Source organism: Pantoea sp. Fr-CA_6 (assembly GCF_024520895.1).
Classification (GTDB): domain Bacteria; phylum Pseudomonadota; class Gammaproteobacteria; order Enterobacterales; family Enterobacteriaceae; genus Pantoea; species Pantoea agglomerans.
The window spans coordinates 1-57,671 of record NZ_JALNPO010000004.1 but is presented as its reverse complement, the minus strand read 5'-3'; the positions used below and the strand labels follow the sequence as shown (position 1 = coordinate 57,671).

Here is a 57,671-nt window from a genome sequence, read left to right as displayed (position 1 = left end):
GTTTCCGCGACGTGGAGTTTCAGTTCGAACCGGTGGCGGCCGGACTCGATTTCGAAGCCACGCTGCAGCAGGAGACGCGGGTACTGGTGGTGGATATTGGCGGTGGTACTACCGACTGCTCAATGTTGCTGATGGGGCCGAAGTGGCGTGATAAAGCTGACCGCCGTGAAAGCCTGCTGGGCCACAGCGGTTGCCGCGTCGGCGGTAACGACCTGGACATCATGCTGACGTTTAAGACCCTGATGCCGCTACTCGGTCTGGGCGGTAACACCCAGAAAGGCACCGCCCTGCCTGCGCTGCCGTGGTGGAATGCGATCGCCATCAATGATGTGCCGGCACAAAGTGACTTTTACAGTCCCGCCTGCGGAAAGTGGCTGCGGGATTTAGTGCGTGATGCGGAACAGGGTGACGTAGTGGCTCGCCTGCTGAAAGTGTGGCAGCAGAAGCTCAGTTATCGCCTGGTGCGCGCAGCGGAAGAGAGCAAGATTGCGCTGTCAGCCAGCCCGGCGCATACCGCTTCCCTGGACTTTATTGCCGCCGCATTAGAGACAGAGATTGGCGTGGATCAGCTGCAGGACGCCATCAGTCAGCCGCTGGAGAAAATTCTGGAACAGGTGCAGCTGGCATTAGCCACCAGCCAGATTAAGCCTGATGTGATTTACCTGACCGGCGGCAGTGCGCGTTCGCCGTTGCTGCGCGCGGCGCTGCAGCAGACGCTGCCGGATACACCGATTGCGGGCGGCGATGATTTCGCCTCCGTCACCGCAGGGCTGGCCCGCTGGGCGGAAGTGATGTTCCGCTAGGCTTGCACTGCGATAACAAAAACGGTACCTGAGGGTGTAATGCCAGTCAGTTAAGCGACAGGTGATAACGCAGTCTGGTGCCGGGCCTGCTCTGAAACTTCAGTGTGTATTGTTAAAAAGGGCACGAGAGTGGAGGCCTGAGCGCCTCTGCTGCTGAAAGGGCTATCCGCAGCGCTGAGGCGTGACGGCGGGCCGATCCCCGAACGGTTCGTCGGCACGACGTCAAAGCTGAAGGTACCGCGCGAGCGGCGCGAGGACGGCCCGGCAGCAGCAGAGGTGCTCAGGCCCGCACTGCGGCTCGCTCGCCCGGAAAATCAGAAGGCGATATTGGCGCTGATACCGCCGATAAACGCATCTTTCACTTCACTGACTGCGCCAGGGGCAACCACATACTGCAGGTTAGGACGCAGTGACATCCAGTTAGTTACTTTAGCGTTGTAGTAAACCTCATAGTTGTACTCTGAACCTTCCTGAATCGGCAGATAGGTCGGGCTGTCAAAGCGGCTCTCGCCATTAGCCTGATTCTGCTGACGCAGTGAGCGGGTATAGTCGCTGTTCACATGAATACGTGACGCGCCCACGCCGATCTCATCCTGAGGACGGGCATCAAACGGTCCTGTCCAGGTAAACGCAATAGACTGATAGTTGTCGGTCTTTGAGGTCTTGTGATCGTTCATCACCGCCTGCACCCGCACACCCAGACCGCGATTCACATCGCCATCCTGCGCGGTCAGCTGTTGCTGTAACAGCAGATAGCCGCCATAGGAATGGGCCTGATCCTGATAGCCGCCGTTGCGCCAGCTGCCATAAACATCGCCATCCACCGAGGAATAGTAATAGCCGATGCGGTAGTTACCCGGTAATTTCTCCGGCCCGAAGGTTGGTTTCCAGCCCAGTTCGACCGGCACCAGATTCCCTTCTGAATTGCTGGTATCCAGACGGAAACCATCACCGCGATCGTAGTTAGCGCGGTTCTGATTATAGAAACCGACCTGGAAGAAAACGTCCGGCGTGATATTGAATTTCACCCGGCCGCCCCACTGCGACACAGGCCAGTTAAACCAGCGATCGCCGCGCCAGTTACCCGCCTGCCCGCTGCCCAGCGCCAGGTTCTGGAACAGATTGCCATCGAAGTTATCGAAGTCTTCCCCTACCGTCACCCGCCCGGCTTTCACATCGACCACATCGTTAAACAATCCTTTGCGCAACCAGAACTGGGTCAGACGCCAGGTCTGGCCGCGACCGTAAACCTCCTGCACCGAGGAGAGCATACCGGTGCGTTGATCCGCGACCTGTTCAGAAAGATTCTGTCCGTTACGACTGGTCACGGTCATCTGGAACTCGGCATCCTGCCAGTCCAGCAGCTTCTGCAGATCGAAATTGGTACCAAACGACCACTGATCGCTGTAGCGCATGGTGGTATTGGTATCCGCCCCGCCGCCTAAATTCGCGGCGCTTTCCATGGTGTAGTTAACGTCAAACTTAATGCCGTCGTCCTGCAGCTGCGTTCGGTACCCGCCCCAGTCACCAAACATCCATTCGGAGTCCGGGCTCAGGGCGTCAGCGGCCAACGCCTGCGCGGAAAACATGGCCAGGATTAGGGTGCCGGTTGCCACACGGCGCAGCGGGAAACGCTGCTCTGCTTTTCTGTTTTTCATCTTGCTTATTCTTATGTAAGTTACGGAAAATGACGCGCAGAGGATAGTGCTGGATAACCTCTGTTTTTTGTAAATACGTGCGCATAATTACCCGTAACATCCGTTTATTAACGCATTTGTGATCGGGATCGCTGATTGGTTATTCTCTGGGCGGGGTGCCAATTTTTTGACAGGTGTAGCGTAAAAAGGGGCGCTATCGCCCCTTGTGTTTACTGGCTTGCCTGATTCAGTTGTTCAATCTGCGCCGGGGTCAGCGTCAGCTGCATCGCGCCAGTCAGATCGTCGAGCTGTTTCAGCGAGGTGGCACTGACAATGGGTGCGGTGATGCCGGGACGGGCGATCAGCCAGGCCAGCGCCACCTGCGTCGGCGTCACCTGATGCGCTTCGCTGATAGCGTCCAGTGCGTCCAGGATCCGCAAACCGCGCGGGTTAAGGTATTTATCTACGACACCCTGACCGCGCGCGCTTTTACCGGCATCCGCCGCCTCGCGGTATTTGCCACTGAGAAAGCCGCTGGCGAGTGAATAGTAGTTAATAACGCCCAGCCCCTGCGCCATCACCACCGGCTCCAGCTCCGATTCATAGGGCTGGCGGTCATAAAGATTGTATTCAGGTTGCAGGGTTTCATAGCGCGCCAGCCCCTGCGTTTCACTGGCCTGCAACGCCTCCTGCAGCCGTGCCGCGCTGTAATTGGAAGCACCAATCGCCCGCACTTTGCCCTCTCTGATCAGGCTGTCAAAGGCGCTCAGGGTTTCTGCCAGCGGCGTATCCTGATCGTCGCGGTGCGCCTGGTAGAGATCGATATAGTCGGTCTGCAACCGGCGCAGTGAATCTTCAACTGCCTGACGGATATATTGCGGTTTCAGCCCGGTTTTCTCCGGCGACAATTCCATGCCGACCTTGGTTGCCAGCACGATCTGGTCGCGTTTGCCGCTTTTTTTCAGCCATTCACCCATAATGGTTTCCGATTCACCGCCTTTATTGCCCGGTGCCCAGCGGGAATAGACGTCGGCGGTATCGATAAACCACAGGCCTCGATCCACCAGCGCATCCAGCAGAGAAAAGGAGGTGGTTTGATCCACTGTCCAGCCAAACACGTTGCCGCCAAACGTCAGCAACGGCACCGCGATACCACTGTCACCCAACTGCCGGGTTTGATTCTGACTCATTTCCTGCTCCTTATTTGCCTGAAAAAACCGTCTGTCTTTCAGCATAGCAAAGTGATTTCACGGCTTTATGACGATTGTGATGCGATTAATGAAAGAACAGGCATAATTACCCCGCCCTGACAGATATCCTTATTTCCTTCAACTTCTGCCCGTCAGAGGCGGCTACACTCTGTCGTTTGCAGGCTACCCATTTGATGCCTGCGCCTGGGACTACGTCACTGCTGGAGAGCACCAACAATCATGAGCACCCGACATCCTGTTATGAAGAAAACCCTTATCGTGCTGGCCCTGATCGCCGTGGCCGCTGGCGGCTATTATGCCTGGCAGCGCCATGCCCAGCCGCAGAGCAGCAGTCAGAGTGACGCACCTGCGCCACGTGGCGGCAAAGGCGGCGGTGACGGTGCCCGTCGTCCCCTCGCGCCGGTTCAGGCCGCTACGGCCACCAGCCAGAGCGTGCCGCACTATCTGAGTGGACTGGGTACAGTGACCGCGGCTAACACGGCCACGGTGCGCAGCCGGGTCAATGGCGATCTGCTGGCAATCCACTTCACTGAAGGCCAGCAGGTGAAAGCGGGCGAGCTACTGGCAGAAGTCGACCCGCGGCCTTATCAGGTGGCGTTAACGCAGGCGCAGGGCCAGTTGGCGAAAGATCAGGCGACGCTGGCCAACGCCCGTCGTGACCTGGCGCGCTTCGAGAAGCTGGCAAAAACCTCGCTGGTGTCGCAACAGGAGCTGGATACCCAGCGCTCACTGGTCAGTGAAACGCTCGGCACGCTGAAAGCGGATGAGGGAAGCGTCGCCAGTGCGCAACTCAATCTTACCTACAGCCGGATCACCGCGCCGATTGCCGGCCGGGTCGGGCTGAAACAGGTGGACGTCGGCAACTATGTCACCAGCGGCGACACTACCGGTATCGTGGTGATCACCCAGACGCACCCGATTGATGTGGTCTTTACCCTGGCTGAGAACAGCATCAGTTCTATTCTCAAGGCGCAGAAAAGCGGTGAATCGCTGCTGGTGGAGGCCTGGGATCGCAGTAATCAGAATCTGATCGCCAGCGGCAAACTGCTGAGCCTCGATAACCAGATTGATGTCACCACCGGCACCATCAAAATCAAAGCGCGTTTTGATAATCAGGACGACACGCTGTTCCCCAATCAGTTCGTGAATGTGCGGCTGAAGGTCAACACCCTGCAGGATGCGATTGTTATCCCACCTGCCGCGCTGCAGATGGGCAACGAAGGCAACTTTGTCTGGGTGGTTAACAGCGACAACAAGGTCAGCAAGAAAAGCGTGATTGCCGGCTTGCAGGATAGCGAGAAAGTGGTGGTCAGCGCCGGTCTGGAGGCGGGTGAACGCGTCGTGACCGATGGTCTGGATCGCCTGACGGAAGGCGCAAAAGTCGAGGTGGTCGCGCCGCAGAGCAACGCACCGCGCGCTACCCGCACCACCCTTCCGTCAAAAGGAGAGCGTGAGTAATGCAGGTCATGCCTCCCGATCACAGTGGCGGACCGTCACGCCAGTTTATCCTGCGGCCGGTCGCCACCACGCTGTTGATGATTGCGATCCTGCTGGCCGGGGTGCTGGGCTACCGCTTCCTGCCGGTCTCGGCGCTGCCGGAAGTCGACTATCCGACGATCCAGGTCGTCACGCTCTATCCGGGTGCCAGCCCGGATGTGGTCACCTCCTCCATCACCGCGCCCCTTGAGCGCCAGTTTGGTCAGATGTCTGGCCTGAAACAGATGGCGTCGCAAAGCTCCGGCGGTGCCTCGGTGGTGACGCTGCAGTTCCAGCTGACGCTGCCGCTGGATGTGGCAGAGCAGGAGGTGCAGGCTGCCATTAACTCCGCCACTAACCTGCTGCCCAACGACCTGCCTAATCCGCCGGTCTACAGCAAAGTGAATCCTGCCGATCCACCGATCATGACGCTTGCCGTCACCACGCGCAGCATGCCGCTGACGCAGGTGCAGGACATGGTGGAAACGCGGGTGGCGCAGAAAATCTCTCAGGTCAGCGGCGTCGGACTGGTCACGCTATCGGGCGGTCAGCGTCCTGCGGTGCGGGTGAAAATGAATGCGCAGGCGCTGGCTGCGCTGGGTCTGACCAGCGAAACAGTGCGGACCGCCATCAGCAATGCCAACGTTAACTCCGCCAAAGGCAGCCTGGATGGTCCGACCCGCTCAGTTACCCTGTCAGCCAATGATCAGATGAAATCAGCGGAGGATTATCGCCAGCTGATTATCAGCTACAAAAACGGCGCACCGGTGCGCCTTGGCGACGTGGCGACCATAGAACAGGGAGCAGAAAACAGCTGGCTTGGCGCCTGGGCCAACCGCGATGCGGCGATTGTGCTCAACGTTCAGCGTCAGCCTGGTGCCAATATCATCGCCACAGCAGATAATATCCGTGCCATGTTGCCTGCCCTGACCGCAGCCCTGCCGAAGTCGGTGGAGGTTAAACTGCTCACCGACCGCACCACCAATATTCGTGCTTCGGTCAACGACACGCAGTATGAGCTGATGCTGGCGATGGCGCTGGTGGTCATGATTATCTATCTGTTTCTGCGCAACGTGCCCGCCACGCTGATCCCGGCGGTTGCGGTGCCTCTGTCACTGATCGGCACCTTCGCGGCGATGTACTTCCTCGGCTTTTCAATTAACAACCTGACGCTGATGGCGCTGACCATCGCCACCGGCTTTGTGGTCGATGATGCCATCGTGGTGATTGAGAACATCTCACGCTATATCGAGAAAGGGGAAAAGCCGCTCACCGCCGCGCTGAAAGGTGCCGGCGAGATCGGCTTTACCATCATCTCCCTCACCTTCTCGCTGATTGCGGTCCTGATCCCGCTGCTGTTTATGGGCGACGTGATCGGCCGTCTGTTCCGCGAATTTGCCGTGACGCTGGCGGTGGCGATCCTGATTTCAGCGGTGGTCTCACTGACCCTGACGCCGATGATGTGTGCCAGGATGCTGAGCGCGGAGTCGCTGCGCAAACAGAACCGCTTTTCGCGGGCCAGCGAAGCGATGTTTGATCGTATCGTGGCCGCCTATGGCCGCGGCCTGAAACGGGTACTCAATCATCCCTGGCTCACGCTGTCGGTGGCGCTTGGCACCCTGGTGCTGACGCTGTTGCTATGGATGATCATCCCGAAAGGCTTTTTCCCGCAGCAGGACAACAGCATTATTCAGGGCACGCTGCAGGCACCGCAGTCGGTCTCCTATGCCAGCATGGCGCAGCGCACCCGCGACGTCGCCTCCATCATCATGAAAGATCCGGCAGTGGAGAGCATGACTTCGTTTGTCGGCGTGGATGGCACCAATGCCTCGCTGAATAGCGCGCGTCTGCAGATCAACCTCAAACCGCTGGATCAACGCGACGACCGCATTCCTGCTATTCAGCAGCGCCTGCAACAGCAGGTCAGTGAGGTACCGGGCGTGCAGCTGTGGCTGCAGGCGGTGCAGGATCTCACCATCGATACCCAGGCGAGCCGCACGCCCTATCAGTTCACGCTGCAATCGGGTTCACTGTCGTCGCTCAGCACCTGGGTTCCGGCGCTGCTGACCCGTCTCAGTACCCTGCCACAGCTGCGCGATGTCAGCAGTGACTGGCAGGATCAGGGACTGGAAGCCTATGTCAAAGTGGACCGCGACAGCGCCAGCCGCCTCGGCATCAGCATGGCGGATGTCGATAACGCGCTGTACAACGCCTTTGGTCAGCGGCTCATCTCCACCATTTATACCCAGGCGAACCAGTATCGGGTGGTGCTGGAGCAGGATAATAGTGCCACTCCAGGCATGGAGAGCCTGGAGGCGATTCGCCTTAACAGCAGCGACGGCGGCAGCGTACCGCTGAGCGCCATTGCCCGCATTGAACAGCGCAACACGCCGCTCAGCATTAATCATCTCGACCAGTTCCCGTCGGCGACCTTCTCCTTCAACGTGGCTGACGGCTATTCGCTGGAAGATGCGGTGAAAGCGGTGTCGCAGGCTGAAGCCGAGCTTGGCATGCCCGCAGAGCTGATGACGCAGTTCCAGGGCAGCACGCTGGCCTTTGAAGCGGCGCTGAGCAGCACCGTCTGGCTGATTGTGGCGGCCATTGTGGCGATGTACATCGTGCTGGGCGTGCTTTATGAGAGCTTTATTCACCCCATCACGATTCTCTCAACGCTGCCCACGGCGGGTGTCGGCGCGCTGCTGGCGCTGATGCTCAGCGGCAATGAGCTGGATATCGTGGCGATAATCGGCATCATCCTGCTGATCGGCATCGTGAAAAAGAACGCCATCATGATGATCGACTTTGCGCTGGCGGCCGAACGTGAACAGGGTATGAAGCCTGTTGATGCCATCTATCAGGCCTGCCTGCTGCGCTTCCGCCCGATTCTGATGACCACGCTGGCCGCCCTGCTCGGCGCGCTGCCGCTGATGCTCAGCACCGGCGTCGGTGCCGAACTGCGTCATCCGCTGGGGATTGCCATGGTCGGCGGGCTGATTCTGAGCCAGGTGCTGACCCTGTTTACCACCCCGGTGATCTACCTGCTGTTTGATCGACTGGCGCACGCCACCCGCCGCCGCTTTGCCCGCACGGAGGCCGCAGAGTGAAGTTCTTTGCCCTGTTCATCAACCGGCCCGTCGCCACCACGCTGCTGACGCTGGCCATCGCACTGGCGGGGATGCTGGGTTTCCGGCTGCTGCCGGTGGCGCCGCTGCCGCAGGTTGATTTTCCGGTGATCGTTATCTCGGCTTCGCTGCCGGGTGCCGCGCCGGAGATCATGGCGTCGTCGGTGGCCACGCCGCTGGAGCGTTCACTGGGACGCATCGCGGGCGTCAGTGAAATGACCTCAACCAGTTCGCTGGGCAGCACCCGCATCATTCTGGTGTTTGATTTTGATCGCGACATCAACGGAGCCGCGCGCGATGTCCAGGCCGCGATTAACGCGGCGCAAAGCCTGCTGCCTACCGGGATGCCGTCGCGCCCGACCTATCGCAAAGTGAACCCTTCAGATGCGCCGATTATGATCATGACGCTGACTTCGGATACCTATAATCCGGGTCAGCTCTACGATTACGCCTCGACCCAGCTGGCGCAGAAACTGTCACAGATTGAGGGCGTGGGCGACGTCACCGTGGGTGGCAGCTCGCTGCCTGCGGTCCGCGTGGCCCTGAATCCACAGGCGCTGTTTAATCAGGGCGTCTCGCTGGATGCAGTGCGCACCGCCATTTCCAACGCCAATCAGCGACGGCCGCAGGGCGCACTGGATGATTCGCAGCAGCGCTGGCAGTTGCGTACCAATGACGCGCTGCAAACCGCCAGTGAGTATCAGCCGCTGATAGTGCATTACAACAACGGCGCGGCGGTCAGGCTGTCGGATGTGGCGACAGTCGAAGATTCAGTGCAGGACGTACGCAACGCCGGGATGTCGCGCGGTAAACCGGCGGTGCTGCTGCTGATCCGCAAAACGCCTGAAGCCAACGTCATCGATACGGTGGACCGCATCCGCGCCGAAATGCCGCTGCTGCATGAGGTGATCCCGGCCGCCATCGATCTGCAGATCGCTCAGGATCGCTCACCCACCATTCGCGCCTCGCTGCATGAGGTGGAGCAGTCGCTGGTGATCGCCGTGGCGCTGGTGATTCTGGTGGTGTTTGTTTTCCTGCGATCGGGCCGCGCCACGCTGATCCCGGCCGTTGCGGTGCCGGTTTCGCTGATCGGCACCTTTGCCGCGATGTACCTGTGCGGCTTCAGCCTCAACAATCTGTCGCTGATGGCGCTGACCATCGCCACCGGCTTTGTGGTGGATGATGCGATTGTGGTGCTGGAGAACATTGCCCGACACGTGGAAGCGGGCATGAAGCCGCTGGCTGCCGCGCTGAAAGGGGTGCGGGAAGTTGGTTTTACCGTGTTGTCGATGAGCCTGTCACTGATTGCCGTGTTCCTGCCGCTGCTGATGATTGGCGGACTGATTGGCCGCTTCTTCTCAGAATTTGCCATTACGCTGTCGGTGGCTATCGTCATCTCGCTGTTTATCTCGGTCACCCTGACGCCGGTGATGTGCGCCTATCTGCTGAAGCCGCACGCGCCGCGCAGTCAGCCGCGCCAGCGCGGCGCGGGCCGGCTGCTGATGGCGATTCAGCAGGGCTATGGTCGCTCGCTTAACGTGGTACTGAACCATGCGCGCTGGGTGATGGTGCTGTTTTTCGCCACCATCGTCCTGACCGGCTGGCTGTTTGTTCATATTCCAAAAACCTTTATGCCGGAGCAGGATACCGGACGACTTTCCGGTTTCATCTCTGCCGACCAGAGCATTTCGTTTCAGGCGATGCGCAGTAAGCTGCAGGATTTTATGGAGATCGTCGGGGCCGATCCGGCGGTAGAGAGCGTGGTGGGCTTCACCGGCGGGATGCGTACCAACAGCGGCTCCATGTTTATCTCGCTGAAGCCGCTGTCGGAGCGGAAAGAGAGCGCAGTGGAGATTATCGCCCGCCTGCGCAATAAGCTGGCGAAAGAACCCGGGGCGAGTCTCTATCTGAATGCGGTGCAGGATCTGCGCGTCGGCGGTCGGGAATCGAATGCCGGTTATCAATATTCCCTGCTGTCGGACGACCTTAACGCCCTGCGTGAGTGGGAGCCAAAAATCCGTCAGGCGTTCTCTGCCCTGCCACAGCTGGCGGATGTGAACTCCGATCAGCAGGATAAAGGCAGCGAGATGGCGCTGACCTATGACCGGGAAAGCATGGCGCGGCTTGGCATTGATGTCTCTCAGGCCAATGCCCTGCTGAATAACGCCTTTGGTCAGCGTCAGATCTCCACCATCTATCAGCCGCTTAACCAGTACAAAGTGGTGATGGAGGTCGATCCGCGCTACACCCAGGATATCAGCGCCCTTTCGCAGATGTTTGTAATAAACAGCGAAGGTAAAGCGATTCCGCTGTCGTGGTTCGCCCACTGGCAGCCCGCGAATGCGCCGCTCTCGGTCAATCATGAAGGGCTGTCTGCCGCCTCGACCATCTCATTTAACCTGCCGGAAGGGGTGTCGCTGTCGCAGGCGTCGGAGGCGATTGAACGCACCATGACCGCGATTGGCGTGCCCTCCAGCGTGCGCGGCAGCTTTGCCGGTACGGCGCAGGTGTTTCAGCAGTCGCAAAGCAATCAGCTCTGGCTGATGCTGGCGGCGATTGCGGCAGTCTATATCGTGCTGGGGATCCTCTATGAGAGCTATGTCCATCCGCTGACGATCCTCTCTACCCTGCCCTCGGCGGGTGTCGGTGCACTGCTGGCGCTGGAGCTGTTCGATACGCCCTTCAGCCTGATTGCGCTGATCGGTATTCTGCTGCTGATCGGTATCGTGAAAAAGAACGCCATCATGATGGTCGATTTTGCGCTGGAGGCAGAGCGCAACGGCCAGCTCAGCGCGCGCGAGGCGATTTTCCAGGCGTGCCTGTTGCGCTTCCGGCCGATTATGATGACGACGCTGGCGGCGCTGTTTGGCGCGCTGCCGCTGGTGCTGACCAGCGGCGACGGCGCAGAGCTGCGTCAGCCGCTGGGGATTACCATTGCCGGCGGGCTGGTGATGAGCCAGTTGCTGACGCTCTACACCACGCCGGTGGTCTATTTAATGATGGATAAATTGCGCCGTAAAAAACGCCCGCTGGCCGCCGCGCAGCAGCCGTAACAGGTATGGCGGCAGCAGGCATCGGACGTGACGCCTTTATCGGGGGGGATCGATGAGTACGCAAAGCACTAACGTCCGCTGGCAACTGTGGATTGTTGCCATCGGCTTCTTTATGCAGACGCTGGATACCACCATCGTGAATACCGCGATCCCATCGATGGCGCACGATCTGGGTGTCAGCCCGCTGCACATGCACTCGGTCATCGTCTATTACGTGCTGACGGTGGCGGTGATGCTGCCGGTCAGCGGCTGGCTGGCCGATCGTTTTGGCGTGCGCAACATTTTCTTCTGCGCGATTGTGCTGTTCAGCCTGGGATCACTGCTGTGCGCCCTCTCCGGCACCCTCGATCAACTGGTGCTGTCGAGAGTGGTTCAGGGGATTGGCGGGGCAATGATGGTGCCAGTGGGTCGCCTGACGGTGATGAAAATCGTGCCGCGCGAGCAGTATATGTCCGCCATGACGTTTGTCACTCTGCCCGGCCAGATTGGCCCGCTGCTGGGTCCGGCGCTGGGCGGTGTGCTGGTGGAGTACGCCAGCTGGCACTGGATCTTTCTGATCAATATCCCGGTCGGCATTGCAGGCGCTATTGCCACCCTGATGCTGATGCCCAACTACAGCATGCAGACGCGGCGCTTTGATTTCGGCGGTTTTATCCTGCTGGCCGCCGGAATGGCAACCCTGACACTGGCGCTGGATGGTCAGCGCAGCAGTGGCGGCTCTCCGCTGCTGCTGGGTGCCATGATCCTCATTGGCATGTTCTCTCTGCTGTTCTACCTGATGCATGCGCGCGGCAATGATAATGCGCTGTTCAGCCTGAAGCTGTTTGATAATCGCATCTACTCCATCGGGCTGCTCGGCAGTTTTACCGGCCGCATCGGCAGCGGCATGCTGCCCTTTATGACGCCTATCTTTCTGCAGCTCGGCATGGGTTACAGCCCGTTTCACGCCGGTCTGATGATGATTCCGATGGTGCTGGGGAATATGGGGATGAAACGCATTGTGGTGCGCATCGTCAATCTTTATGGCTACCGCAACGTGCTGGTGATGTCGACCGTGGCGCTGGCGCTGGTGGTCCTGCTGTTCCCGCTGGTGGCAATTCTGGGCTGGGTCTGGCTGCTGCCACTGGTGCTGTTTCTGCAGGGCATGGTCAACGCCATTCGTTTCTCCTCAATGAATACCCTGACGCTGAAGGAGCTGCCCGATGAGCTGGCGTCCAGCGGCAACAGCCTGCTGTCGATGATTATGCAGCTGTCGATGAGTATTGGCGTTACCGTGGCCGGGCTGCTGCTGGGGGCATTTGCTCAGGAGAGCGCAGCGAACAGCACGGCGGAACATCAGATGTTTATTTATACCTACCTTTGCATGTCGCTGATTATCATCCTGCCCGCGCTGGTGTTCTGGCGCGTGCCGCCACAGGTGAGTACCAACGTTGATTTGCGACGCCGGAGAAAAAAATGAGAGATAACCTGCGCCTGGGCATCGGGGCCAAACTGTTTATGGCGATTTTCGCCACCTGCATGCTGGTGCTGATTACCATGCACTGGGGGGTTCGCCTCAGTTTCGAGCATGGCTTTGTCGACTACATTAAGCGCGGCAACGAGCAGCGGTTAAATCTGCTCAGTGATGCCCTGGCCGATCAGTATGAGCAGCACGGCAACTGGGATTTTTTGCGCCACAACGACCGGCTGGTGTTCACCATGCTGCGTTCGCTGGAGCAGAATCCCGACAGTAACAGTCAGCTGCCGCCGCACGGCTGGCGCACCCAGTTCTGGATCCTCGATCAGCAATATAAAGTGCTGGCCGGGCCAAAATCGCCGGTGCCGCCCGAAGGCACGCGACGCAATATCACCACCAGCAATAATAAAGTGGTCGGCTGGGTCATCGGCTCGCCGCCGGAGCGGCTGACGCGCAGCACCGACATTAACTTTGATCAGCAGCAGCGGCGCACCAGCTGGATTATCGTCGGGCTGTCCACGCTGCTGGCGGCGCTGGCAACCTGGCTGATGGCGCGCGGTCTGCTGGCTCCGGTCAAACGACTGGTTGACGGCACCCATCATCTGGCGGCCGGTAATTTTGCCACCCGCGTTGAGGTCAGCAGCCGGGATGAGCTGGGCCAGCTGGCCAGGGACTTTAACCTCCTTGCCAGCTCGCTGGAGAAAAATGAGAGCATGCGCCGCGCCTTTATGGCCGATATCTCCCATGAATTACGCACACCACTGGCGATCCTGCGCGGTGAACTGGAAGCGATGCAGGATGGAGTTCGCAAACTGACGCCGGAAGCGATCGCCTCGCTACAGAGCGAAGTGGTGGTGCTGACCAAGCTGGTCGACGATCTGCACCAGCTGTCGCTGTCCGATGAGGGCGCCCTTGCCTACCGCAAACAGGCAACCGATCTGGTGCAACTGCTGGAAGTGACGGCGGGCAGCTTTGCCGAACGCTATCGTGCACACGGGCTGACGCTGAAACTCAATCTGCCCGATAACGCCCCCTTCTTTGGCGATCCCGACCGCCTGATGCAGTTGTTCACTAATCTGCTGGAGAATAGCCTGCGCTACACCGACAGCGGGGGCCGGGTTGAAGTGACGCTGAACTATGAGGCACCCAACTGGCGCATCGAGTTTGATGACAGCGCGCCGGGCGTGGATGGGGAACATCAGGCCCAGATTTTTGAGCGCTTCTTCCGCACCGAAGGCTCGCGCAATCGCGCCAGCGGTGGCTCGGGCCTGGGCCTGGCCATCTGTAAAAATATCGCTGACGCGCATGGCGGCGATATTCATGCGGCGCACTCTGATTTAGGTGGACTGAAAATCGCGCTACACTTGCGCTATGTTCCCCTTGTGTAGACGCTTATGAGCCTGGAAAACCACGACCCGCTGATTCTGGTGGTCGAAGATGAGCCGAAACTGGCGCAGCTGATGATCGATTATCTGCATGCCTCTAACTACCGTACCCATCACATCGCCGACGGTAACGCGGTGCTGGAGTATGTGCGCCAGACGCCACCCGACCTGATGCTGCTGGATTTGATGCTGCCAGGCACCGACGGTTTAACGCTGTGCCGTGAAATCCGTCGTCATTCCGAACTGCCGATTATTATGGTCACCGCCCGTACCGAGGAGATCGATCGGCTGCTGGGGCTGGAGCTGGGCGCGGATGACTACATCTGTAAACCCTTCAGCCCGCGTGAAGTAGTGGCGCGAGTTAAAACGATTCTGCGCCGGGTAAAACGGTCGGCGGAAGAGCCGCAAAGCGCCTCGTTACTTCGCGTCGATGAGAGCCGCTTCTTCGCCAGCTGGCGCGACAAGCCGCTGGATCTCACGCCGGCGGAGTTCCGTCTGCTGAAAACGCTGTCGCTGGAGCCGGGCAAGGTCTTTTCACGCGAACAGCTGCTTAACCATCTCTATGATGACTACCGCGTGGTCACGGACCGCACCATCGACAGCCATATAAAGAACCTGCGGCGCAAGCTGGAGACTCTCGATAGCGAGCAACCTTTTATCCGCGCCGTCTACGGCATGGGCTATCGCTGGGAAGCCGATGCCTGTCATTTGATCTAGTTTGATCCCGATCAATTTACTTCCCTTTTCTCACTGCCTACAATTCCGCACCTTTTGCAGGGCTTCACTGCCCTGCACCTGCCGCCTGAGGCGACATGCTGACCTGACATCAGTGAGAAAATCATGAAACCCGAACTGCTTTCCCCCGCTGGCACCCTGAAGAACATGCGTTACGCGTTTGCTTATGGTGCCGATGCCGTCTATGCCGGCCAGCCGCGCTACAGCCTGCGGGTGCGCAACAACGAATTCACCCACGAAAACCTCGCACTGGGCATCAGTGAAGCGCACGCGCTGGGTAAAAAATTCTACGTGGTGGTGAACATTGCGCCGCACAACGCCAAGCTGAAAACCTTTATTCGTGACTTAGCGCCGGTAGTGGCGATGCAGCCCGACGCGCTGATCATGTCCGATCCCGGCCTGATCATGCTGGTGCGCGACGCTTTCCCGACGATGCCGGTTCATCTGTCGGTGCAGGCCAATGCGGTCAACTGGGCCACGGTAAAGTTCTGGCAGCAGATGGGCCTGAGCCGGGTGATTCTGTCACGTGAGCTGTCGCTGGAGGAGATCGCCGAGATCCGCCAGCAGGTCCCGGAGATGGAGCTGGAAGTCTTTGTCCATGGCGCACTCTGCATGGCCTACTCCGGTCGCTGCCTGCTCTCCGGCTATATGAACAAACGCGATCCGAATCAGGGAACCTGCACCAACGCCTGCCGCTGGGAGTATAAAGTGGCGGAGGGTCAGCAGGATGAGGTGGGGAATATCGTCGGTATCCACCAGCCTGTCGCCGTACAGGATGTGACGCCAACGCTGGGCGTTGGTCAGCCCACCGACAAGGTGTTTCTGCTGGAAGAGAAGATGAAGCCCGGCGAGGTGATGAGCGCGTTCGAAGATGAGCACGGCACCTACATCATGAACTCGCGGGATCTGCGCGCGGTTGCGCACGTGGAGCGGCTCAGTGAGATGGGCGTTCATTCGCTGAAGATTGAGGGACGCACCAAGTCCTACTACTACTGCGCCCGCACCGCTCAGGTTTATCGCCGGGCGATTGATGATGCCGCTGCCGGTAAGCCGTTTGATCCCTCACTGCTGTTAACCCTGGAAGGCCTGGCACATCGTGGCTATACCGAAGGCTTCCTGCGCCGCCACACTCACGACAGCTACCAGAATTATCAGCAGGGCTTTTCGGTGTCCGACCGCCAGCAGTTTGTCGGCGAATTCACCGGCGAACGCCGGGGCGAATGGGCTGAAGTGGCGGTGAAGAATAAGTTTATGCTGCACGACAGCGTGGAGATCATGACGCCTCAGGGGAACCTGAATTGCCAGCTGGACGCGCTGCAGAATGCGCGCGGCGAACCCACCGAAGTTGCGCCGGGCGATGGCCATCGCGTCTGGCTGCGGGTGCCAGAGGAGGTGGATCTGCGTTTTGCACTGCTGCTGCGCAACTTCGATCATGGTGAAGATACCCGGGACCCTCATAATCGTTTACCAACGGAAACATTTTGAGGAAATCAGAACAGGATCACAGACCCCTGCGCAGCGCTGCTTTATAGTCCCGCCTGCTGCTAACGAGTAACAACAAACGGCAGATTTACCAGGAACCACCTCATTTACCCGCCCGGCTCCCCCGTGCGGGTTTTCTTTTTTCTCTCTTTCGCCAATAATTTACTGCTGGCAGCTGTGTTATAAATCCCTTCTTACTCTGTAGATCTTCAAGGAACGCAAAATGGATAATAAACCGCTTACGCTGCTCATCCTGAATGGGAAAGGCGCGGGTAATGATGATCTGCGCGAAGCTATTACGACCCTGCGTGAAGAAGGCTTCGACATTGCGGTGCGTGTCACGTTTGAAAAAGGTGACGGCGATAGGTACGTCAAAGAGGCCATAGCGCTGCAGGCCGCGACCGTGGTGGCGGGTGGCGGCGATGGCACCATCAATGAAATTGCGACAGCGCTGGCTTCTTCTGAAGCGGATCATCGTCCGGTGCTGGGCATCCTGCCGCTGGGTACCGCCAACGATTTTGCCACCAGCGTCGGCATCCCGGAAGAGATGGAACCGGCACTGCGACTGGCGATTCAGGGCAAAGCCAGTGCCATCGATCTGGCCAGGGTAAACCAGAGCCACTACTTCATCAATATGGCGACCGGCGGGTTTGGCACCCGTATCACGACTGAAACCCCGGAAAAGCTGAAGTCGGCGCTGGGTGGCGTCTCCTACTTTATTCACGGCCTGATGCGCATGGATACGCTGAAACCGGATACCTGCGAGATCAGCGGCCCCGATTTCGCCTGGCAGGGTGATGCGCTGGTGATCGGTATCGGTAATGGTCGTCAGGCGGGCGGCGGTCAGCGGTTATGCCCTTCTGCCCTGATCAACGATGGCAGACTTGACGTCAGTGTTGTTACCGCGCAGGAGTTGCTGCCTACCCTGCTGCACTCGCTGACCGGCGACGATGACAATCCCGGCATCGTCACCACGCAACTGGAGTCACTGACGATCCGTTCTCCGCATGAGATGACCTTTAACCTCGATGGCGAGCCGCTTTCCGGGCGCGAATTCGTGATTGAGGTGATGGCGGGCGCGCTGAGCTGCCGCCTGCCGCCGCAGTGCGCGCTGCTTGCCTGAACCGACATCAGGGGCGAAAGCCCCTTTTTTATTGCTGCAAATAGCGCCTATTTTGTTCGTAACATTCCCCCTGCTGCCTCGCTTTATGACGCCTTAATCGCCGTTTTCAGACAATGTAAACACTCTGTGATTCCGTTCACAACTCTGCCACCCTAACTTGTATGGTAGTATTAAAGAGCGTACTTTTTCATCATTGAACGCTGACTTAAGGCAACCAGGATGAAAATTGTTAAGGCAGAAGTATTTGTAACCTGCGCAGGCAGAAACTTTGTCACCGTAAAGATCACCACCGATCAGGGTCTGACCGGCATTGGCGACGCAACGCTGAATGGCCGTGAATTACCGGTCGCCTCCTACCTGAAAGATCACGTCTGCCCGCAGCTGATTGGACGCGATGCGCATCAGATCGAAGACATCTGGCAATATTTCTACAAGGGCGCTTACTGGCGTCGTGGCCCGGTCACCATGTCCGCTATCTCGGCCGTCGATATGGCACTGTGGGATATCAAAGGCAAAGCCGCCAATATGCCGGTGTATCAGCTGCTGGGTGGCGCATCACGCACCGGCGTGATGGTCTATTGCCACACCACCGGCCACTCTATTGATGAAGTGATGGATGACTACGCGAAGCACAAAGAGCTGGGCTTCAAGGCTATTCGCGCGCAGTGCGGCGTCCCGGGCATGAAAACCACCTACGGCATGGCGAAAGGCAAAGGTCTGGCCTATGAGCCTGCAACCAAAGGTAACTGGCCGGAAGAGCAGCTCTGGTCAACCGAGAAATACCTCGATTTCACCCCGAAACTGTTCGCCGCCATCCGTGACAAGTTTGGTTTCGATGAGCACTTGCTGCATGACATGCATCATCGCCTGACGCCAATTGAAGCGGCGCGTTTCGGCAAGAGCGTGGAAGATTATCGCCTGTTCTGGATGGAAGATCCGACGCCTGCTGAGAATCAGGAGTGCTTCCGCCTGATCCGCCAGCATACCGTTACGCCGATTGCCGTGGGTGAAGTGTTCAACAGCATCTGGGATTGTAAGCAGCTGATTGAAGAACAGCTGATCGACTACATCCGCACCACCATTACGCATGCGGGCGGCATTACCGGTATGCGGCGTATCGCTGATTTTGCCTCGCTCTATCAGGTGCGCACCGGCTCGCACGGTCCTTCTGATCTCTCCCCTGTCTGCATGGCGGCTGCACTGCACTTTGACCTCTGGGTGCCGAACTTCGGTGTGCAGGAGTACATGGGCTTCTCCGAACAGATGATGGAGCTGTTTGATGCTAACTGGACCTTTGACCAGGGCTACATGCATCCAGGCGACAAACCCGGTCTCGGCATTGAATTCAACGAGAAACTGGCGTCGAAATATCCCTATGAACCTGCCTATCTCCCGGTCGCCCGTCTTGAAGATGGCACCCTGTGGAACTGGTAAGGAGAAGCTGATGAAAAGCGTTGTTATTGAACAGCCGGGTGAACTGGTGGTGGCTGAACGTCCGCTGCCACAACCTGCGGCGGGCGAAGTCCGGGTCAAAGTGGCTTATGCCAGTATCTGCGGCTCTGATGTGCATATCTGGCACGGGCATAACCCGTTCGCGAAATATCCACGGGTAATTGGTCACGAATTTTTCGGCGTCATTGACGCGGTGGGCGACGGTGTTGATCCGGCCCGGCTGGGCGAACGCGTGGCGGTGGATCCGGTGGTGAGCTGCGGCAGCTGCTATCCCTGCTCGGTGGGCCGTCCCAATGTTTGTACCACACTGCAGGTGATTGGCGTGCACCGTGATGGCGGCTTCAGCGAGTTTGCGCTGGCTCCGGCAAAAAATGCCTTTTCCCTGCCGGACAGCATCCCCGATCGGCTCGCCAGTCTGGTTGAGCCTTTCACTATCGCCGCCAATATCACCGCGTTTCTCAAACCGCAGCCAGACGATGTGGCGCTGATTTACGGTGCCGGTCCGATGGGGCTCACTGCGATTCAGGTGCTGAAGGGCGTCTATAAGGTTAAAAAGGTGATGGTGGTGGATCGCCTGCCGGAAAGGCTGGCACTTGCAGAGCAGAGCGGTGCGGATCAACTGTTCGATAACAGCGAAATCCCGCTGGCGGCACAGCTTGAGGGCGTGCAGCCTACGCTGATTATCGACGCGGCCTGCCATCCCACCATTCTGGCTGAAGCAGCTGCCCTCGCCTCACCGGCCGCGCGCATTGGCCTGCTGGGTTTCTCCGGCGAGCCGTGCAGCATTACTCAGCAGAGCCTGACCAGCAAGGAGCTGTCGCTGTTTACCTCACGTCTTAACAGCAATCGTTTCCCCCAGGTGATCGAATGGATGGAAAAAGGGTTAATCCAGCCAGAGAAACTGGTCACGCACTACTTCCCGCTGCAGGAGATTGAGCGTGCGATGACCCTGTTTGAAAAAGATCCGCGCACCTGCTGCAAAGTCATACTTCAGATGGGTTAATTATCCGCTGAACACCAGGTCTCCTCAGCCGGTGCGTACCCGCCGGCATGACTATAAAGATAAAACAGATCACGGAGTTTGTATGTTCAAGAATCTGCGCTGGACCCTCGTTTTGCTGCTGTTCCTGGTTTACATGATTAACTACCTCGATCGTGTCGCCCTGTCGCTGACGGTGCCGCTGGTGGAAAAAGATCTGGCGATCAATGCTGAGCAGTTTGGCATGATCTTCGGCAGCTTTTTCTTTGGCTATGCCCTGTTTAACTTCCTTGGCGGCCTTGCCACTGACCGCTATGGCCCTAAAATCGTGCTGGCCGTGGCGGTAGGTGCCTGGTCCATTTTCTGCGGCATGACCGCACTGGCCACCGGCTTCTGGTCACTGCTGATCCTGCGTGTGCTGTTCGGCATGGCTGAAGGCCCGATCTGCTCCTCGGCCAACAAAGCGATTAACGGCTGGTTCCCGAAAAAACAGGCCGCGACGGCCATGGGCTTACTGAGTGCCGGATCACCTTTAGGTGGTGCGGTCGCTGGCCCGATCATTGGTTATCTGGCGCTCGCCTATGGCTGGCGTCCGGCGTTCGTGATTGTCTGCTGCATCGGTCTGGTGTGGATGGCGTTCTGGCTCTTCTTCGCCGCTGACAATCCGGCGAAGAGCAAGCGCGTCAGCGAAGAGGAACGTCTGCTGATTGATCGCCTGAAAGCAACGAACCCGAATGATGAAGTTGATCTGTCGGAAACGTCACATCCGTTTGGCTACTACCTGCGCCAGCCGATTATCCTGGTCACCGCTTTTGCCTTCTTCTGCTACAACTACATTCTGTTCTTCTTCCTGAGCTGGTTCCCGGCCTACCTGGTGCAGGCGCACGGCCTGGATATCAAATCAATGAGCATCACCACCATGATCCCGTGGATCGTCGGTTTCGTTGGCCTGGCGCTGGGTGGCTGGATCTCCGATAAGATCTTTAACATCACCGGCAAGCTGTTGTTGTCCCGCAAAATTGTGCTGGTGGTCTCACTGCTGGCCGCCGCAATTTGTGTGGCGCTGGCGGGTACGATAAAAGATGTGGTGCCTGCGGTAATTATGATGTCGGTGTCGATTTTCTTTCTCTATATCACCGGCGCAATCTACTGGGCGATTATTCAGGATGTGGTGCACAAGAGCCGTATCGGCAGCATCAGCGGCTTTATCCATCTGGTGGGTAGCCTCTCCGGCATCATCGGGCCCATCGTCACCGGGTTTATTGTTCATCACACCGGTAAATTCGATAGCGCCTTTATCCTGGCGGGCTGTGTCGCCGCGCTGGGTGCCTTCCTGGTGTTATTTGTGATTCGCAGTCCGAAAACCCAGGATAAACCGGTTTCGGTCTGAGTGTTGTTTCGCTAACAGATGTATGATTTCGGGGCGCTTTGCGCCCCGTTTGCCATAAGGATGGACTATGTTACAGATTGATCGCCTGCCCGCTGAGGTCAAGCGCCCCGCTTACGACCGCAGCCAGTTAAAAACCCGCATGGTACATATCGGTTTTGGTGCATTTCACCGCGCCCATCAGGCGCTCTGCAGCGATAAGCTGGCTGAACAGGGCAGCGACTGGGGTTATTGTGAAGTGAACCTCAACAGCGGTGCGTTGATTGAGGCCCTGCGAGAGCAGCAGCTGCTTTATACCCTCACCGAGATGGCCGATGATTCATTGCATACCCGGGTGATTGGCGTCATTACTCAGGCACTGCACGGCAAAAGTGATGGTATTGAGGCGGTGATCAATGCCATGAGCCAGCCTGAGGTGGCGATTATCTCCATGACCGTCACCGAGAAAGGCTATTGCCACCAGCCTGCCAGTGGCAATTTAAATCCCGATCACCCTGACATCGTGCATGACCTGCAGAATCCGCATTCGCCGCGTTCGCTGCCCGGTCTGATTCTGGCCGCGATTCGCCGCCGACGGGATCAGGGTTTACCTGCCTTTAGCGTGATGTCCTGTGACAACATGCCGGAAAATGGTCACGTGACCCGCAACGTTGTTGTGCAACTGGCACAGCATCAGGATCCGGCCCTGGCAGACTATATTCAGCAACACATTACCTTCCCCTCCACCATGGTGGATCGTATCGTTCCGGCCATGACCGATGCAGCGTTTGCGGCACTAAGCGAGCGTCTGGGTTCCGACGACCCGGTTGCGGTTGAAGCGGAGCCCTTCTTTCAGTGGGTGATTGAAGATAACTTCGTCAATGGCCGTCCGGCGTGGGAAAAAGCGGGCGCAGAACTGGTCAGTGACGTTCTGCCCTATGAAGAGATGAAACTGCGCATGCTGAATGGCAGCCACTCTTTCCTGGCCTATCTCGGCTTTCTGGCCGGTTATGAGTACATCAGTGACTGCGTGGCCGATCCCCATTTCCGCGCCGCCGCCCGTTCACTGATGATTGATGAGCAGGCGCCGACGCTGCGTACCCAGGGCGTGGATCTCAACGCCTACGCCGATTCGCTGATCGCCCGTTACGAAAACCGTGCCATTAAACATCGTACATATCAAATCGCCACTGACGGATCGCAAAAATTGCCACAACGCATGCTCGACAGCCTGCGCTGGCATCTGCAGCGCGGCAGCCGCTGCGACCTGCTGCTGCTGGGCGTGGCGGGCTGGATGCGCTATGTCGGCGGCGTCAATGAGCAGGGTCAGCCGATTGAGATCCGCGATCCGCTGAAAGCCACGCTGGCAGAGACGGTTGCCGGTAGCGAAGAAGGCGAAGCGCGTGTCCGTGCACTATTGGGTCTGCGCGACATCTTTGGCGACGATCTGGCGCAGAACGCCGATCTGGTGGCCCGACTGACGACGTATTACCAGCAACTGACGACTCAGGGCGCGCGGGCGACGGTGCAACAGTGTATGAGCCAGGCATAACAGCCTGGTGACAAAGCGCTGGCGCAGATGCAGCGCGCTGATTAGACTGACACTTTCCCATCGCGCTGGCCCCGGCCAGCCGTAATATGGATATTGCTGCATGTCGATCGCCTATTCCATTACTACCAGCGAACCGGTAAATCAGCAGATTTACCGGTATCTGCGCAAAGATATCGTCACCTGCGCAATTCAGCCGGGCTCGCTGCTCTCGGAAAAAGAGGTGTCCGCGCGCTTCAACGTTTCACGCCAGCCGGTGCGTGAAGCGTTCATCAAGCTGGCCGAAGCCGGACTGGTACAGGTATTGCCGCAGCGTGGCACTTTCGTGCGCAAAATCTCCGCTAAGCGGGTGGCGGATGGCCGTTTTATCAGGGAGGCAGTCGAGGTGTCGGTGGTTCGCCGTGCGGCACTGGAGATTGATGATCCGGCTCTGATGGCGCTGGAGCATAACCTGCAGCTGCAGCGCATGGCCGCTGAGCGGCATGACAGCCAGGCTTTTCTCACTCTGGACGATGAGTTTCATCGCCTGATTGCTGAAAGCATCGACTGTAAGCTGGCCTGGGAAACGGTGGAGAACATCAAAGCGGCCATGGACCGGGTGCGGTTTCTGACGCTGAGTGAAGTCTCTCCACCGGACAAGCTGATTGAGCAGCATGAAGAGATTTTTGCGGCGCTGAAGCGTCATGACGCCGATGCAGCCGAAGCGGCAATGCGTCGTCATCTGCAGGAGATGATCTTCTCTATCACCCCGATTGCCGAGCGTAACAGCGCCTGGTTTGAAGCACCCTGAACCTGAAACCGCCCGCACCACCTGATTACCAGGTCGATGCGGGCCTTCATCGTTACCACCATTGATGAAAATGGTGAACCGGCCCGATACCCTTCCCGACCTCCAGCGAATCCGCCTGCAGCAGCGCCTGCTGTAACCAGTTTTTGGCTTCCCCGATCGTCTCTGCCCAGTCAGCATGACGTGGTCGCAACGCGGCTAAGGCTGCCGACAGCGTACAGCCGGTGCCGTGCGTATGACGGGTATTCACGCGCGGCGTACTGAATCGCTGCTCTGCTGAGTGCGTGATCAGCCAGTCCGGGCTCTCTGCCGCCGCAAGGTGACCGCCCTTCATCAGCACGGCCTGACAGCCCAGTGCCAGCAATGCCCGTCCCTGCTCGCGCATTTCCTTTTCATCTGCCGCAATGGCGCAGTCCAGCAACGCCGCCGCTTCCGGCAGATTAGGCGTGATCAGCGAGACCTGCGGCAATAACAGCTCCCGAACACTGGCTACGGCGTCTGGCGAGAGCAGCGCATCACCACTTTTCGCAACCATGACCGTGTCCAGCACGATAAACGGGATTGCCGCATTGCTCAGCCGGGCCGCAACCTGCTCCACGATAGCTGTTTCTGACAGCATGCCAATTTTTGCGCTGTCGATGCGTACATCACTGAGCACCGAATCGAGCTGGGCGGCAACAAAGTCAGGCGTAATGCGATAAACCGACTGCACGCCGCAGGTGTTCTGTGCCACCAGCGCGGTGATGACGCTGGTGCCATAGGCTCCCAGAGCTGAGAAGGTTTTCAGATCGGCCTGAATACCAGCGCCGCCGCTGGGATCGGTACCCGCAATCGTCAGAGCGTTAATACGCTTCATGATTACCCTCCAGCGTCCAGAGTGCATCGATAAACGCCGTAGCAAAGCTGCCGGGTCCGGCAGCCTGCGCCGCCGCCTTTTCACCCGCCAGCGCCATCACCTGACAGGCGGCCGCGACATTCATCAGCCGATCGCCAGCCAGAGAGCTGAAACCCGCCACCACTGCCGAGAGGGCGCAGCCGGTCCCGACTACCCGTGTCATTAAGGGTCTTCCTCCGTGTACAGCAAGGAGTCGCTGACCATCGGTGGCGTAGTCCACTTCACCGGTGACGACCACCAGCGTGCTCCAGGTTTCCGCGAGCTGTTGGGCCGCATCGAGTGCTGCATCCGCCTGATGCAGCGTGTCGACACCGCGCCCGCCGCTGGCCTGTTGTGCCAGCGCCAGAATCTCTGACGCATTCCCCCGAATCACCGCCGGTTGCTGGCTTAACAACTGCTGGCAGAAGTCACTGCGCAGCGTCAGCGCGCCGACGGCAACCGGATCGAGTGTCCAGGGCGTGCCCGCCTGATTAGCCGCGGTGACGGCAGCCTGCATCGCCTGCTGGCGCTCGCGGGTTAAGGTGCCCACATTAATCAGCAGTGCATCGGCGATGCTACTGAACTGGGCGGCCTCAGCGGCATCGATCACCATCGCCGGTGAGGCATGGAGTGCCAGCAACACGTTGGCGGTGAAGTTCTGGACCACGTCATTGGTCATACAGTGCACCAGCGGTGACTGGCGGCGGAAAGCGTGCAGAATGGGCGCGAAGTGCGCGGCAGAAAGGTGTTGAGATTGATGTGTCATCGTAGCTCCCAACCGGCGAACAAGAAGGCGAATGCGGTCAGGCATCAGACTTCCCTACGCTGGCATTATCCAGTTCAGGTCAGCGGGTTTTTCTCAGCCCTTTCCGTGTGGAAAGCGGCACCCCGAGTCGTGTTACGGCTTGCAGCATAGGCAAGCCGCGCAGCGAAAGCAAGCGACTCCCGCCTGGGAAATAATCAGAGCTGAAACAATTCACATGATCCCGATCAACACCTGAGGGTGCAAAAAAAGGCTTAATGCTGCGGGTTAACGATATACCTCTTTATAGGTAGTCCCGCTTATTACCCGGATGGGTAATATTTCCCGCAGTGACTCTGGTTACCCCATAATAATTAACCTGCTCGCAGCATCATCGTAAAAAACACTTTATTTCATGGAGTTAGAAAACTCCTGAAGCGGAACTTCATACTATTCAGGATGTATGATGCGATTTTTAGCGCTTATTCCACACCGCCATCGATGGCAGGATATTAATATTGAACGCAAGGGTGCCGTGGCACCCAATGGCAGACAGTACCTCTCCACCTATATTTCCGCCCGCTGCACAGGCTGTGGCGAAATTATTCACCGGGTCTATTATCGCGACATCAGCGATCGGCAGGCGCGCCGCTGGTTAGGTTAGCGTCCCGGTAACGGTCATTCCGGACACAGTTCAGGTTAACTGTTAGTTAGCAATTTGTTAGTCTGGTAACTAATCATCGTCTGACCAGACTCTCTCTATGCCACTGCTGTTTGAAAGCTTAAGCCATCAAATTTACCTGTCAGCCCCGCTGTTTATCCTGATCCTGCTGGGGTACTGCCTGACGCGCCTCGGGAAATGGCCCGCCAGCATCAGTGAAGGGATGAACCGCTTTGTGTTTAACGTTGCTCTGCCCTGCATGCTGTTTCGGGTGATGAGCACCTTCTCGCAAAGTCCGCCGGTGGATGCGCGCCTGTTGCTGGCCTTTTTCGGCAGTTGCCTGCTGGTGTTTATCGTGGGGCGACTGCTGGCAACAAGGCTGTTTAATCTGGATGGCGTAGCGGCGTCGGTTTTTGCGCTGGGCGGCATCTTTTCCAACAACGTCATGCTGGGGATCCCGGTGGCCACGGTACTGCTGGGGCCAGAAGCCCTGCCCCCGGTGGCGCTGGTGCTGGTGTTTAACAGCCTGATCCTCTGGACCTTACTGACCGTTTCGGTCGAGTGGGCAAAACAGGGCAGCTTCTCGCTGGAAGGACTCTGGCGCACCCTGCTCGGCGTGCTGAAGAATCCGCTGATCATCGGTATTCTCAGCGGTACAGCCTGGAGCTTTCTGCAACGTCCCTTGCCGCTGCTGGCCGCTGAACCGCTAAAGATGCTGGCCTCACTGGCTGCACCTCTGTCGCTGGTGACGCTGGGCATGAGCCTGGCACACTATCGGGTGCGGGATGGCTTAAAAGAGAGCTATACCATCTGCCTGCTGAAGCTGGTGCTGCAACCGATGACGGTATGGGCTATCGCGTGGCTGACCGATCTGCCGCCGCTGGAGAGTAAAGTGGTGGTGCTGCTGGGATCGATGGCAGTCGGGGTTAACGTCTATCTGATGTCGCAGAAGTTTAATGTCATTACCGGCCCGGCGGCGGCGAGCATGCTCTTTTCTACCGTGTTTGCGGCGGTGACAACGCCAATCTGGATGATGCTGATGACGCTGGCGGGCTATTAACAGGCTAAAAAAAAGCCCCGCAGCAGGCGTGCTGAAGGGCTATTGTCTGAGTGGCGAAAATTTACTCAGCCGATTTGGTACGAATCAGATAGTCAAAAGCGCTCAGTGAGGCTTTAGCACCCTCGCCGCTGGCGATGATGATCTGCTTGTACGGTACGGTGGTGCAGTCGCCCGCGGCGAACACGCCTTTCAGGCTGGTTTCGCATTTACCATCGATGATGATTTCACCCATTTTGTTACGCTCAACCGCGCCTTCCAGCCATGGGGTATTCGGCAACAGACCAATCTGAACGAAGATACCGGAGAGCGGCAGCTCATGAGTGGTCTGCGTCGTACGGTCGATATAGTGCAGGCCGGTGACTTTGGTGCCGTCGCCTTTCACTTCGGTGGTCTGGGCGTTCAGAATCACATCCACGTTCTTCAGGCTGCGCAGCTTATCCTGCAGCACCTGATCGGCGCGCATCTCACCGGCAAACTCCAGCAGCGTAACGTGTTCAACGATACCGGCCAGATCGATGGCCGCTTCCACGCCGGAGTTACCGCCGCCGATCACCGCCGTGCGTTTGCCTTTAAACAGCGGGCCATCGCAGTGTGGGCAGTAGGTCACGCCTTTGGTGCGATACTCTTCTTCACCCGGCACACCCATGTTACGCCAGCGTGCGCCGGTCGCCAGGATGATGCTGCGTGATTTCAATACTGCGCCGGAGGCGGTTTCGATGGCGTGCATTCCGCCCTCTTTCGCTGCCGGGATCAGTTTGATGGCGCTCTGGCTTTCAATGACGTCCACGTTGTAATCATCCACGTGTGCGCGCAGTGAACCGGCCAGTTTTGCCCCTTCGGTTTTCGGTACGGAGATATAGTTTTCGATATCGACCGTGTCCAGCACCTGGCCGCCAAAACGCTCACCCAGCAGGCCGGTACGGATACCTTTACGTGCTGAGTAGATGGCTGCCGCTGCGCCCGCCGGGCCGCTGCCGATAATCAGGACTTCATACGCGTCACGCTTGTTCAGCTCTTCCGCTGCACGTTTGTCGGCATTGGTATCCACTTTGCTGACGATTTCCGCCAGGCTCATGCGACCCTGACCAAACTCTTTACCATTGAGGTAAACCGCTGGCACGCCCATCACGTTACGTTCCTGAATCTCGTTCTGGAACAGGCCACCGTCGATAGCGGTGTGGCTGATGCGCGGGTTAATCACCGCCATCAGGTTCAGCGCCTGTACGACGTCAGGGCAGTTATGGCATGAGAGTGAATAGTAGGTTTCGAAATGGAAGTCGCTGTCCAGCGCGGCAATCTGATCCAGCAGGCTTTGTGCTTCTTTCGACGGATGCCCACCGGTCTGTAACAGTGCCAGCACCAGTGAGGTAAATTCGTGACCCAGAGGTGAACCGGCAAAACGCGGGCCGCTGTTCGAACCTGGGTTGGTGATCAGAAATGAGGGCTTACGCACCTGACGATCGTTCTCTTCGCGGAAGCTGACTTTGTCAGACAAACCGGCGATATCAACCAACAGTTCACGGATCTCGGTTGATTTTGCACCTTCGTCCAGCGTGGCAATCAACTCAACAGGTTTGGTTAATTTCTCAAGGTAAGCCTTGAGCTGGGTTTTCAGATTTGTGTCGAGCATAGTGATATCCTGGTCAAAAAATCGGGTGCCGCAGCACCCGATTGGAGAATGGTCGAAAGGCCGAAGCGGAATTAGATTTTGCCAACCAGGTCCAGAGACGGAGCCAGTGTTGCATCACCTTCTTTCCATTTAGCCGGGCACACTTCACCTGGGTGAGAAGCCACGTACTGAGCCGCTTTCACTTTGCGCAGCAGGTCAGAGGCGTCACGGCCAATGCCTTCAGCAGTGATTTCGATTGCCTGGATAACGCCTTCCGGGTCAACGATAAAGGTACCACGGTCAGCCAGACCTTCGTCTTCACGCATGATTTCGAAGTTACGGGTCAGCGCGCCAGTTGGGTCACCGATCATCGTGTACTGGATTTTCGCGATGGTGTCAGAAGAACCGTGCCAGGCTTTGTGGGTAAAGTGGGTATCGGTAGAAACGGAGTAGATATCTACGCCCAGTTTCTGGAACTCTTCGTAGTGATCAGCCACGTCGCCCAGCTCGGTCGGGCAGACGAAGGTGAAGTCAGCTGGATAGAAGAAGAACACACTCCATTTACCTTCAACGTCTTTCTCGGTTACGTCGATGAATTCGCCGTTTTTGAATGCTGCGTTTTTGAACGGCTTGATTTTGGTATTGATAATAGACATCTGGTGGCCTCCGTTAAAATATGTGATGCAGGTTACATAATTTCCGGGCCAACATCTAATATGCAGTCGTTATCAATTTGATTAACGAAAGCTATCAAACGCTAAGAGCCTGATGCTCTCTGGCCCGGCAGGCAGTGTACAGCGATTTACATGACATTTAACCCGCTTTATCTTTTCCGCCCCTCTCCGCGAATCGCTGCTAATTTTGTAAGACCGGATTAAAAGGGAGCTGACTTGTGGAGATTCGTCCGTTTACTGAAGCCGATCGTCCTTTTCTGCGTACGCTGTTTCTGGCGGCGCGTCGGCATAACTGGCGCTGGCTGGACGGCAGCGAGTGGCAGCTGGAAGATTTTGATGGGGTAATCCTGGGTGAAACCGTGCTGGTCGCGGAAGCTGATGGACAGCGGGTGGGATTTGCCGGCCTGCTGGAGAACGATAACTTCCTGCACAGCCTCTATGTCGATCCTGACTGGCAGGGGCGCGGCGTGGGCAGCGCTTTGCTTAAGGCGGCAGAGGCGCGCTTTACCTCAACCGGTGCGCTAAAGTGCCTGCAGAAGAATAAAGCGGCGCAGGCCTTTTACCTGAAACATGGCTGGAAGATGATTTCACAAGGCGAAGGCGAACATGGCGGCTACGTGTTAATGCACTACCCGCTGGCCTCGCAATATGCCAGCGGGTCGGGTCGTGCTTAAAGCGCGCGGAACGCGATGTCGCCGGGGATGACTTCGCCCTGCCAGTAAAGCTGGGCAGCAACGCGTCCGGCCAGCTGGCGATACAGCGCGGTAAACTCGCTATCGGGCCGGCGAATCACCGTCGGCTGACCTTCATCGAGATCTTCGCGCAGGTCAATGTGCAGCGGCAGCTGGGCCAGCAGCTGCGTCTGGTAATCCTCTACCAGTTTTTGTGCGCCGCCGGTGCCGAAAATCGGCTCATGGAAGCCACACTGACTGCAGACATGCAGGCTCATGTTTTCCACCACGCCAAGTACCGGCACATTGACCTTTTCAAACATCACCAGCCCTTTGCGGGCATCAATCAGGGCGATATCCTGCGGCGTGGTCACCACCAGCGCGCCCGTGACCGGTACGTTCTGCGCCAGCGTCAGCTGAATGTCACCGGTACCGGGTGGCATATCCAGCACCAGATAATCCAGCTCAGGCCACAGCGTCTCGTTCAGCAGCTGCATCAGCGCTTTGCTGGCCATCGGCCCGCGCCACACCATCGCATTATCGTCTGTGACCAGATAACCAATAGAGTTGGTTGCCAGCCCGTGCGCCATGATCGGCGCCATGTGGGTGCCATCCGGCGAGGTAGGCCGTTGATCCTGGGTGCCAAGCATGTTCGGCACTGACGGGCCATAAATGTCGGCGTCAAGAATTCCGACCCGCGCCCCCTCTGCTGCCAGCGCCAGCGCCATGTTCACGGCGGTGCTGGATTTACCCACGCCGCCTTTGCCAGAGCTGACCGCAATAATATTTTTCACGCCGTTGACGCCCGGCTGGTTTTTCACCCGTTTCAGGGTGGCAATGTCATGGCTGAGTCGCCAGTCGATGGCACCCGCGCCGGTCTGACGCAGCAGTTCGGCGCTGACCTGCTCTTTCAGGACGTCGAACCCGCTGGCCCAGGCAAACGGCATCAGCAGCTCCACATGCAGCGTACCGTCAAGCTGTGCCACGTGATGTAACGCCTTCAGGGCGGTGAGATTCTGCTTAAGGGTCGGATGCTCAAAGCTTCTCAATACGCCAGCCACGATGGCGCGCAGGCCTTCTGGCGTCTGCGGTTCCCGGGATTGTGCTGTCATCCCCTACTCCTTATTTCTGCTGTGCTTACGCTGTGTTTCAGCGATGTATTGTCAATGATATCAGATGCCCGTGGATCTGCGGTGACCGCAGGGGGTGAATCCCTTGTGTTTACGCAGGAGAAGCCTTCAGTTACCATCTAAGCCCGTTTTTTCAATCAACAGAAAGCTACGCAAACTATGACTCAAGTCGCTAAAAAAATTCTGGTAACGTGCGCACTGCCTTACGCGAACGGATCAATCCATCTCGGCCACATGCTCGAGCATATCCAGGCCGACATTTGGGTGCGTTATCAGCGAATGCGTGGCAATCAGGTTTATTTCATCTGCGCCGATGATGCGCACGGCACGCCTATCATGCTGAAAGCTCAGCAGTTAGGGATTGCACCGGAGCAGATGATTGCAGAAATGAAAAGCGAGCATGAAGCCGACTTTGCCGGTTTCAACGTCAGCTATGACAACTATCACTCGACCCACGGCGACGAAAACCGTGAGCTTTCTGCGCTGATTTATGGCCGTCTGAAAGAGAACGGTTTTATTAAGAACCGCACCATCTCCCAGCTTTACGATCCGGAAAAAGGGATGTTCCTGCCGGACCGTTTTGTAAAAGGCACCTGCCCGAAATGTAAATCTGCCGATCAGTATGGCGATAACTGCGAAGTGTGTGGCGCGACCTACAGCCCGACCGAGCTGATCGAGCCAAAATCGGTGGTCTCTGGCGCGACGCCGGTTCTGCGCGACTCTGAACACTTCTTCTTTGATCTGCCATCCTTCAGCGCCATGCTGCAGGCCTGGACCCGCTCGGGTGCGCTGCAGGATCAGGTGGCGAACAAAATGCAGGAGTGGTTCGAATCGGGCCTGCAGCAGTGGGATATCTCCCGCGACGCGCCTTACTTCGGCTTTGAAATTCCGGACGCGCCAGGCAAATATTTTTATGTCTGGCTGGATGCGCCTATCGGCTACATGGGCTCGTTCAAGAACCTGTGCGACAAGCGCGGCGACATCGACTTCGATGAATTCTGGCGTAAAGACTCCACTACCGAGCTCTATCACTTCATCGGTAAAGATATCGTCTACTTCCACAGCCTGTTCTGGCCAGCGATGCTGGAAGGCAGCAACTTCCGCAAGCCGAACAATCTGTTTGTGCACGGCTATGTCACCGTCAACGGTGCCAAGATGTCGAAGTCGCGCGGCACCTTTATTAAAGCCAGCACCTGGCTGCAGCATCTGGATGCGGACAGCCTGCGTTACTACTACGCGGCGAAACTCTCTTCACGTATCGACGATATCGACCTGAATCTGGAAGATTTCGTCCAGCGCGTGAACGCCGACATCGTCAACAAGGTGGTTAACCTGGCGTCACGTAACGCGGGCTTTATCACTAAACGCTTTGACGGCAAACTGGCGGCGGAGCTGGCCGATCCGGCGCTCTATCAGACCTTTGTGGACGCATCAGAGAAGATTGGTGAAGCCTGGGCCGGTCGTGAATACAGCCGGGCTATTCGTGAGATCATGGCGCTGGCCGACCTGGCGAACCGCTATGTCGATGAGCAGGCTCCGTGGGTGGTGGCGAAGCAGGAAGGCCGTGATGCCGATCTGCAGGCGATCTGCTCAATGGGCATTAACCTGTTCCGCATTCTGATGACCTGGCTGAAGCCGGTGCTGCCGTCACTGAGCGCCCGCGCAGAAGGCTTCCTGAACTGCGAACTGAGCTGGGATGCTATCGCGCAACCGCTGCTGGACCACCAGGTTGCGCCATTCAAAGCGCTCTACAGCCGCATTGAGATGGCAAAGGTTGAAGGACTGATTGAAGCCTCGAAAGAGGATGCCGCTGCCGCCAGTGCACCGGCCGCAAGCGGCCCGCTGGCAGATTCGCCGGTAGGTGACACCATCACCATCGACGATTTCGCCAAAGTTGATATGCGCGTGGCGCTGATTGAGCAGGCGGAACTGGTTGAGGGTTCGGACAAGCTGCTGCGCCTGCAGCTCGACCTGGGCGGTGAAAAGCGTCAGATCTTCTCGGGTATCCGCGCCGCCTATCCCGATCCCTCTGTGCTGGTCGGTAAAATGACCATTATCGTGGCCAACCTCGCGCCACGTAAAATGCGCTTTGGTATCTCTGAAGGCATGGTGTTGTCAGCGGGTCCTGGCGGCAAAGATCTGTTTGTGCTGTCCGTTGACAGCGGGGCTGTACCGGGAATGCCCGTTAAGTAACACTCTGCATTCTGCGGCTTTAACCGCTTAGTGCAGTGCCGTTCTTAAACCCTTCGTGCCTCATCACGGGCGCGAAGGGTTATCTCTCCTCGCTCTGAATGTGCACCGCTTCCATTCCACTCCCGCCCCTGAAAATCTGTATCTGCTACGGCCACACCGCTGCATAAATGTGATCGCTAGCACGCTAAGCGGTTAATGCGTATGATGAAGCTCAGTGAAAACAGGAGCCTGCCATGCTCACCGTGCTGTCTGTCTGCGGGCGCTATCTTCGCGCCTTTATCATCATTTATCTCTGTTTATACGCCGGAATCGGCATCGCCTCGCTGCTGCCCATCAAACTGCCTGGCAGCATCCTTGGGATGTTAATTCTGTTTGCCCTGCTCGCCTCGCAGATCCTGCCGGTCAGCTGGGTTAAACCGGGCTGCCATCTGCTGATTCGCTATATGGCGCTGCTGTTTGTGCCGATCAGCGTCGGGGTAATGAGCTACACCGATATTCTGACCGCGCAGTTTGGCCCTATCGTGATCTCCTGCGTCGTCAGCACTTTCCTGGTTCTCTCTATTGTCGGCGTAAGCGCCCACCAGCTTCATAGTCGCCACCCGGCCGGGGAGTCAGGCGATGAGTGAAATATGGTGGTCACTGCCACTGACGCTGGCGGCATTTTTTCTGGCGCGCAAACTGGCGATACGGCTGAAAATCTCGCTGCTTAATCCGCTGCTGGTCGCGATGGCGATTATTATCCCGATTCTGCTGCTGTTGCAGCTGCCCTATTCGCGCTATTTCGCGGGCAGTCAGATTCTTAATCAGCTGCTGCAACCGGCTGTTGTCGCGCTGGCACTGCCGCTGTATGAGCAGATGCATCAGATCCGTGCCCGCTGGAAATCGATTATTGGCGTCTGCTTTATCGGCAGTGTGACCGCCATGACCTCTGGCACCGCTATTGCTCTGTGGATGGGTGCCACGCCTGAAATCGCCGCTACCATTGTTCCTAAATCCGTTACCACGCCCATTGCGATGGCCGTCTCCGGTTCGCTGCACGGCATTCCCGCCATCAGCGCCATCTGCGTGCTGATTGCCGGGGTACTGGGTGCGGTGTTCGGACATACCGTGCTGAATCTGCTTGGCGTGAAATCTAAAGCAGCGCGCGGACTGGCGATAGGTAACGCGTCGCACGCCCTCGGCACAGCACGCGCCGCTGAACTCGACTATCAGGAAGGGGCATTCAGTTCACTGGCGTTGGTGATCTGCGGCATCATCACCTCACTGCTGGCGCCGTTTATTTTTCCGCTGCTGCTGCACTGGTTTGGCTGAAAGTTTGCGAGAGATCTCGCAAAGTTGAAACATGCAACACAGGTTACATTGTCAGAGCGATGTGGATCACATATAAACCGGTGACTGGCACATCGCCCTGCTGAATCTAATGAGGCTCACATGCAATCCCGTTTCCTCTCTGCCTTTGAGGCATTGCCGTCAACGCTGCAAACCGCACTCGCTCCGCTGCTGGACGATCCTGGCTTTCAGGCGGTGCTGAGCGCCGACCAGGTCGCCTCACTGCAGCAACAGACACAGATGGATGCCGATGCTCTGGCGCTGGCGCTGCTGCCCCTGGCGGCGGCCTGTGCCGTTGCTACCGTGTCGCATTTTAACGTCGGGGCTATCGCCCGTGGCGTCAGCGGCAACTGGTACTTCGGGGCCAACATGGAATTTATCGGTACGCCGTTGCAGCAGACGGTTCACGCCGAGCAGAGCGCCATTACCCATGCGTGGCTGCGTGGCGAAAGTCAGCTTGAGACGATCACCGTTAACTACACACCGTGCGGTCACTGCCGTCAGTTTATGAACGAGCTGAACAGCGGTACGAACATTCGCATCAGCCTGCCACAACGCGCGATCAGCACCCTGGCAGATTATCTGCCGGATGCCTTTGGACCGCGCGATCTGGACATCACGACCTTTCTGATGGACAGCGTGGATCACGGCTATGTAGCCGAAGGCGATGAACTGGTGCAGGCCGCGGTTGCCGCTGCCAATGCCAGCCACGCGCCTTACAGCCAGTCACACGCCGGTGTTGCGCTGCTGACCGCAAACGGCGCGATTGTCACCGGGCGCTATGCGGAAAATGCCGCCTTTAACCCGAGTTTCCCGCCCCTTCAGGCGGCGCTGGTCCTGCTCAACATGCAGGGTGGCGATGTTCGTCAGATAAAAAAAGCGGTATTAGCCGAAGTGGAAAATGCCACGCTAAGCCAGTTCGCCGCCACACAGGCGACACTAGAGACATTTGGTTGCGGTGAGCTGCTGCAGGTGACGCTGAACAAAGCATAACCCGCTGTCAGAGAGGCCACAGTTTTGTGAGCTTTTATGAACAAACGCTGTACTTCTGCGGGAAATTTCATAGGATCTGGCGCCAGAATTCACGTCATTACAAATTACTCTGAATAATTCAGGTTGCAGGATGGCAGCACGGTCGTGAATGTTTCTGCAGCGGTTACCCTGCCGCTGCCAGGCCTGCAGTCTGAGCTATAACGGGTAAGAAAACTGGCGCTACCTTTCCGGCGTGACGCCAGACAACACTGCAACCGGAGCATTACCGCATGGAACTCGACTACGAAAGTAAACGCCCGCTGTATATCCCTTATGCTGGCCCGATTTTGCTGGAATTTCCCCTGCTGAACAAAGGCAGCGCCTTTAGTATCGAAGAACGTAACGAATTCAACCTCAACGGTCTGCTGCCAGAAGCAGTGGAATCGATTGAAGAGCAGGCGCAGCGAGCCTGGCGTCAGTTCCAGGACTTCAAAAACAATAACGATAAGCATGTCTACCTGCGTAACATCCAGGACACCAACGAAACGCTGTTCTACCGCCTGCTGGATAACCATCTCGAAGAGATGATGCCCATCATCTACACCCCGACCGTCGGCGCAGCCTGCGAACACTTCTCTGAAATCTACCGTCGTGCGCGTGGCGTGTTCATCTCCTACCCTAACCGCGACCATATCGAAGATATGCTGCAAAACGCCACCAAGCAGAATGTGAAGGTGATCGTGGTGACTGATGGCGAGCGTATTCTGGGCCTCGGCGATCAGGGCATCGGTGGTATGGGTATCCCGATTGGTAAGCTTTCACTCTACACCGCCTGTGGCGGCATCAGTCCGGCTTACACCCTGCCGGTGGTGCTGGATGTTGGTACCAACAACCAGCAGTTGCTGAACGATCCGCTCTATATGGGCTGGCGTCATCCGCGCATCACTGGCGAAGAGTATGATGCGTTCGTGAACGATTTTATTCAGGCCGTTAAACGCCGCTGGCCGAAAGTGCTGTTGCAGTTTGAAGATTTCGCCCAGAAGAATGCCATGCCGCTGCTGAACCGCTATCGCGATGAAGTCTGCTGCTTTAATGATGATATTCAGGGCACTGCCGCCGTGACCGTGGGTACGCTGATTGCCGCCAGCCGCGCCGCCGGCAGCCGCCTGTGCGAGCAGAAAGTGGTGTTCCTGGGCGCCGGTTCCGCAGGTTGTGGTATCGCTGAACAGATCATCGCACAGATGAAATCCGAAGGTCTGAGTGACGAGGAAGCGCGTGGCCGGGTAATGATGGTGGATCGCTTTGGTCTGCTCACTGACAAGCTGCCTAACCTGCTCGATTTCCAGAGCAAGCTGGTGCAGAAGAGCGAAAACCTGCAGCAGTGGGATGTTACCAATGATTCCATCTCGCTGCTGGACGTGGTGCGCAATGCGCAGCCCGATATTCTGATTGGTGTCTCTGGCCAGCCGGGCCTGTTCACCGAAGAGATCATCCGCGAGATGCACAAGCACTGTAAGCGCCCTATTGTGATGCCACTGTCGAACCCGACATCACGCGTGGAAGCGACGCCAGCCGATATCATCGCCTGGACTGACGGTGCCGCACTGGTCGCAACCGGCAGTCCGTTCTCGCCGGTGAGCTGGAACGGTAAAACCTATCCGATTGCGCAGTGCAACAACTCCTACATCTTCCCGGGCATTGGTCTGGGTGTGATTGCTTCGGGTGCCAGCCGCGTTACCGATACCATGCTGATGACCGCCAGCCGCGCGCTCGCTGACTGCTCTCCGCTGGTGAATGAAGGTGAAGGCCCGGTGCTGCCAGAGATTAAAGATATCCAGGGTGTATCGAAAATCATTGCGATGGAAGTGGGTAAAGCTGCTCAGCTGGCGGGTGTCGCCGTGGTGACCTCTGAAGATGTGTTGTCACAGGCTATCGCCAACAACTTCTGGCTGCCGCAGTACCGTCATTATCGTCGTACCTCGATTTAATCTTCAGACTGCCGGATTGCATCCGATCCGGCAGTGTTCAAAAAGAGCACAGCCAGCCGGCAGTAACTTGCTTCACAGTGACAGCTCAAGTAGCCTTGTCCCATCTCACTATTCTGACATCGAGTCTCCAGGCGCATGCTGAAACGCGTTTTCATTGGTCTGCTTTTCATCATCTTACTGATGATGGCAACGGCGCTCGGCCTTGATCGCTGGATCAGCTGGAAAACTGCGCCCTTTATCTACGAAAATGTCGCCTCTTTGCCACATCGTCAGGTCGGTGTGGTACTGGGTACGGCGAAATATTATCGCACCGGCGTCATCAATCAGTATTACCTCTATCGTATGCAGGGCGCGCTGAATGCCTACAACAGCGGCAAGGTCAATTATCTGCTGCTAAGCGGTGATAACGCGCTGCAAAGCTATAACGAGCCGATGACGATGCGCCGCGATCTCATCAAAGCCGGTGTCGATCCGGCTGATATCGTGCTGGACTATGCCGGTTTCCGCACGCTGGATTCGATTGTGCGCACCCGCAAAGTGTTTGATACCAACGACTTCATTATTATCACGCAGCGTTTCCATTGTGAGCGTGCCCTGTTTATCGCCTTACAGCTGGGTATTCAGGCGCAGTGTTATGCGGTGCCCTCACCGAAGAACATGCTTAGCGTGCGCTTCCGTGAGGTAGGTGCCCGGCTGGGCGCGCTGGTGGACCTCTTCCTGCTTAAGCGCGAACCGCGCTTCCTGGGCCCACTGGTGCCGATCCCCGCCGTACGCGATGTCCCTGAAGATGCGCAGAGTTACCCGGCAGTGACGCCGGAGCAGCTGCTTGAGCTGGAACAGAAGCTGCGGAAATAACGCACACACTGGGTTACTGCTTTACTGAGGTCTGGCAGTGACGTCCTGGGCTCAGGGAGCATACGCCTTCCGTAAAGACGCAAAAGACGCCATCACTGGCGGGGCTCAGCGCAGGCGATTACGCACCTCATCCCTGAGGTGCGCCCATAGACGGGCCAATGCATTGCGTTGTTCAAAAACGCTCCCGGCGTTTTGTCCATAGTCTGCGATGCTTTACTACGGGCATATGCTCCCATCGTTTTAAGTGGGTTAGCCGTCTGTTTGTATTTTCCTGGGCTTAGATGAATCTCACAGCAATAAATAAGCTCAACGCGCAGGGAACAGGGTCAGAAGAGGAAAGCGTCCCGCGTCAGGGACGACGCGGGCCGAGCGTGTCATGGATGACAGGTTTTGCGTCTTTCCGATCTGACCGTGTTCCCTACGCATACTCGATCTCACAGCAACGACCCCAGCACTCTCCGCTATAAAAAGCGTTCTGCGGAGGAATGACACAGGCAGATCATTTACTGGCCTTAGCGTCTTTCCGATCTGACCGTGTTCCCTTCGCATACTCGATCTCACAGCAACACCCACCACTTCCACATAATAAAAAAGCGACCCGAAGGTCGCTTTGTGAGCACTGAAGAAGACTTACTTCTTACGAGAATATTTCAGGGAATCCAGCGCCACGGCGAAGATGATGATGCCGCCTTTAATGATGTACTGCCAGTAAGGGTTAACGCCGATATAGGTCAGACCATAGTTGATGACGGTGAAGATCAACACACCGGTCACTACGCCCGCCACGCTACCCACACCACCGGCGAAGGAGACACCGCCGACCACGCAGGCCGCAATCGCATCCAGCTCATACATAAAGCCAAGGTTGTTGGTGGCCGAACCGATACGACCCGCTTCCAGCATCCCGCCGAAGGCGTAGAACACACCTGACAGGGCATAAATCATGATCAGGTTCAGGTTGACGTTAACGCCTGAGACTTTCGCCGCTTCCGGGTTACCGCCGATAGCAAAAATGTTCTTGCCGAAGCGGGTTTTGTTCCACAGCACCCAGACGAAAATAATGGCAATCACGGCGTAAAAGGTGATGAACGAGAGCTTGAAATCACCAAAGCGTAAGAAGCCCTGGGTAAATTTCGAGAACCCTGTATCAAAACCGGCAATCGGTGATGCGCCAACAAAGTCGTAATAGAGTGAGTTGATACCGTAAACGATGATCATGGTGCCCAGCGTGGTGATAAATGGCGTTACCTTGAGGTAAGCAATAATCACACCGTTGACCAGTCCAATCACGCCGCCGATGATGCACACGGTCAGAATAACCAGTGGAATCGGCACCGTATCCAGCGTCGGGAAGACCTTGTTCGCGTTATCCATCGCCTGCAGCAGCGTCGCGGCGACCACCGCCGCCAGACCGACCTGACGTCCGGCTGACAGGTCAGTACCCTGGGTCACAATCAAACCCGCCACACCCAGTGCAATAATAATGCGCACCGAAGATTGGGTCAGAATATTACTCAGGTTCATTAAACTTAAAAATGAGGGGTCCTGGAAAATAATAATAGCCAGCAATACCAGCAGCACGACATAAATGCCGCCCTCTTTTAACCAGGTTAGCGCATTCTTTTTTGTAGTCGCTTTCATGTTAACAGCCCTTGCTTCATTAAAGGTGTAATGACGCTAAACGCAATATTTCGTTCTGCGTGGTCGTTTTGGTATCAACTATGCCTGCTACCAGACCATTACTCATTACCAGAATACGATCGGTAATGCCTAACAGCTCCGGCATTTCGGATGAGATAATAATGATGCCCTTTTCTCTTTTCGCCAGCTCAGCAATTAACTGGTAAATTTCGAATTTTGCACCAACATCAATACCGCGAGTGGGTTCATCAAGCATCAGGATTTCAGGCTGGGTCAATAACCAGCGGCCAATAATCACTTTTTGCTGGTTACCGCCCGAAAGCGAACCAATCTGAGTATGGTGGCCTGGCGTTTTTACACGCATAGAATCGATCACCCATTGGGTATCACTCTTCATGCGTTTATTATCCAGCAGTCCCATACTGTTTTTATATTTTTTGATATTGGAAATAAGCGAGTTAAAACCAATGTCGAGGAAAGCATAAATACCGGTTGAGCGACGCTCTTCAGTCACCAGCGCAAAACCGTGGTTAATGGCTTCATTGGCGCTGTGATTATTAATCGGTTTGCCATGCAGTTTAATGGTGCCGCCCGATTTTTCGCGAATGCCAAACAGCGTTTCGACGATATCGGTACGTTTGGCGCCCACCAGCCCGGCAATGCCGAGTATCTCCCCTTTACGCAAATCAAATGAGATGTCGCGAATCGATGGCTGACGCAGTGACGTCAGATGACGCACTTCAAGAATCGTCTCGCCGGGCACGTTGGTACGGTCAGGGAAACGCTGGTTCAGTGAACGGCCGACCATCATGGAGATGATCTTATCCATATCCAGCCCTTCCAGCGGCTGAGAGGTGATCCACTGACCATCACGCAGGATAGTGATCTCATCACACAGCTGGAAAATCTCTTCCATTTTGTGCGAAATATAAACAATGCCACAGCCGCGATCTTTCAGCTTACGAATAATCGTGAACAGGTGATTAACCTCTTTCTCGGTTAACGAGGAGGTCGGCTCATCCATAATCACAATTTTCGCGTCATAGGAAAACGCTTTGGCAATTTCAATCATCTGCATCTGCGATACAGAAAGATTGGCAACTTTGTCGCGCGGATCGATATCGATATCCAGCTCGTCAAAAATCGCTTTGGTATCCCGGTACATTTTATCCTGATCGACAAAGAAGCCTTTGCGCGGATAACGCCCAAGCCACATATTGTCCATCACGGTACGCTGCAGAACCAGGTTTAATTCCTGATGCACCATCGACACGCCATTTTCCAGCGCCTCTTTAGAGCTTTTATAGTCGATCTCTTTACCCTGAAACAGGATACTGCCGGTATCTTTTTTATAAATACCAAACAGGCATTTTAATAAGGTGGATTTCCCGGCACCGTTCTCGCCCATTAATGCATGAACAGAGTGAGGCCGCACTTTTAAATTCACATTATCTAACGCTTTAACGCCGGGAAATGATTTTGAGACATCCGTCATTTCCAGCAGATATTCTCGCTGCGCGGTCGTATTATCACTGGCCATATTTTACCTGGCTAAAAAACGGTGGTGACATAAAAAAGGCGCGACAGCGGTCGCGCCCGTAATCGATCTTATTTCACGAACTGAGACAGATTTTCTTTATCAACCGGCACGTAAGGAACGCGGACGATCTTATCAACCATCTTGAAGTTTGTTCCGTCGGTGGCAGCTTTGCCGTTAGCCAGATTGTTGGCAATATCCAGCGTTGCTTTCGCCTGGTTTTCCGCATCGTTCAGCACGGTACCGGCCAGCGCACCGGATTTCACCAGCGCCAGCGCTTCTGGCAGTGCATCGACGCCGAAGACCGGGATTGAGGTCATGTTGTGCGCTTTCAGCGCTTCAACCGCACCCATCGCCATCGCATCGTTGTTGGCAATCACGACTTCGATTTTTTTGGCATTCGGGCCTGACAGCCACGCATCCATCTTATCTTTGGCCTGCGCGGTATCCCACATTGCAGTATCCATCGCTAACTGCTGGGTTTTCAGACCATCTTTGTTCAGGGTATCGATCACATATTTGGTACGGGCTTCTGCATCAGGATGGCCCGGCTCGCCTTTCAGCAGTACGAACTGAATCTGACCATCTTTGTTCAGATCCCACGCGGGTGTCGCTTTCCAGTGCTTCTCAATCAGCTGCCCCTGAATGATGCCTGACTCTTTAGAGTCGGTACCGACATAGTAAGCTTTGTCATAACCGGCCAGCACTTTGGCGTTAGGTTCTTTGTTGAAGAAGACCACCGGCACGTCGTTGGCACGCGCTTTGTCTACTACAACCGCAGCCGCAGCCGGGTCAACCAGGTTAATCGCCAGCGCTTTCACGCCTTTTGCCATCAGCACGTCAATCTGATCGTTCTGTTTGGACTGGTCGTTCTGTGAATCATTCATCAGCAACTGCACGCCACCGATCGCTTTCGCTTCTTTCTCGATGTCTTTGCGCACCATTGACATGAAGTTGTCATCATATTTGTAAATGGTCACGCCGATACGGGTGTCAGCTGCGTGAGCGGTTGCACCAAACATCATGCTGGCAACCAGTGCTGTAAGCGTGAAAACCTTCTTATTCATGGTATCTCCGGTTTTATTATGCAGGGTCTTTTTAGCGCTACCGCGCCATAAAGGCGGGAGAGCAATCGGTAAAACAGATCGGCGCGTGGGTTAACGTAATGAGGTTGTTAAGCCATTGAACACCGTCTAAAACCTGACTTCCCTGTGACAGAATGCTTCCATGAAGAGGGTATAAACCCTTTAACCGGCTACTGAGACCACAACTGATGCCGTTACACTGGCGTTACATAATGTTTCAGTCCGGTAAGACGCTGCCATCATAGTAAGAGCAATGTTAATTAACTGTGAATGTAATCACAGATTGAAAACGGTTACATGGCTGAATCGCCTGAATTAGTGACGGACTCCACATTTTGCCGCTGCGCCACCGAATGACGCCGCACCAGCGTTGGCATAAAGATGTGCGTTGCCGTGTCATCCAGCAGTCCGGCTGCGCCCTGCAGTGCCAGCTCAGTGGCGATTTTTGCCATAGATACAATGGGATAGCGCACAGTGGTTAACTGTGGATCGGTGTAACGGGAAATGGGGATATCATCAAAGCCAATGACAGAAAAATGCTGTGGCACCTGGATGCCGTTGTCTTTCAGCGCAGTGAGTGCACCAGCCGCCATGCCGTCGTTATAGGCAAACACCGCACTGAGGTTGAGATTGCGTCCCAGCAGCTCCACCATCGCCGCTTCGCCGCCCTGCATATCGGGCTCTGCGCTGGCTATCCAGCTCTCCTGCGGCCGGATGCCCTGCTCTGCCATCGCCTGAATCCACCCTTCACGGCGCTGCGCCACATCTTCGATGGGATGGCTGGAACAGAGATAGCCAATGCGGCTATGCCCCTGCTGTAGCAGGGTTCGTGAGGCCATCAACGCACCCGTGACGTTATCCAGACTGACACTGCGGTGTTCAAATCCGGGCACGATGCGGTTAATCACCACCATGCCCGGAACGTGGCGCATAAAATCCGCCAGTTCAGCGTCAGGCAGCGTTTTCGCGTGTACCACCAGGGCGCTGCAACGCTGACGAATCAGCACTTCAATGGCATGACGCTCTTTCTCTTCCTGATGCCAGGAGTTGCTGATTAACACATGTTTGTGCACGCGCTGCGCCACGGTATCCACCGCTTTAACCAGTGCACCGAAGAAGGGATCCGAAACATCCATCACCACCACGCCAATGGTGTCACTGACCTGCGTCGCCAGCGCCTGCGCATTGGCGTTGGGGCGATAGCCCAGCGCTTCCACCGCCTGTAACACGGCGTCGCGGGTGTCAGAGGTGACGGCGCTGCTCTGATTAAGGACGCGCGACACGGTCGCCACCGACACGCCAGCCTGACGGGCAACATCACGAATTGTTATCATGCAGCAGTTCCACAAAGGAAAAATAAGGCATCACGCCGGGTTGAACACCGGCGCTATTTTGTCAGGGGCAGGAGGCGTACAGCGTGAATTGCGTCACATCAATGAAAACGGTTACATACAATTCTGTAACCTTTGTGATGGCGGTCATTATCTGGCGTTGTCAGTGATGCGCGATTTACCGGCTGAGATCAGCGTGAGCCGCCGCCACAGCCACTCCAGCGGACCCTGTGCGAAGAAATGTAACCAGATGAGTGAAAAGAGGATATTGATAAGCCAGACCGCAGGCACCATCAGCACCAGCTCCAGCCGGGTGAAGTGCATATAGAAGCCGAAGCGATAGAACAGCGTGGTGCAGATCAGCGACTGCAGCAGATAGTTGGTCAGCGCCATGCGGCCCACGCACTGAATGGCATAGCTGATGCGCCAGCGCGCTATCTGCGGCCAGTAAGCCAGACAGAGCGCGGCATAGCCCAGGCTAATCAGCGGGCTGGCGAGATCGCGCGGGGCTTGCAGATAAAAAGCGGTCCAGCGGAATTCCCAATGTAACAGCCATTGCGCTGCCACACCGGCCACCGCAATTAACAACCCCATCGTCAGCAGCAGCGCCGCCGCCTGACGGTAATGTTGCGCTGAAAACTCGCCGATCAGCCAGCCACTGCGCAGCAGTGCGCCACCGATCATCATCAGGCCCGCCAGCTGCCAGCCATACTGCGCCGCCAGCGCCATCAGTCCTGAAGAGAGATGATCCAGCCGGTTCTGTATCGCTTCCCAGCCGCCGGTCAGTTTCCAGTACTGTTCATATTGCAGATCGGCAGCACCTGGCAGCCAGGATCGGGTCGGTTCAGGATCGGAGATTGACCCAAACACCAGCAGAACGCCACAGCCCACCAGGTAGAGCAGAATGCCGGTATTCATCAGGCTGCGGGTGGAAGGGACATCGCGCACTACCCGCCAGACCACCAGTCCGATAATGCCGTAGTCCAGCAGGATATCGCCCTCCCAGAGAAAGACGCCGTGCAGAAAACCGATCAGCACCAGCAGTGAGAGCCGGGCAGTCAACCAGCGACTGCCGCGTGGCAGCTGCATTTGCAGACCTGCGCCAAACAGCAGCGCAAACAGGGTGAGGAATTTGAGCTGGGCAAAGGCGTCAGAGATCGCCCATGTCCAGACATCGGACAGGCTGACGCTGCCCTGCCATGCCGGATTAAGGTAGGCGGCAGAAGGCAGGCCGAAGCCGACAATATTGAGCAGCAGAATGCCGAGAATGGCACATCCACGAATGAAATCCAGCGCGTGATAGCGTTGCATGCGGCACCTGCACCATTGAGGCGGGCAACGTTATGCGCCCGCCGTAGACTCAACTATGGCGCACCGCGCGCAAAAATTCCTGGCGGGTATTCTGGCTGGACTTGAACAGGCCGCCCAGAGAGGTCGTCGTGGTGGCGCTGGTGGCATCTTTTACGCCACGCGCTTTCACGCAGTAATGCACCGCATCAATAGAAACAGCCACATTGTTGGTGCCCAGCAGCGTCTGCAGTGCGACCAGAACCTGCTGCGTCAGACGCTCCTGCACCTGCGGGCGCTGGGCGAAGAACTGCACGATACGGTTGATTTTCGACAGGCCAATCACCTTTTCTTTGGGAATGTAGGCGACGGTCGCTTTGCCATCGATGATCACAAAGTGGTGTTCACAGGTGCTGGTCAGCGTGATATCACGCACGGTCACCATCTCATCAACCTTCATTTTATTCTCAATGACGGTGATTTTCGGGAAGTTGGCGTAGTCGAGACCGGAAAAGACTTCATCCACATACATTTTGGCGATGCGATGCGGCGTTTCCATCAGGCTGTCATCTTCAAGATCCAGATTCAGCAGCTGCATAATCTCGGTCATGTGCCCGGCAATCAGACTTTTACGTGTGTTGTCATCTATGTCGCGCGTCGGTGCACGTAACGGCGTTTCCAGTCCACGCGCCAGCAGCGCTTCGTGAACCAGGGCAGCTTCCTGACTTAGGGTGCTCATCTTACTCTTCTCCGGCTGGTGTTGCGCCCGCTAGCTTTTGCCAGCGGGCCCTGTAATCAGGCGCGTATTGTGAAACTTTCTTTGCGGGGAATCCAGCAATCAATCAGATTGGTGATGAAAGCTTTTCACCCGGTTCGCCGCCACACCAGCAGGCCGGCCCAGACCAGGCTGACCCCTGCAACCCACAGGGCAGGCTCCAGCCGATGTAACAGGGCTGTGGAGAGAAAAGAGAGCAGCGGGCCGACCAGCTGCCCGATAGCATAGCCGGTGGTCAGCAGGCCAGCCATGTAGCGCAGATGATTGGGTGCCAGCTCACGGGCGCAGAGCAGCGACAGCTGCACTACGCTGAGGAAACCGCCCCCCACCAGCAGCGCACCGGCCAGCAGGCCGCTAAAGCCTGGCAGCAGCGCCGCGGCAAATACGCCCAGCGCCTGCGCCCACAGCACCAGTGCCAGGCGGACGTGGCTGTGCCCCCATCGTCGCGTCAGGATCCCCAGCAGGATGCCGATCATCGCCGCGCCGCCAAAAATCGGCCAGACAAACTGCGCGAAGATGCCGTCAGGAAACCGCGTGGCGGCCATCTGCGACAAAAAGGTGGCGGGCAGAATGTAGCCAAAGCCCGCCAGACTGTAACTCAGTACCAGCCGTTTAAGGTTGCGGTCCAGCACCAGCGGCTCGGGTGCCTGATCCGGGCGATGCAGTTCGCCCCGACGCGGCAGATTACGGGTAATCAGCGCAATCAGCAGCAGCGCCAGCGCACCGTAAGCGGCCCAGGCCAGACCGGCAGAAACCTGCAATGTGTGCAGCGCTACCCCCAGCAGACCGCTGACAAAAATGCCGCAGCCTGGCCCGGCAAAAACGGCCGCTGACAGCCCTGCCCGGCCATGGCGATGGAGCTGTTCATTGCTCCAGGCCGCCACCAGCACCATCGCCCAGCCGCTGGCCCAGCCAATCAGAAAGCGGATTGCGCCGTGCAGCCACGGTCCGCTGGCGAATGCTGAGAGCAGGGTCAGGATCACCGCGCCCCATACGCCCGCCTGCAATCGCAGCTCAACCCGCCGGTGTGCGCGCATGGCATCAAATGAGCCACACAGATAGCCAAGATAGTTAAGTGCCGCGACCAGGCTGGCACTGGTGAGTGTCAGCTGGTGTGCCTGAATCATCAGCGGCACCTGGGGCGTGAAAGCAAACCGGCCAATGCCCATCGCGACAAATAAGGTTAAAAACGCGCTGAGCGCGACGCGTAACGCCATTGCTGAACTCCTGTTGTTCTGCCCTGAGATCTCTTCTGACTTGCTAACAGCATGAAGGATGATTAAACTCACGGAAAGTGAATAATTTTAACCAACTTGCTTACAGGAAGAGAAGATATGGATTTAGTTCAGCTGCGTATGTTCTGTTCCGTCGCCGAAACGGGTTCGCTGGCGCGCGCAGCAGAACAGCTGCATCGTGTCCCCTCTAATCTCACCACGCGGTTGCGCCAGCTGGAAGAAGAATTAGGTGTGGATCTCTTTATTCGTGAGAAACAGCGCATTCGCCTGTCACCAATGGGCCATAATTTTCTGAATTATGCGCAGCGTATCCTGGCATTAAGTGAAGAAGCGATGAGCATGACCCGCACCGGTGAACCGGCGGGCAACTTTGCGCTGGGCTCAATGGAGAGCACCGCGGCGACGCGTCTGCCCGGCCTGCTCGCCGCCTATCACCAGCGCTTCCCCAAAGTGGCGCTGTCGCTGATTACCGGCACCTCGGGCGAAATCATCGATCGGGTGCGTGAAGGCACCCTGGCGGCCGCGCTGGTGGATGGCCCGGTCTCCCATGACGATCTCAATGGCTGCATCGCCTTTCGCGAAGAGATGATACTGATCACCGGCCTCGATCATGCGCCAATCGCCACCGCGCGCGACGTACAGGACGACACCCTGTTTGCCTTTCGCAACAGCTGCTCTTACCGGGTGAAGCTGGAGAGCTGGTATCGGGACAGCCAGACTGCGCCCAACAGTGTGATGGAGATTCAGTCCTATCACGCCATGCTGGCCTGCGTGGCAGGCGGTGCGGGCGTAGCGATGATCCCGGCCTCGGTGCTGAAGCAGATGGCGGATCGGTCACGGGTGCAGGCGCATACGTTACCTCCCGCTTATCGCGACACCGCCACCTGGCTGATGTGGCGACGCGACGCCTTTACGCCGAATGTTGAAGCACTGAAGTACCTGATTATTGAACAATTTGACGATCGTCCGCTCAACGATGAGCTGATTTACCCATTACAGGCGGCGGAATAAGCGTTCCACGCTATGTTTAAGAGCCTGACCCACCAGGCTTTGAATCATCACGACCACCCGGCGCCACTGCGCGTCACAATCTGACTGGAAGAGGGATTGCATGAATATGATCAAAACCCGTGCCGCTGTTGCCTGGGCTGCTGGCGAACCGCTGAAAATCGAAGAAGTTGATTTAATGCCACCGCAGAAAGGTGAAGTGCTGGTGCGTATCGTTGCGACCGGCGTCTGTCATACCGACGCCTACACCCTGTCCGGCACCGACCCGGAAGGCGTTTTCCCGGCGATTCTTGGCCATGAAGGCGGCGGCATCGTCGAAGCCGTGGGCGAAGGCGTGACCAGCGTTGAAGTGGGTGACCACGTCATTCCACTCTACACGCCGGAGTGTGGCAAATGTAAATATTGTCTTTCAGGCAAAACTAACCTCTGCCAGGCGATCCGTACCACTCAGGGCAAAGGCCTGATGCCGGATGGCACCACCCGTTTCTTTAAAGATGGCAAACCCATTTTCCACTATATGGGCACCTCAACTTTCTCTGAGTACACGGTAATCCCGGAGATCTCGCTGGCGAAAATCAGTAAAGAAGCGCCGCTGGAAGAGGTTTGTCTGCTGGGCTGTGGCGTGACCACTGGCATGGGCGCGGTGATGAACACCGCCAAAGTGAAAGAAGGCGACACCGTGGCGATTTTCGGTCTCGGCGGCATTGGCCTCTCTGCGGTCATCGGCGCGAAGATGGCGAAAGCGGGCCGCATCATTGCCATCGACCTTAACACCAGCAAATTCGATCTGGCACGCAAACTGGGTGCCACCGATCTGATCAACCCGAAAGATTACGACAAGCCGATTCAGGATGTGATTGTCGAGCTGACCGACGGCGGCGTGGATTTCTCGTTTGAATGTATTGGTAACGTCAACGTGATGCGTTCCGCGCTGGAGTGCTGCCACAAAGGCTGGGGCGAGTCCGTGATTATCGGCGTCGCCGGTGCCGGTGAAGAGATCTCCACCCGTCCCTTCCAGCTGGTGACCGGTCGCGTCTGGCGCGGTTCCGCGTTTGGCGGCGTCAAAGGCCGCTCGCAGTTGCCTGGCATTGTGCAGGATTACCTCGACGGTAAATTTGCGCTGAACGACTTCATCACTCACACCATGCCGCTGGAAGAGATCAACGACGCCTTTGATTTGATGCACGAAGGAAAATCGATTCGCTCGGTCGTGCACTTTAACAAGTAATCAGGAGGCGTTATGGCATCCACTCTGGAGCTACTGGAAGAACACCGTATTTTTGGCGGCTGGCAGCAGCGCTGGCGTCATCAGTCTTTGCTGCTGAATTGCCCGATGACCTTCAGCATCTATCTGCCTGGGCCGCACGGTGATGCGCCGCCGCCGGTGGTCTGGTTTCTGGCCGGGCTGACCTGTAACGATGAAAACTTCACCAGCAAAGCCGGCGCACAGCGGGTTGCAGCGGAACTGGGTCTGGTGCTGATTATGCCGGACACCAGCCCGCGCGGCGAAGGGGTTGCGAATGATGAAGGATACGATCTGGGTCAGGGCGCGGGATTTTATCTCAATGCCACCCAACAGCCCTGGGCCAGCCATTTCCGCATGTTCGATTATCTGAGCAACGAGTTACCCGCCCTGATTGCGGATAACTTCAAGGTCAGTGAACGTCAGTCGATTATGGGTCACTCGATGGGCGGACACGGCGCGCTGATGCTGGCGCTGCGTCTGGGTAACCGCTTTGCCTCGGCTTCCGCTTTTGCACCGATTGTGAATCCGATGCAGGTACCCTGGGGCCAGAAAGCGTTTCAGGCCTATCTGGGCGACGATCGTGCAACGTGGCGGGAATATGACAGCTGCCAGCTGATGGCGGAGGTGTCGCATCGGCTGCCAATGCTGATCGATCAGGGCGACAGCGATCAGTTCCTGGCCGATCAGCTGCAACCGGAGCGGTTACAAGAGGTCGCGAATGAGGTGGGTTTCCCGCTGACGTTGCGCATTCAGCCAGGTTATGACCATAGCTACTTCTTTATAGCCAGCTTTGTGGAAGATCATCTGCGCTTCCATGCGCAGCATCTGCTGGCGTAAACAATCAGGGCCGCAATCGCGGCCCTGAACTTTTATGCCTGCTCTGCTGGCTAACGCTCTGTCACAGAGCCAGCGTCCTGCCAGCCTGCCCTGTAAAAATTTCTTTCTCAGAACAGTGATGCTCAGCGCCCTACCGGACGCCTCCTCAATATCAGACCAGTGCCGGGCCGGTCAGCCCGTCGATCATCACCTGCGGGATACCACGCGAGCAGTGTTCGATACGACCATCGACGCCATACACCTTTGCCAGAGTGGCAGGCGTGATCACCTTATCCGGCTGCCCTTCCGCCACCAGCGCGCCCTGCTTCAGCATCAGCGCATGTTGCGCATGACGCAGTGCAATATTGATGTCATGCACCACTACCACCGTCACGATGTTACGCTGAGCGGTTTCGCGCCGCACCAGATCCATCACGTGAAACTGGTAGTTGAGATCCAGCGCGCTCAGCGGTTCATCCAGCAGCAGCAGCTTAGGGCGACGGATCAGTGACTGCGCCAGCCCGACCAGCTGTTTCTGTCCGCCGGAGAGCTGATCGAGATATCGCATCGCCAGATGGGCAATGCCCAGCTGCTCCAGCAGATGCATGATTTCCGCTTCGCTGCTGGCGCTGTGCAGACCACCGGAGGCACGCTGCGCCACGATGATCGACTCCAGCACATGCAGATGCACGCCCGCAGGCAGCGACTGCGGCAGATAAACCACGTTCTTCGCCCGCCGGGCAAACGGCTGGGTCATGAGATCCTCACCGTTGAGCCACATCTCGCCCTGGCCTTTGTTCAGCCCGGCCAGTGCACGCAGCAGCGTCGATTTACCACAGCCATTCGGCCCCAGCAGCACGGTGATCTCGCCGCGCGGCAGCGGCGCGATATTAAGATTATCAATGACTTTATTTTTTGGGTACCCGGCACTGAAGCCGCGTAACGTCAGACCCTGTTTCATCATACCGTCCCCCGATGACGCAGAATAATACTCAGGAAGAACGGCACGCCAATCAGTGAGGTGACAATGCCAACCGGGATGATTACACCGGGGAGCAGGTTTTTCGAGGCGACCGACGCCAGCGACAGCACCAGCGCGCCGACCAGCGCACTGGCGGGCAAATAGAAACGGTGATCTTCACCAAACATCATGCGGGCGATATGGGGAGCGACCAGCCCAATGAAACCGATCGGGCCGACAAACGCGACCGCCAGGGCAGAGAGGATGCTGATGCGCAGTAAGGTAGTCAGACGCAGACGACGCACATCAATGCCAAAGCTTACCGCGCGGTCTTCGCCCAGACGCAGCGCCGTCAACTTCCAGCTGCTCATCATGGAAAACGGCACCAGAATGGCCAGCGCCACGCTCAGCACGCCCAGCTTCTCCCAGGAGGCGCGCGCCAGGCTGCCCATGGTCCAGAACACCAGGCCCTGCAGGGTATCTTCGCTGGCGATGAACTGCATCATGGATACCAGGGCGTTAAAGGTGAAGACCAGCGCGATACCGAACAGCACCACGCCCGCCGAAGAGACCTGAGTCCAGCGGGTCACGGCATCCAGCATCAGCGCGGCAAACAGAGCAAAGACAAAGGCGTTGGCAGAAATTAACCACTGATCGGGAATGCCGGGAATACCCACGCCGAGGATGATGGCCAGCGCGGCGCCAAACGCCGCCGCCGATGAGACACCGAGGGTAAACGGACTGGCCAGCGGGTTATTCAGGATGGTCTGCATTTCAGCGCCCGCCAGACCCAGCGACAGCCCCACCACCAGCGCCATCAGCGCATAGGGCAGACGAATGTCCCAGACAATGACGCGCGTGCCGGCATCCACGCTCTCGGGGCTGAGCAGCGTATTCCACAGCGTTTCAAGTGAGAGTCCCGCCGGACCCAGCGTGAAGTCGAGGATCAGCGAGGCGAGTATCGCCAGCAACAGCACGCCAATCCAGATTAAGCGGCGGCGCAGCACCTGATGATAGTTTTGCATGGTGTGGTGAAGCGTCTCTTCCCCCGCCAGCAGCGAAGTTTCGGTAGTCATGTTTGAACCCTGTGTGGCTATCACGTCAGAAAACGCAGCCACAATAGTGCAGGTGATAATAATTATCAATTCGAGAACATAAGCGAGACGTGAAAAAACAGTAAAAAACGGTGTTGCAGGCAGGAGAATGGCTCAGGGAGCCTGCGCCTTTCGCAAAGACGCAGAACCCGCCATCCCTGGCGGGTTTTGTGCGGGCGATGACGCAGAGTTAATCTTTGTGAACCGGAAACTCCATTTCGCTGTACTTAACGAAACGGCTGCCGCGCGTCAGCTTGTAGCCGAACCAGATAATCAGGAACAGCGGAATGCCGATATAGGTTGCCGCCACGCCATACCAGTCGATGCTGTCGTTAAGGAATGCCTGGTAGTTCTGACCCAGCGTGATGATCAGGCAGAGCACAAAGGCGAAAATCGGACCCAGCGGGAAGAAGCCGGAACGGTAAGGCAGATCGTTCAGGTCACGTCCCTGGGCCACATAGCCCCGACGGAAGCGATAGTGACTGATGGCAATACCCAGCCAGGCAATAAACCCGGTCATGCCTGAGGTATTCAGCAGCCACAGATAGACTTCCTGATTACCAAATTTTGAGGTCAGGAAGCACAGTCCGGCCACCACGGTGGTGGCCCACAGGGCATTACGCGGCACGCCGCCCTTTGAGAGCTTCGCGAAAATCCGTGGCGCTTTACCTTCGCTGGCAAGGTTGTAAAGCATACGCGTTGACGCATACATCCCGGAGTTACCCGCTGACAGCACAGCCGTCAGGATCACCGCATTCATGACGGCGGCGGCAGAGAGCAGACCGGCGTTCTGGAACACCAGGGTGAACGGGCTGACGCTGATATCGTCGATATCATTGTGCAGCAACTGCGGATCGGTGTATGGCAGGATCAGGCTGATAATCAGGATAGCGAACACATAGAACAGCAGGATACGCCAGAAAATCTGCCGCACAGCGCGCGGAATATTTTTCGCCGGATCTTCAGATTCGCCCGCCGCGATACCGATCAGTTCGGTGCCCTGGAAGGAGAATCCCACAATCATCGCCACCCCAATCATCGCCGCAAAGCCGCCCGCAAACGGCGCGTCGCCCACCTGCCAGTTCTGCCAGCCCGCATGTTCAGCACCGCGCATAATGCCGGTGATCATCAGCACCCCAACGATGATAAAGATAATCACGGTGGCCACTTTAATCAGCGAGAACCAGTATTCCGCCTCGCCAAAGCCTTTGACCGAAATGTAGTTGAGCAGGAACATCAGCCCCAGGAACAGCGCGCTCCAGATCCAGCCAGGCGTGTCGGGGAACCAGTAGTTCATCACCAGCTGGGACGCTACCAGGTCAACCGCGATGGTCACCGCCCAGTTGTACCAGTAGTTCCAGCCGAGTGCGAAACCAAAGCCCTCTTCGACATATTTCGCGCCGTAGGTGGCGAAGGAACCCGATACCGGCATGAACGCAGCCAGTTCGCCGAGGCTGGTCATCAGGAAGTAGACCATCAGGCCGATGAGGATATAGGAGAGCAGTGCTCCGCCCGGGCCAGCCTGAGCGATGGTGGCACCGGAGGCGACAAACAGGCCGGTACCAATGGAGCCGCCGATGGCGATCATCGTCAGGTGACGGGCTTTTAACGCACGTCGTAATGCAGGTTGTTGTGTTGTATTTGAGTCATTATGCATGTGTTAACGCTACGCTGGGTAAAAATGAGGCGCGATTGTAGCAGCCAGATCGCCTCTGTATAGCGAATGCCAACCTGTTATTAGTTAACTTCATGATCGCGCCGGAATTATTAGTAATTACTCGCGACAATAGGAAAAAAACCGCGTCAGTGCTTTGGAAATATGCTTCTGCCGGTGATGGATGCGATAGAGCGTGCGGATAAGACGCGGCAGCGGAATCGTCAGTTCAACCAGCGTGCCCGCCTCCAGCAGATCGGCAATCACCCGGCGCGAAAGACAGCTGATGCCCATGCCGTGCCGCACCGCATGTTTAATCGCCTCGGAATTGCCCAGTTCCATGCCCAGCTGAAAACTCGGCAGATGCGACAGCAGCAGATAATCGACAATTTCACGGGTGCCGGAGCCGCGTTCGCGCAGGATCCACGGGGCGTCAGCCAGGGTTTGCAGCGTCACCGGCTGTTGCAGAATTGCCGCATCTGGCGCGGCAAACACCACCAGTTCATCTTCGAGCCAGGGTTCACTGACCAGCTCGGTCATATGGCACGGCCCTTCAATTAATCCGACATCGACGCGGAAATCGGAAACCGCCTGAATCACATCCTGGCTGTTGCCGACACTCAGCTCCAGCGGCAGGCGGGGAAAATCGCGACGATAAGCGGCCATCATACCTGGCAGCAGATAGTTACCGATGGTGCTGCTGGCAAAGATGCGGATCGCGCCGTTATCCTCTTTAAACAGCTGCTCGATTTCGCCCGCCTGCTCCAGCAGCCCTACTGCACGGGGATAGAGCAGCCGTCCATGCTCATTCAGCACCAGCCGTTTGCCGACGCGGTCAAACAGTTGCACGCCGAGCTGGCTCTCCAGATCGGCCAGCGCTGCACTCACCGCCGACTGCGACAGCGCCAGCAGTTGCGAAGCCTGAGTGGTGGAGCCGCTCTTAAGCACTTCGGTGAAAACTTCAATTTGCCGCAGCGTAATGTGCATCGTTGCCTCTTAACTCAGTGACTGCCTGACCAGGTAAATGATTAATGCCAGCCAGATCAGCCCTATCGCCACCAGCCAGCCTGCAATCTTTTTGCCACGCGAACGTTGAGACTGCGCCCGCTCGCTGCTGCTGATGCGCACCTCTCGCGGCAGTAAACGCAGCAGCACCATGACGCCCGTCGGGATAATCACCGCGTCATCCAGCAGACCGACAAAGGGGATCACATCAGGAATGAGATCGATCGGGCTGATGCCATAGGCGACCAGCCCCAGCATCCCCAGCTTGTTCCACCAGGGTGTGCGGGGATCGCGGAAAGCAAACCCCAGCACAAACACATCTCTTTTGATCAGCGTCGCCCAGCGGCGCAGACGCGAAACTATCATGATTGCTGCCTTATCGTTTATTCTGGTTAATTATAAATATATTATCAATTTCACTTTTAAGCCAGTCGCCGTCATGATCGGGTCTCAACCAGGAGGAGTGACCACCATGACTGAACTGAGCATCGCTAAACCGCATCATCCCGTTCCGCTCTGGATCCCGGGTCTGCTGCTGACCGCCGTGATTGCCGGGGCAGCCAGCTGGCTGGCGCAGCAACCGATGATTGCCGCGCTGGGGCTGGGTTCACTGACTCTGGCGATTATGCTGGGCATCCTGGTCGGTAACAGCATCTATTCGCCGCTGGCGTCACGCTGCGACAACGGCGTGCTGCTGGCTAAGCAGAAACTGCTGCGGCTGGGGATCGTCCTGTTTGGCTTTCGCATTACTTTACAACAAATTGCTGACGTCGGTTTCAGCGGCATCCTGATTGATGCGCTGACCCTGACCAGTACCTTCCTGATAACCTGCCTGCTGGGCATGCGGCTGCTGAAGCTGGATCGCGATACCGTCTGGTTGATTGGTGCGGGCAGCAGTATCTGCGGTGCTGCGGCTGTACTGGCGACCGAGCCGGTAGTGAAAGCCGCGCCGTCGAAAGTTGCGGTGGCTATCGCGACCGTGGTGCTGTTCGGCACGCTGGCGATCTTTATCTATCCGCTGCTGTGGCCGCTGGCGCATGAGCTGTTCCCGGATCTCAGTGCATCGCAGTTTGGTGTTTTTACCGGCTCAACCATCCATGAAGTGGCGCAGGTGGTGGCCGCCGGACACAGCATCAGCCCGGAAGCTGAGAACAGCGCGGTCATTGCCAAAATGCTGCGGGTAATGATGCTGGCTCCCTTTCTGCTCTGCCTGAGCGCCGTGATACGCGGTAAACGTCAAGGAAGCAACGCACGCCAGGCTGTGACGTTTCCCTGGTTCGCCCTGCTGTTTATCGGTGTTGCACTGTTTAACTCGCTGCAGCTGCTGCCTGCCATGGTGGTGGCGACGCTGAATCAGCTGGCGGGTCTGCTGCTGGCGATGGCGATGGCGGCGCTGGGATTGACCACCCGTTTCGGGGCATTGCGTGAGGCAGGCGTTAAACCGCTGCTGCTGGGTGCGCTGGTGTTTGTCTGGTTAATCGCGGGCGGCGGTGCAATCAATCTGCTGGTGCAACATTTCATGGGCTAGCGGCATCGGGTATCATGCCGTCTCATCCGTGCACAGCCCCAGGAGAAAGGCATGAAATATATTGGCGCACATGTGAGTGCGGCAGGTGGCGTGGATCAGGCAGTGATCCGCGCCCATGAAATAGAAGCCACCGCCTTCGCGCTCTTTACTAAAAATCAACGTCAGTGGAAGGCCGCCCCGCTCTCGACTGAGGTGATTGATGCTTTTCGTGCCGCCTGCGAGACGTACAAATTCGGTCCGCAGCAAATCCTGCCGCACGACAGTTTCCTGATTAACCTGGGTCATCCGGTTGAAGAGGCGCTGGAGAAATCCCGCGCCGCTTTTATTGATGAGCTGCGACGTGCCGACCAGCTCGGCCTGACTTTGCTGAACTTCCATCCGGGCAGCCATCTGCATCAGATTGATGAGGAGGCCTGTCTGAAGCGGATTGCGGAGTCGATCAACATCGCTCTCGACCAGAGCCAGAACGTCACCGCCGTCATTGAGAATACCGCCGGTCAGGGCAGTAATCTGGGTTTCCGCTTCGAGCATCTCGCCACCATTATTGAGCATGTTGAAGATAAATCGCGTGTCGGCGTCTGTATTGATACCTGCCATGCGTTTGCCGGTGGCTATGATCTGCGTACCGAAGCGGATTGCGAAGCGACCTTCGCCGAGTTTGAGCGCATTGTCGGCTTTAACTATCTGCGCGGCATGCACCTTAACGATGCCAAAAGCGCCTTCGACAGTCGCGTTGACCGCCATCACAGCCTGGGTGAAGGCAATATCGGCAAAACAGCGTTTAGCTGGCTGATGAAAGATCCGCGGTTTGATGGCATCCCGTTGATTCTGGAAACCATTAATCCTGATATCTGGAAAGATGAGATTGCCTGGCTGAAAGCCGAACAGCAGGGATAGAAAAGGGAGCCAGCTGGCTTAATGCTGGTCAGTTAAGATTAGATTTGTAAAGGCTGTCACGGTCAAACGTGGCAGCTTTTTTGTCAGTGCGAGCGAGCCGCAGTGCGGGCCAGTGCACCGCTGCTGCTGCCGGGCCGTCCTCGCGCCGCTCACGCGGTACCTTCGGCTTTGACGTCGTGCCGACGAACCGTTCGGGG

47 protein-coding genes and 1 riboswitch (1 of these 48 running past the window's edge) are annotated in these 57,671 nt (G+C 57.0%); of the genes, 28 read left to right on the top strand and 19 right to left on the bottom strand.

All coding sequences use genetic code 11. The annotated features are described in order from the left end of the window. Positions 1-803, top strand: partial view of a molecular chaperone gene (yegD, locus tag NR201_RS08860; RefSeq protein ID WP_010248167.1) — the 3' portion only. Its footprint begins 550 nt before the window's first position; 803 of the gene's 1,353 nt are visible here — the last part of the coding sequence; the start codon falls outside the window, past its left edge; the stop codon is at positions 801-803. Between the two features lie 314 nt (positions 804-1,117). Here the strand turns inward: yegD and NR201_RS08855 are convergent, their stop codons facing one another. Together NR201_RS08855 and NR201_RS08850 are read right to left on the bottom strand one after the other, a co-directional pair. Next, a complete protein-coding gene (locus tag NR201_RS08855; protein WP_033778772.1) occupies positions 1,118-2,461 on the bottom strand; it encodes a carbohydrate porin in 1,344 nt (447 codons plus the stop codon). Positions 2,462-2,670: 209 nt separating this feature from the next. Next, positions 2,671-3,630 (bottom strand): aldo/keto reductase, encoded by a 960-nt coding sequence (locus NR201_RS08850; RefSeq protein ID WP_256849670.1) that lies wholly within the window; start codon positions 3,628-3,630, stop codon positions 2,671-2,673. 240 nt (positions 3,631-3,870) lie between these two features. Between NR201_RS08850 and NR201_RS08845 the strand changes: the two genes are divergently transcribed. The 13 genes from NR201_RS08845 to NR201_RS08785 all read left to right on the top strand — a co-directional run bounded on the left by NR201_RS08845 (position 3,871) and on the right by NR201_RS08785 (position 23,619). Continuing rightward, a complete protein-coding gene (locus tag NR201_RS08845) occupies positions 3,871-5,109 on the top strand; it encodes an MdtA/MuxA family multidrug efflux RND transporter periplasmic adaptor subunit (protein ID WP_256849669.1) in 1,239 nt (412 codons plus the stop codon). Further along, positions 5,109-8,231 carry an MdtB/MuxB family multidrug efflux RND transporter permease subunit gene (locus NR201_RS08840; RefSeq protein WP_033788263.1) on the top strand — a complete coding sequence of 1,041 codons (3,123 nt, stop codon included), beginning with the start codon at positions 5,109-5,111 and terminating at the stop codon, positions 8,229-8,231. Before NR201_RS08845 ends, NR201_RS08840 begins: the two co-directional genes overlap by 1 nt. Next, positions 8,228-11,302, top strand: a complete 3,075-nt coding sequence (mdtC, locus tag NR201_RS08835; protein WP_010670987.1) for a multidrug efflux RND transporter permease subunit MdtC — start codon at positions 8,228-8,230, stop codon at positions 11,300-11,302. The genes NR201_RS08840 and mdtC overlap by 4 nt, the downstream gene beginning before the upstream one ends. A 52-nt stretch (positions 11,303-11,354) precedes the next feature. After that, a complete protein-coding gene (locus NR201_RS08830) occupies positions 11,355-12,761 on the top strand; it encodes an MFS transporter (protein ID WP_033767823.1) in 1,407 nt (468 codons plus the stop codon). Next, complete coding sequence (gene baeS / locus NR201_RS08825) at positions 12,758-14,146, top strand: two-component system sensor histidine kinase BaeS (RefSeq protein WP_010670989.1); 1,389 nt, start codon at positions 12,758-12,760, stop codon at positions 14,144-14,146. The genes NR201_RS08830 and baeS overlap by 4 nt, the downstream gene beginning before the upstream one ends. A 6-nt stretch (positions 14,147-14,152) precedes the next feature. Next, positions 14,153-14,860, top strand: coding sequence for a two-component system response regulator BaeR (gene baeR / locus NR201_RS08820; RefSeq protein ID WP_010248188.1), 708 nt, complete (start codon positions 14,153-14,155; stop codon positions 14,858-14,860). A 120-nt stretch (positions 14,861-14,980) separates the two neighbouring features. Next, a complete protein-coding gene (gene yegQ / locus NR201_RS08815; RefSeq protein ID WP_033772224.1) occupies positions 14,981-16,363 on the top strand; it encodes a tRNA 5-hydroxyuridine modification protein YegQ in 1,383 nt (460 codons plus the stop codon). A gap of 220 nt (positions 16,364-16,583) precedes the next feature. Then, positions 16,584-17,483 (top strand): lipid kinase YegS, encoded by a 900-nt coding sequence (gene yegS, locus NR201_RS08810; RefSeq protein WP_033772226.1) that lies wholly within the window; start codon positions 16,584-16,586, stop codon positions 17,481-17,483. Between the two features lie 219 nt (positions 17,484-17,702). After that, positions 17,703-18,917, top strand: coding sequence for a D-mannonate dehydratase ManD (gene manD, locus NR201_RS08805; protein WP_010670990.1), 1,215 nt, complete (start codon positions 17,703-17,705; stop codon positions 18,915-18,917). Positions 18,918-18,927: 10 nt separating this feature from the next. Next, positions 18,928-19,938 carry a Zn-dependent oxidoreductase gene (locus tag NR201_RS08800; RefSeq protein ID WP_256849668.1) on the top strand — a complete coding sequence of 337 codons (1,011 nt, stop codon included), beginning with the start codon at positions 18,928-18,930 and terminating at the stop codon, positions 19,936-19,938. Positions 19,939-20,020: 82 nt separating this feature from the next. Further along, the gene (locus NR201_RS08795) at positions 20,021-21,304 is read left to right on the top strand and encodes an MFS transporter (RefSeq protein ID WP_010248200.1); all 1,284 of its coding nucleotides are present in this window, start codon (positions 20,021-20,023) and stop codon (positions 21,302-21,304) included. 67 nt (positions 21,305-21,371) lie between these two features. Further along, complete coding sequence (locus NR201_RS08790; RefSeq protein ID WP_022625032.1) at positions 21,372-22,832, top strand: mannitol dehydrogenase family protein; 1,461 nt, start codon at positions 21,372-21,374, stop codon at positions 22,830-22,832. Between the two features lie 100 nt (positions 22,833-22,932). Then, positions 22,933-23,619, top strand: a complete 687-nt coding sequence (locus NR201_RS08785; protein WP_256849667.1) for a GntR family transcriptional regulator — start codon at positions 22,933-22,935, stop codon at positions 23,617-23,619. A 52-nt stretch (positions 23,620-23,671) separates the two neighbouring features. Here the strand turns inward: NR201_RS08785 and thiD are convergent, their stop codons facing one another. Both thiD and thiM read right to left on the bottom strand, forming a co-directional pair. Then, complete coding sequence (gene thiD, locus NR201_RS08780) at positions 23,672-24,472, bottom strand: bifunctional hydroxymethylpyrimidine kinase/phosphomethylpyrimidine kinase (RefSeq protein WP_010670993.1); 801 nt, start codon at positions 24,470-24,472, stop codon at positions 23,672-23,674. Further along, positions 24,459-25,256, bottom strand: coding sequence for a hydroxyethylthiazole kinase (thiM, locus tag NR201_RS08775; protein WP_256849666.1), 798 nt, complete (start codon positions 25,254-25,256; stop codon positions 24,459-24,461). The genes thiD and thiM overlap by 14 nt, the downstream gene beginning before the upstream one ends. A gap of 34 nt (positions 25,257-25,290) precedes the next feature. After that, a riboswitch (TPP riboswitch) is annotated at positions 25,291-25,391 on the bottom strand. A gap of 307 nt (positions 25,392-25,698) precedes the next feature. On the opposite strand from thiM, the gene NR201_RS08770 reads away from it, so the two are divergent. Both NR201_RS08770 and NR201_RS08765 read left to right on the top strand, forming a co-directional pair. Continuing rightward, positions 25,699-25,896 (top strand): hypothetical protein, encoded by a 198-nt coding sequence (locus NR201_RS08770; RefSeq protein ID WP_010248217.1) that lies wholly within the window; start codon positions 25,699-25,701, stop codon positions 25,894-25,896. A 97-nt stretch (positions 25,897-25,993) separates the two neighbouring features. Continuing rightward, a complete protein-coding gene (locus NR201_RS08765) occupies positions 25,994-26,953 on the top strand; it encodes an AEC family transporter (RefSeq protein ID WP_022625034.1) in 960 nt (319 codons plus the stop codon). Between the two features lie 61 nt (positions 26,954-27,014). On the opposite strand, the gene ahpF is transcribed toward NR201_RS08765, so the two are convergent. Together ahpF and ahpC are read right to left on the bottom strand one after the other, a co-directional pair. Continuing rightward, positions 27,015-28,583 carry an alkyl hydroperoxide reductase subunit F gene (gene ahpF / locus NR201_RS08760; RefSeq protein WP_010248223.1) on the bottom strand — a complete coding sequence of 523 codons (1,569 nt, stop codon included), beginning with the start codon at positions 28,581-28,583 and terminating at the stop codon, positions 27,015-27,017. 71 nt (positions 28,584-28,654) lie between these two features. Then, positions 28,655-29,218, bottom strand: coding sequence for an alkyl hydroperoxide reductase subunit C (ahpC, locus tag NR201_RS08755; protein WP_010248225.1), 564 nt, complete (start codon positions 29,216-29,218; stop codon positions 28,655-28,657). 236 nt (positions 29,219-29,454) lie between these two features. On the opposite strand from ahpC, the gene NR201_RS08750 reads away from it, so the two are divergent. Next, the gene (locus NR201_RS08750) at positions 29,455-29,910 is read left to right on the top strand and encodes a GNAT family N-acetyltransferase (protein ID WP_010670997.1); all 456 of its coding nucleotides are present in this window, start codon (positions 29,455-29,457) and stop codon (positions 29,908-29,910) included. Here NR201_RS08750 and apbC read toward each other — a convergent pair. Further along, positions 29,907-31,019 (bottom strand): iron-sulfur cluster carrier protein ApbC, encoded by a 1,113-nt coding sequence (apbC, locus tag NR201_RS08745; RefSeq protein ID WP_010248231.1) that lies wholly within the window; start codon positions 31,017-31,019, stop codon positions 29,907-29,909. The genes NR201_RS08750 and apbC overlap by 4 nt on opposite strands. Before the next feature lie 177 nt (positions 31,020-31,196). Between apbC and metG the strand changes: the two genes are divergently transcribed. From metG to sanA, 6 genes are all read left to right on the top strand, one after another. Continuing rightward, the gene (gene metG, locus NR201_RS08740) at positions 31,197-33,230 is read left to right on the top strand and encodes a methionine--tRNA ligase (protein WP_033767846.1); all 2,034 of its coding nucleotides are present in this window, start codon (positions 31,197-31,199) and stop codon (positions 33,228-33,230) included. Positions 33,231-33,463: 233 nt separating this feature from the next. Beyond that, the gene (locus NR201_RS08735; protein ID WP_228312564.1) at positions 33,464-33,856 is read left to right on the top strand and encodes a CidA/LrgA family protein; all 393 of its coding nucleotides are present in this window, start codon (positions 33,464-33,466) and stop codon (positions 33,854-33,856) included. Continuing rightward, positions 33,849-34,541, top strand: a complete 693-nt coding sequence (locus tag NR201_RS08730; RefSeq protein WP_010248240.1) for a CidB/LrgB family autolysis modulator — start codon at positions 33,849-33,851, stop codon at positions 34,539-34,541. The genes NR201_RS08735 and NR201_RS08730 overlap by 8 nt, the downstream gene beginning before the upstream one ends. Positions 34,542-34,661: 120 nt before the next feature. Next, entirely contained in the window at positions 34,662-35,552 is an 891-nt protein-coding gene (gene cdd / locus NR201_RS08725; protein WP_064690231.1) for a cytidine deaminase, read from the top strand. Between the two features lie 269 nt (positions 35,553-35,821). Continuing rightward, a complete protein-coding gene (locus NR201_RS08720) occupies positions 35,822-37,519 on the top strand; it encodes an NAD-dependent malic enzyme (protein ID WP_010248245.1) in 1,698 nt (565 codons plus the stop codon). Positions 37,520-37,654: 135 nt separating this feature from the next. Continuing rightward, positions 37,655-38,374, top strand: coding sequence for an outer membrane permeability protein SanA (gene sanA / locus NR201_RS08715; protein ID WP_010248246.1), 720 nt, complete (start codon positions 37,655-37,657; stop codon positions 38,372-38,374). 630 nt (positions 38,375-39,004) lie between these two features. Here sanA and mglC read toward each other — a convergent pair. The 7 genes from mglC to NR201_RS08680 all read right to left on the bottom strand — a co-directional run bounded on the left by mglC (position 39,005) and on the right by NR201_RS08680 (position 47,247). Beyond that, positions 39,005-40,015: a galactose/methyl galactoside ABC transporter permease MglC gene (gene mglC / locus NR201_RS08710; RefSeq protein ID WP_010248248.1), complete on the bottom strand. Its 1,011-nt coding sequence runs from the start codon at positions 40,013-40,015 to the stop codon at positions 39,005-39,007. Positions 40,016-40,034: 19 nt separating this feature from the next. Further along, entirely contained in the window at positions 40,035-41,555 is a 1,521-nt protein-coding gene (gene mglA / locus NR201_RS08705) for a galactose/methyl galactoside ABC transporter ATP-binding protein MglA (RefSeq protein WP_010248250.1), read from the bottom strand. 68 nt (positions 41,556-41,623) lie between these two features. Beyond that, entirely contained in the window at positions 41,624-42,619 is a 996-nt protein-coding gene (gene mglB, locus NR201_RS08700) for a galactose/glucose ABC transporter substrate-binding protein MglB (protein ID WP_010248252.1), read from the bottom strand. A gap of 311 nt (positions 42,620-42,930) precedes the next feature. Beyond that, positions 42,931-43,971, bottom strand: coding sequence for an HTH-type transcriptional regulator GalS (gene galS, locus NR201_RS08695; protein ID WP_022625039.1), 1,041 nt, complete (start codon positions 43,969-43,971; stop codon positions 42,931-42,933). Positions 43,972-44,118: 147 nt separating this feature from the next. Further along, positions 44,119-45,279: a DUF418 domain-containing protein YeiB gene (gene yeiB / locus NR201_RS08690; RefSeq protein ID WP_010248256.1), complete on the bottom strand. Its 1,161-nt coding sequence runs from the start codon at positions 45,277-45,279 to the stop codon at positions 44,119-44,121. Between the two features lie 49 nt (positions 45,280-45,328). Further along, on the bottom strand, positions 45,329-45,994 hold the full coding sequence (gene folE / locus NR201_RS08685) for a GTP cyclohydrolase I FolE (RefSeq protein WP_010248259.1): 666 nt from the start codon (positions 45,992-45,994) through the stop codon (positions 45,329-45,331). Between the two features lie 125 nt (positions 45,995-46,119). Next, positions 46,120-47,247 (bottom strand): YbfB/YjiJ family MFS transporter, encoded by a 1,128-nt coding sequence (locus tag NR201_RS08680; protein WP_010671002.1) that lies wholly within the window; start codon positions 47,245-47,247, stop codon positions 46,120-46,122. Between the two features lie 117 nt (positions 47,248-47,364). Between NR201_RS08680 and NR201_RS08675 the strand changes: the two genes are divergently transcribed. The 3 genes from NR201_RS08675 (at position 47,365) to fghA (ending at position 50,356) form a co-directional block, all read left to right on the top strand. Beyond that, positions 47,365-48,276, top strand: coding sequence for a LysR family transcriptional regulator (locus tag NR201_RS08675; protein WP_010248266.1), 912 nt, complete (start codon positions 47,365-47,367; stop codon positions 48,274-48,276). Positions 48,277-48,376: 100 nt separating this feature from the next. Then, on the top strand, positions 48,377-49,501 hold the full coding sequence (locus tag NR201_RS08670; protein ID WP_010248270.1) for an S-(hydroxymethyl)glutathione dehydrogenase/class III alcohol dehydrogenase: 1,125 nt from the start codon (positions 48,377-48,379) through the stop codon (positions 49,499-49,501). 12 nt (positions 49,502-49,513) lie between these two features. Further along, positions 49,514-50,356 (top strand): S-formylglutathione hydrolase, encoded by an 843-nt coding sequence (gene fghA / locus NR201_RS08665; protein ID WP_033778753.1) that lies wholly within the window; start codon positions 49,514-49,516, stop codon positions 50,354-50,356. Between the two features lie 151 nt (positions 50,357-50,507). On the opposite strand, the gene NR201_RS08660 is transcribed toward fghA, so the two are convergent. From NR201_RS08660 to NR201_RS08640, 5 genes are all read right to left on the bottom strand, one after another. Further along, positions 50,508-51,296 (bottom strand): ABC transporter ATP-binding protein, encoded by a 789-nt coding sequence (locus tag NR201_RS08660; RefSeq protein WP_033758742.1) that lies wholly within the window; start codon positions 51,294-51,296, stop codon positions 50,508-50,510. Next, complete coding sequence (locus NR201_RS08655; protein ID WP_010248280.1) at positions 51,296-52,372, bottom strand: iron ABC transporter permease; 1,077 nt, start codon at positions 52,370-52,372, stop codon at positions 51,296-51,298. Before NR201_RS08655 ends, NR201_RS08660 begins: the two co-directional genes overlap by 1 nt. 208 nt (positions 52,373-52,580) lie before the next feature. Continuing rightward, entirely contained in the window at positions 52,581-54,047 is a 1,467-nt protein-coding gene (locus NR201_RS08650) for an amino acid permease (RefSeq protein WP_022625044.1), read from the bottom strand. Positions 54,048-54,164: 117 nt separating this feature from the next. Beyond that, a complete protein-coding gene (yieE, locus tag NR201_RS08645) occupies positions 54,165-55,031 on the bottom strand; it encodes a DNA-binding transcriptional regulator YeiE (protein ID WP_010248285.1) in 867 nt (288 codons plus the stop codon). Positions 55,032-55,040: 9 nt separating this feature from the next. After that, positions 55,041-55,415, bottom strand: a complete 375-nt coding sequence (locus tag NR201_RS08640; RefSeq protein ID WP_031592072.1) for a YkvA family protein — start codon at positions 55,413-55,415, stop codon at positions 55,041-55,043. A 106-nt stretch (positions 55,416-55,521) separates the two neighbouring features. Between NR201_RS08640 and NR201_RS08635 the strand changes: the two genes are divergently transcribed. Together NR201_RS08635 and nfo are read left to right on the top strand one after the other, a co-directional pair. Then, complete coding sequence (locus NR201_RS08635) at positions 55,522-56,577, top strand: YeiH family putative sulfate export transporter (protein WP_256849665.1); 1,056 nt, start codon at positions 55,522-55,524, stop codon at positions 56,575-56,577. 51 nt (positions 56,578-56,628) lie between these two features. Further along, positions 56,629-57,474, top strand: a complete 846-nt coding sequence (gene nfo / locus NR201_RS08630; protein ID WP_010671008.1) for a deoxyribonuclease IV — start codon at positions 56,629-56,631, stop codon at positions 57,472-57,474. Positions 57,475-57,671: the final 197 nt, after the last annotated feature.

Bases quoted from the DNA above. Each gene is read 5' to 3' on its own strand.
- NR201_RS08855 (WP_033778772.1), bottom strand. From the start codon at position 2,461: ATGAAAAACAGAAAAGCAGAGCAGCGTTTCCCGCTGCGCCGTGTGGCA.
- NR201_RS08850 (WP_256849670.1), bottom strand. From the start codon at position 3,630: ATGAGTCAGAATCAAACCCGGCAGTTGGGTGACAGTGGTATCGCGGTG.
- NR201_RS08845 (WP_256849669.1), top strand. From the start codon at position 3,871: ATGAGCACCCGACATCCTGTTATGAAGAAAACCCTTATCGTGCTGGCC.
- NR201_RS08840 (WP_033788263.1), top strand. From the start codon at position 5,109: ATGCAGGTCATGCCTCCCGATCACAGTGGCGGACCGTCACGCCAGTTT.
- NR201_RS08830 (WP_033767823.1), top strand. From the start codon at position 11,355: ATGAGTACGCAAAGCACTAACGTCCGCTGGCAACTGTGGATTGTTGCC.
- baeS (WP_010670989.1), top strand. From the start codon at position 12,758: ATGAGAGATAACCTGCGCCTGGGCATCGGGGCCAAACTGTTTATGGCG.
- baeR (WP_010248188.1), top strand. From the start codon at position 14,153: ATGAGCCTGGAAAACCACGACCCGCTGATTCTGGTGGTCGAAGATGAG.
- yegS (WP_033772226.1), top strand. From the start codon at position 16,584: ATGGATAATAAACCGCTTACGCTGCTCATCCTGAATGGGAAAGGCGCG.
- manD (WP_010670990.1), top strand. From the start codon at position 17,703: ATGAAAATTGTTAAGGCAGAAGTATTTGTAACCTGCGCAGGCAGAAAC.
- NR201_RS08800 (WP_256849668.1), top strand. From the start codon at position 18,928: ATGAAAAGCGTTGTTATTGAACAGCCGGGTGAACTGGTGGTGGCTGAA.
- NR201_RS08795 (WP_010248200.1), top strand. From the start codon at position 20,021: ATGTTCAAGAATCTGCGCTGGACCCTCGTTTTGCTGCTGTTCCTGGTT.
- NR201_RS08790 (WP_022625032.1), top strand. From the start codon at position 21,372: ATGTTACAGATTGATCGCCTGCCCGCTGAGGTCAAGCGCCCCGCTTAC.
- NR201_RS08785 (WP_256849667.1), top strand. From the start codon at position 22,933: ATGTCGATCGCCTATTCCATTACTACCAGCGAACCGGTAAATCAGCAG.
- thiD (WP_010670993.1), bottom strand. From the start codon at position 24,472: ATGAAGCGTATTAACGCTCTGACGATTGCGGGTACCGATCCCAGCGGC.
- thiM (WP_256849666.1), bottom strand. From the start codon at position 25,256: ATGACACATCAATCTCAACACCTTTCTGCCGCGCACTTCGCGCCCATT.
- NR201_RS08770 (WP_010248217.1), top strand. From the start codon at position 25,699: ATGCGATTTTTAGCGCTTATTCCACACCGCCATCGATGGCAGGATATT.
- NR201_RS08765 (WP_022625034.1), top strand. From the start codon at position 25,994: ATGCCACTGCTGTTTGAAAGCTTAAGCCATCAAATTTACCTGTCAGCC.
- ahpF (WP_010248223.1), bottom strand. From the start codon at position 28,583: ATGCTCGACACAAATCTGAAAACCCAGCTCAAGGCTTACCTTGAGAAA.
- ahpC (WP_010248225.1), bottom strand. From the start codon at position 29,218: ATGTCTATTATCAATACCAAAATCAAGCCGTTCAAAAACGCAGCATTC.
- apbC (WP_010248231.1), bottom strand. From the start codon at position 31,019: ATGACAGCACAATCCCGGGAACCGCAGACGCCAGAAGGCCTGCGCGCC.
- metG (WP_033767846.1), top strand. From the start codon at position 31,197: ATGACTCAAGTCGCTAAAAAAATTCTGGTAACGTGCGCACTGCCTTAC.
- NR201_RS08735 (WP_228312564.1), top strand. From the start codon at position 33,464: ATGCTCACCGTGCTGTCTGTCTGCGGGCGCTATCTTCGCGCCTTTATC.
- NR201_RS08730 (WP_010248240.1), top strand. From the start codon at position 33,849: ATGAGTGAAATATGGTGGTCACTGCCACTGACGCTGGCGGCATTTTTT.
- cdd (WP_064690231.1), top strand. From the start codon at position 34,662: ATGCAATCCCGTTTCCTCTCTGCCTTTGAGGCATTGCCGTCAACGCTG.
- NR201_RS08720 (WP_010248245.1), top strand. From the start codon at position 35,822: ATGGAACTCGACTACGAAAGTAAACGCCCGCTGTATATCCCTTATGCT.
- sanA (WP_010248246.1), top strand. From the start codon at position 37,655: ATGCTGAAACGCGTTTTCATTGGTCTGCTTTTCATCATCTTACTGATG.
- mglC (WP_010248248.1), bottom strand. From the start codon at position 40,015: ATGAAAGCGACTACAAAAAAGAATGCGCTAACCTGGTTAAAAGAGGGC.
- mglA (WP_010248250.1), bottom strand. From the start codon at position 41,555: ATGGCCAGTGATAATACGACCGCGCAGCGAGAATATCTGCTGGAAATG.
- mglB (WP_010248252.1), bottom strand. From the start codon at position 42,619: ATGAATAAGAAGGTTTTCACGCTTACAGCACTGGTTGCCAGCATGATG.
- galS (WP_022625039.1), bottom strand. From the start codon at position 43,971: ATGATAACAATTCGTGATGTTGCCCGTCAGGCTGGCGTGTCGGTGGCG.
- yeiB (WP_010248256.1), bottom strand. From the start codon at position 45,279: ATGCAACGCTATCACGCGCTGGATTTCATTCGTGGATGTGCCATTCTC.
- folE (WP_010248259.1), bottom strand. From the start codon at position 45,994: ATGAGCACCCTAAGTCAGGAAGCTGCCCTGGTTCACGAAGCGCTGCTG.
- NR201_RS08680 (WP_010671002.1), bottom strand. From the start codon at position 47,247: ATGGCGTTACGCGTCGCGCTCAGCGCGTTTTTAACCTTATTTGTCGCG.
- NR201_RS08675 (WP_010248266.1), top strand. From the start codon at position 47,365: ATGGATTTAGTTCAGCTGCGTATGTTCTGTTCCGTCGCCGAAACGGGT.
- NR201_RS08670 (WP_010248270.1), top strand. From the start codon at position 48,377: ATGAATATGATCAAAACCCGTGCCGCTGTTGCCTGGGCTGCTGGCGAA.
- fghA (WP_033778753.1), top strand. From the start codon at position 49,514: ATGGCATCCACTCTGGAGCTACTGGAAGAACACCGTATTTTTGGCGGC.
- NR201_RS08660 (WP_033758742.1), bottom strand. From the start codon at position 51,296: ATGAAACAGGGTCTGACGTTACGCGGCTTCAGTGCCGGGTACCCAAAA.
- NR201_RS08655 (WP_010248280.1), bottom strand. From the start codon at position 52,372: ATGACTACCGAAACTTCGCTGCTGGCGGGGGAAGAGACGCTTCACCAC.
- NR201_RS08650 (WP_022625044.1), bottom strand. From the start codon at position 54,047: ATGCATAATGACTCAAATACAACACAACAACCTGCATTACGACGTGCG.
- yieE (WP_010248285.1), bottom strand. From the start codon at position 55,031: ATGCACATTACGCTGCGGCAAATTGAAGTTTTCACCGAAGTGCTTAAG.
- NR201_RS08640 (WP_031592072.1), bottom strand. From the start codon at position 55,415: ATGATAGTTTCGCGTCTGCGCCGCTGGGCGACGCTGATCAAAAGAGAT.
- NR201_RS08635 (WP_256849665.1), top strand. From the start codon at position 55,522: ATGACTGAACTGAGCATCGCTAAACCGCATCATCCCGTTCCGCTCTGG.
- nfo (WP_010671008.1), top strand. From the start codon at position 56,629: ATGAAATATATTGGCGCACATGTGAGTGCGGCAGGTGGCGTGGATCAG.